Genomic DNA, 57,671 nt, shown 5'->3' on the forward strand with positions numbered 1-57,671 from the left:
CCGCTCGCCTCGTCGGCGCCGCCCTCTCGTTCGGTGAAGCGGCTTATACGGCCACTCCTTTTTCTCGTCAACAGCCAATTGTCAAAAAACTGTCGTTTTTTCCAAGCGGTTGAATTTTCTACAGGAAAACTGGCACTTTATGATGCAGCCTTTCAGACATTCCCAATCCTGTCACACAGTCGCCGGTCGATAGCGTACAGAATTTTCATCGTCAGCAGCGACGCTACCGAAGCCGAACGCTGATCTTCAGAAGGAGTGTGCCGCTGCTATCGGCTTACGAGGTGGGGTTCAATTCCTTCGCAGTAGCCGGCGGACTGGGAAAACTCGGGGGTTCTTTGAAATGCATGGTCCCTCCATCTGCGGGGGCCATTTCGAAGAATTGCGCAGTGCGCTCGCCGAGACCATGGCTATCGCCTTTGCCGGCACAGTTCTTGCGGCAGCAATCGCAATACCACTGAGTTTCCTCGGCGGGAACAACGTCGCACACTTTCGTCCGTTTCGCTTTGTGATGCGACGGATTTTCGACTTTGTGCCTGGGGTCGATGTGATCATCTGGGCGCTGATTTTTGTCAGCGCCATTGGGCTAGGTCCTTTTGTGGGCATCCTAGCCATCGCCGTTGCTGACGGAGCTGTTCTTGCAAAAATTTTCTCGGAGATGATCGAGCAGATCGACGAGAAGCAGGTTGAGGCGGAGCAGGCATGCGGAGCCGAGAGGCTAACGCTCCCGCGTCGGAGCTATCTTCCCCAGATCCTTCCTCTCTTCCTATCCAACATACTCTACTACTTCGAGAGCAACGCGCGCTCCGCCACTATTCTGGGCCTGAACTGGCCCATATCCCAACATGGCCCTAACGACCATGTCCGGAGGACCGTTTGTCAGGCTCGATAGGCGACGCTTCCGACTGCGGGTGGAGCAAGTTGGATCCCGAGCGTCGGGCGCAGTGCCTCGATCATCTCTGGAGCGGAAAGCAGCCGATTGAGTACGACGGATTCGATCGCAAGCCAGGGGAAGAAGCCGGCACCAAAGGCCATTTGACCCCAATCTCCGTAGCCGAACGCGCCAGCCGCTGTTGCGGCCACGAACGATGCGGCCACCGAAGGCAAATAGAGAGCCGGTGTCGTTGCGGTGCCTTCGCGATTACCGCGCCAAAGACGCCCGGTTCGCCACAGCAGAAATAGAAAGGAGAATGTGGCGCCGACCAAGCCAGCATCGCTGCCAGAAAATGGCTGCAGCGGTGAAGCGCAAGCCCAGCCAGCATGGTGGCGACACCAGCAAGCCCGATGAAACAACATTGTGAGGGGTGATGTGCTTCCTCAAGCGCCTTCGACGGGGCGACAAGCACTTCGCTGTATAGAGGAGAATTACAATCAGCCATACGGCAACGGCAATGAGGCTGATCGTGTCTCCGATCACAGGCAGCGTATTCCATTGCAAGGCAGCAATTTGCCAGCATTGGCCGAGACCGGAGATCCCCAGCACAATGCCGAAGAATGATGCGGGGACCAACGGAAAAACAAAGCCGGAAGGCATCAACGCTCTGAATGTCGAAATCCTCCTTGATGACCTCAATCGAGACCACGCTCATGCGAGCGCCCTGCAGCCGCAATCAGTGATCTAACAAGGCGGCGCGCCGCTTTCTTGGAAGCACCAGTGATCTTCAACAGTGGTCGTGGACCTAGCTGTGCAAAGGCGCTTGAAGAAGCACTCCCTTCTTACAAGGCAAGCCCGCGGGCATCTTTTAAGGGTTCTCGTCTCGGCAAACCGATCCATGGGTGCCGGACAGCAATCAACGCCGGACGCTCCCGTCGCGACGGTGCATGCCCCAGCTCATCACTCTGAAAAGGAAGCATTCCCATGACTCACGCTTTTTCGCGCCGCAATTTCTGCCTCTGCTGTATCGCGGCGACAACGTTTTCTGCGACCGGCTGGTTAACGCCCCGGGAGGTATTCGCCAAGACAGGCGGCATCGTCGATATGATCAAGGATTCGGCCGCCAAAGCCCCCATTTCGATTCACAAGCTGCGCGGCAACGTCTCCGTGCTGGAGGGGTCCGGCGGAAACATCGCGGTTCTGAACGGTGCGGACGGCAAAATTCTTGTCGATGCGGGCATTGGCGTGTCGCGCGTCCAAGTCAAAGCCGCACTCGCCCGTCTTGGTCCACAGCCGATCTCGACACTGATCAACACCCATTGGCATTTCGATCATGCCGATGGAAACGAATGGTTGCACGGCGAAGGCGCGCACATCATCGCCCACAAGAACACGCGAACACATCTTTCTTCGACACAGAGGGTGGAAGACTGGTCCTTTGATTTCCCCCCCTCGCCGGCTGGCGCCATCCCGGGCGAGGTCATGGAGAAAAGCCACACGCTGAGCGTGAACGGCGATACTTTGACGCTGGAGTATTATGGTCCGGCCCATACCGATGGCGACATTTCAGTACGGTTCGCAGAAGCCGATATTCTCCACACCGGCGACACCTATTGGAACGGCGTCTACCCGTTTGTGGATTATTCGACCGGCGGCAGCATCGACGGCATGATCATGGCGGCCAAGAAGAACATTGAGGCCAGCACGGACAAGACGATCATCGTGCCGGGCCATGGCCCAATCTCCAACCGGGCGCAGATGATAGAGAGTTTCGACATGTTGTCAGCGATCCGCGACAAGGTCGCATCGCTGAAAAACAAGGGGCTTTCTCTCGATGAAGTGGTCGCGGCGCAGCCCACCGCTGCCTTTGACAACAAATGGGGTCAGTTCGTGATAGACCCGGCGTTCTTTACGCGCCTGACATATGTCGGCGTTTGACGATCTGCGACTGCCGGTAGCAAGGCTCAATGAGGTTCCGTCGAAAGACGGATCTCATTGGGGCCCAATAGGAAAGCGCTGCAGTTCGCCTGCACCGAGCGCCACGGTCCATGTCGGCCATTCGATCGGCGGCGGAGAAGCGGTGGCCCATGTCGCCCGGCACGGTAAGGATCGCGTCGCCAAGTTGGTCATCGTCGCAGCGGTACACTGTCATGCTCAAGACAGACGCCAATCCGGGGGCAGCCCATCGAGGTGTTCGACGGTCTGCGCTCGGCGCTTGGCTCCAACCGTGCGCAATTCTATCTCGACATCGCTTCGGGCTGGTTTTTTCGGCTTCAACCGGCCCAATGCCGTCGCCTCCCAGGGCTCGATCCAGAACTGGTGGCGTTAGGGCATGACCGGCAGCACCAAGGCACATTATGATGGCATAAAGGTCTTCTCTGAGACGGACTTCACCGAGATCTGAAGAAGATCGATGTCCCCACACTGGTTATGCACCGCGACGACCAGATCGTGCCCATCGACGATCCCGCACGCCCAGCAGGCAAATTTCTGAAGAAAGGCTCCCTTGAGGTCTACCAGGGATATCCCCATGGCATGCTGACCACGCACGCCGACGTCTTGAACGCCGATTTGCTGACCTTCTTCAAGACTTGATCCGTCGGATAGCCTGCCAGTCCCGAAGAGCGGCGGTCAAACTCCGCTGTAATGCGTCAAGAAGCACATATCGTGCGGATCCTTCCTCACCTCAAAACGTGTGGTGCCTCAGAAAGGCGCTGCACCACGGCGCGGTCTGCAACATACCTGCAGGGAAACAAGCAAGGGAGAACAATGCCAATGCCAATCGAGCGCCTACCGCCGCTGAGCCAACTCGTGTCCCGAGTTCGACAAGCCTTCGTCCCGCCCGGCTTGGTAGCGCACCGCTTCTGGACGGACGAATGCGTATAGTCCCAGCAAGAACGCGCCGGCAGCAACAAACATCATATAATGCAGGTGGACGAAGGACGCACTCGGCAGGAGTGCGCCGATAACGACGGGCGTCAGCGCTCCGAAAAAAGCGAAAGCAACGTTATAGGCCAGCGAGATGCCCGTGAACCGTACCGGCCCAGGAAAGGCCCGCACCATGAAGCATGGAACAAGCCCCACCATACCCTTGAAGAACGAGGCGATGCCAAAGAGGAAATACACATTGCCACTTGCTGGCGTGACATGCGCATAAAAGAGGTAGGTCGTTGCCGCAAAGGGAAGGCTTGCTGCCATGAAATACGAGCCAAGCCCGATCCGATCGGCCAAATAGCCTGCGGCAATGGCGCCGACGAAGACGCAGGGCGCGCCGAAGGCCGACACCGCCAGAGCCGTCTGGGCGTCGAAGCCATAATGCTTTTGCAGGATCAGCGGCGTCATGAGCGTCGTGACGATGACGACGGCCGAGAGAATCCAGGTCGCAACGAGAGAAATCGAAATCGCTTTCCAATGGCTGCGTAAGACGATGGCGAGGGGAAGCGAGTTTACCACGGCCCGCTCCTGCCTCGCCCTGAGGTAGACCGGTGTTTCGCTGAGCCAGCGCCGTAGGAAGGCACCCACAAGTCCCAGCCCACCTGCGACCACGAAGGGCACCCGCCAGCCATAATCCAGCATTTCCTGAGGAGAGAAGAACCAGTTTGCTGCCATGGTCACCAGCGAGGCCATGAAAACGCCGACAATGAGCGAGGAACTTATGAAACTGCAGGCAAGCCCCAGATGACGGGCAGGAACATGTTCGGCGATGAATGTCCAGGCGCCCGGCGCCTCGCCCCCGAGCGCCACACCCTGTACGATCCGCAGCAGCACAAGCAGAAGAGCCGCGCTTGAGCCCAAGGTCTCATAGGTCGGGATCAATGCAATTGCGGTGGTCGCAAACGCCATCAGCACGATTGAGAACTGGAACACCCGTTTGCGACCGGAGATGTCTCCGAAATGGGCCATGACCAAACCGCCGACAGGGCGAAAAACATAGCCGGCGGCGAAGATACCGAGCGCCTGCACGGTGGCCAGCCATTCCGGCATGTCAGGCGGAAAAAAATTCTTGGTAATGAAAGGGGCCAGAAAGAGGAAGATTACGAAATCGAAAAACTCAAGCGTACCACCAATACCGGACAGCAGAAGAAGGCGTGGCAACCCCGACGTTTTCGCATCCATCTGAACCCCCATTCGAAATGAAACAACATGAATTCGGCGGACAGAAATTCATCCGTCCAGTTTGGAAAAGCATGCTTTGTCACGTTCCAGCAGCAAGGATGCAGCCATTGCCAAATCTTCCGTCTGAAACCCCTCAGTAAACTGGCCATAGAGATGGGCCAACGTCGTCAAGGCCTCAGCGTCAGTGTCATGAGGCCCGTGGCTGCGGGCGAGACTCGTTTGCGCGCGCAACTGCCAGGACAAGGCGCCCTGCTCTTCTGCAAGAGCAATGGACTCGCGAAAACTGGCGCGGGCCGTCAAGACGTCACCCCGTGCCAATTCAACCTCACCCCGAACCCGCAAGAGTTCAGGTGTTTCAAGCGCGCCACCATTCAGGAGCACGCGATCGAGAGTGTTGTTGACAACCAGCAACGCTTCGTCAGCCTGGCCGCAATCCGCCAGCCCCTTCGCGAGAGTTGCCGCAAGCTGCGGGATGTACATCTCGTAACTGTCCTGTCGCAGGACATCGATGGCACTGTGTACCATCGGAATGCCCCTGTCGAAATCCCCCTGCCTTATCAAGGACTGGCCCGCCATGCCATCGCCAACGGCCTGGTATGGCCGCAGCGAATACCGCAGCGCATGGGCGCGCAGCTGCTCTGCAAGGCGCTCGACACTGTCCCAGTCGCCGACCCACTCGAAGACCGAGGCGCCCCATATCAGGCCGATGCAATATGTAACGGCATCCGGGGCGGCCCCTTGGCTTGCGAGAGGCTTTGCTGACGCAACCGCCTGGTCAGGATAGCCCTGAAGCCACAGGCAGCGGGAAAGGGCTATGTTCGGATTGCGGTGAAAGGCAAAGTGGCTGGGCTTGATATGGCGAAATTCCGCCATCAGCAGCGCCGTTTCCAGGTGCTGGCGCGCGGCCTTCTGATTGCCCACCAGGTGGAATGCGACACCGAGCAGATTGTGCGCTGCGGCCTTGCCGGCGGGATCGCCGATCGCATCAGCCAATGACTGTGCCTCACGCGATAGCTGCTCCAGCTCGTCATACTTCGCCATCCGGCGATAGAGCATGTGCAGGCGGCTCAGCAGCCGGAACTGGCTGCGATGATCCTGAAGCTGCCGGGCGGCCTCCAGGGCTCGCAACAGGGCGTACCTCGCCCGCTCGGAATTACCCTCCGTGAAGGTCAGAACATGTCCCAGCGCGGCATCCAGCTCCATATCAAGCACGATTGAGCGGCTGCCTTCGTCCAGGGTCTGCAGGGCTCTTTCGATCCAGGATCGACATTCACGTAACAGTGAAAACTCAATGAAGATATGGGCCATCGCGGCCGCCAACCGCGCTGCAATCCGCCCGTTGCCCTGTTTAGAGAACGCCCAGTTCAACGCCGAACTGGCCTCGCGAACCAGCAACTTTCGGGTGTGTTTCGATAGCTCCACCGGCTCGCCCTCCGGCGGTGCCCGGGCCTCCTCGATCGTGGTGAGCAAGTAGAGGGCATGCGCCTTGGCGACGCTCTCCATTTCGCCTGCCTGGACGAGCTTTGCAAAGGCGTATTCCCGGGTGGTGTCGAGCAGCCGATACTCCTCAAGTTCCCCATTGCGTGCGATGGCAACCAGCGACTTTGCCACAAGGCTTTCTATCGCCTCGAGCACACGGTCCGGTTCAAACGCAGGGCCGGAAATCACGGCTGCGGCCGCGGCTGGAACGAAAGGTCCGACAAAGATTGCCAGCCGGCGAAACACCATTTGTTCGGCATCATCGACAAGCGCATGGCTCCAGTCGATCATCGCCGCAAGGGTCTGGTGGCGCGGCGGCGCGGTGCGCCTGCCTTGCCACAGCAACCTGAAGCGTCCGTCGACCAGCGCTGCCGTCTCCCGCAGCCCGTGCATCGCCACCCGGCTGGCCACCAGTTCGATCGCAAGCGCCATGCCATCCAGTTTGCGGCAGATATCCGCCACGCATGGTGCGTCGCCATCCGGGATCTCGGTCGCATAGCCATGCGCTGCGGCACGCTCGACAAAGAGGCGGGTGGCGGAAAAGTTGAGGAGCTGCCCTGCGGTGATCGCAATGTCGGCCGCGGGCTGCTCCAGGGTCGGCAACAGGATGACGTGCTCGCCCTCGACGCGCAGCCGCTCGCGGCTGGTTGCAAGAATGCAAGCCGCCGGAGCATCGAGGTAGATGCGTTCCGCAAGCGCGGCGAGTGCGCCGATCACCTGCTCGCAGCTATCGAAGATGATGAGCGCCCGGCGCTCGCGCAGGAATGCGACAATCTCCGCAGTCGGATCATTCGATTGTATGACGATGCCGAGAGCGGAAGCGAGGGCGCTGACCACGAATGCCGATCCATCCAGCACCGTCAAATCCAGAAAATAGACAGCCCCCTCGAAAGCATTGAGCATCTGATGGGCAATTGCCACGGCAACGGTGGTCTTGCCGATGCCGCCAGGGCCGTGGATGGTGATGAACCGCCGGGCAAGGAGCTGGTTGGCTATCTTGCGAATGTCTTCGTCGCGCCCGACCATCCGATCCAACAGGCGAGGGACAGTGCCTGAGCGGCGCTCTGCAAGAGGAACGAAGGCTGCTGGCGGGTGAGCAATTACGACCGTGGGTGCAACCAGACAATAGCCCCGCCCGGGGACGTTCGCGACATAGGGCGAACCGTCCTGCGTCACGCCCAGCGCCTTGCGCAATCCGTTGATGTGATAGCGCAGACTGCCTTCATCGACGGTCAGGTCAGGCCAGGCCCGCGTAAGCAACGCCTCTTTTCCCACCACCTGACCGGCATTCTCCGCAAGCGCAACAAGCAGATCGAAGGCGCGACTGCCCAAGGAGACGATCCGCCCTTCCCTTTCAAGGCGGCGCTCGGCGACAAACAGTCGAAAATGGTCGAACGCATAGGCTTGACGCATTTTGCGTCACCTCCTTCGCTCCCTGCCGTTCCGGCTATCGGAAACGGCGAAAGCGGACCTTAAAGAGTTCTGATGCAGCATCGCTGATGCAATCGTTATTCTGGGATGCGAAGAAGCGAAATGTAAATCAAAATTCCCAGATAGCCAAATATGAGAGTGTGCTTAGATTGATGACGGTTCCAGAGATCGTCCGCTTCAAGAAGTCAAAAAAGATTCTCAACCTTGATTTCGCCTATGCGCCATATCTGCATCTTCCGTGATCATGATCAAGCATTGTAGCCGCCATCGACATCCAGCACGCTGCCCGTGATGAATGAGGCGCCCGGCCCGGCCAAAAATACGATGGCCTCTGCGGCATCTTCCGCCCGGCCAAGTCTCTTGAGCACGTTTGCATTGCGCTCTGTCATGATGAGGTCATCGGCAGCGCCCAGTTGATCGACGTCCATTGCTCCGAGTTGAACTACATTGACCGTGATCCCTCGCCCTCCTAAATCGTGAGCAATACCTCTACAATATGCGGCAATGGCAGCTTGGCTTGCAGCAAAATCGGCAAGACCCGGCGTACCCACCCGATCGGCGATACTGGCACCGATGGCAATGATCCGGCCGCCCTCCCCCATAAATCGCACGACAGCGCGGATGAGTGAGATTGTGGCGAGGACATTGACGTGGAACTGTTCGTCGATGGCATCTTCGTCCTGCGCGACGTCATCAACCTGCCAGTGAATGCGAAGCTGCGAATTGGCGATCACGATGTCCAGCCGCTCGAATTTGGCCGTGACCGAGCGCAGGAGGTGCGCTGCTGCGCTCCAATCGAGCCGCGCGGGCACGCGGAACAGGGCGACCGTCGCACCGGCTGCGCGCAGTTCCCTGATGATCGGCGGCTCGACCCTGTCGCCGGACATCGTCACGGCCAGGGAGGCGCCCCTGCGGACCATAGCCAGAGCCGTGGCAGGCCCGACGCCCTGATCGATATTGGTCAACAGAACTATCTTGCCCTTGAGAGCTAGTTCTCTGCACAGATCTGAATCCACGTGAGGCCCCCTTATGCGGCGTGAAGCGCCGGCGAAAGGCAACGGTCCGTGAAATCCATAGAACAATCTTGCAAGATCGTGGAGCAAGAGCGAAACGGGCAAGGGCTCATTCCTCCTAACACCTCCTAACACCACCTAACTCGCTTCCTTGCAGGGGATGCCGCAGTCTCCTCCTCATACAGGAAGCGAGGAGACAGCGATGCGTGCGACCATAACGATGATACCGTCCATCCACCCTTTAACCGGCGCCGCTGTTTGGCTGCTTGGACCAGAGGCGACAGAGCCTGCGGTTAATCGGAATCGCCGCGTTGCGCGGAATGCCGACTGCGGACTCTGCAACTGGCAGCTAGCCAAAGTTTTGCGCTTCATCGAGGAAAATCTTGAGGCCCGGATCCAGGTCGACGATCTCTGCGGTCTGGTGCGCCTTGGTGCTAGCAGGTTTTCGATATGTTTCCGAATTTCGACCGGCCAGTCACCATACCAATACATCCTCTCGCGTCGCATCGATCGCGCAAAGCGAATGCTGGCCACCACTGAGGCGCCGCTCTGCCAGATCGCTCTCGCCTCCGGGCTGTGCGACCAGTCACATCTGTCCAACATGTTCAAACGCATGGTGGGCGTTACTCCGCTCGTTTGGCGCAGACGACAATGGCATGGCGAAATTAGGATGACTCCGCCGGGGTATCGCGACCGCATCGAAAGCGGCCCGCGCCGTCGAGCACCGGATCACCTGAGCCTCGAACTGCAGTTGCGGGAAGGTTACCCGCCATCCGCCACGCGGCAAGACGCCTGACTGTTGCATTTTCCGGAACAATGAACTGTGAACGCTGCTCGTTCTCACGAATGGCAGCTTCCGCCATCTTCAATCGCGGAACGGGGCTCATCCCGGTCGCCATTCAAAGGAGCGCATCATGAAACTCTATTATCATCCCTTGTCGGGGCATGCACACAGGGCACGCCTGTTTCTGTCCCTTCTTGATCTGCCGCATGACCTGATCGAGGTGGATCTGGCCTCCGGTGCGCACAAGAAGCCGGAATTCCTCCGCCTCAACCCATTCGGCCAGGTGCCGGTTCTCGATGACGACGGGGTGATCGTCACGGATTCCAATGCCATTCTCGTCTATCTCGCCAAGAAGGCAGGTCGGACGGAGTGGCTACCGGAAGATGCCGTCGTGGCGGCCGCCATCCAGCGCTGGCTTTCGGTTGCCGCTGGCGAAATCGCCTATGGTCCGGCCGCCGCCCGGCTGATCACCGTCTTCGGCGCCAAGTTCAATCCGGAAGAAGTCATCGGCCGCGCCCATACGCTGCTCGGTCGGCTTGAGAGCCACCTCAGCCAGCATGACTGGCTCGTCGGCAACGGTCCGACGATCGCTGACGTCGCCATCTACAGCTACGTCGCCCGTGCACCTGAAGGCAATGTCGATCTTGCGGCATATCCGGCCGTCAACCGGTTCCTCCGCAGGATCGAGGCGCTGCCCGGCTTCGTGCCCTTCGTCGAGACGCGCGCCGGTCTTTCGGCCGCGTAAAGGCTCGCTACGGGAGCACCTTACGGGCTCCCGGCCACCGGATGCATGGGAGACGGATATGGGCGAGACCCTCGAAAAACTTGAGACGTGGCATAAGGGCGAACTGCGCCTGCAGCAACATGTGGGTGCGGCGGAGCGGATGGCGTCGGTCGGTCAGCGGGTGGTGCGCGATTTCATGCCGGACCAGCATCGGGAGTTCTATGCGCAATTGCCGTTTATCGTGGTCGGCAGCGTCGATGACCGGGACGACGCCTGGGCAACGTTGCTGGAAGGGCGGCCGGGCTTCATGCATTCGCCCTCTTCGACCATCCTCGACATCGGGGCGACCCCGGCCCGGCAGGACCCCGCCGCAGAAGGCATCGCCACTGGCAAGGCCGTCGGGCTTCTCGGCATCGAGATGCATACCCGTCGGCGCAACCGCATGAACGGCATGGTCTCGCACACCGATGGCAAGGTTCGCCTCGAGGTCGACCAGAGTTTCGGCAATTGCCCCCGGTACATCCAGCTGCGCGATTTCCACTTTTCCGACACGCTAGAACAGGCGTCAGCGGTTCCGGCAGAGACCTTGACGGACCTTGATGCGGATGCACATGCCCTGATCGCCCGGGCCGACGCCTTCTTCGTTGCGACCTATGCCGATCGCGGGACCCGCCGACAGGTCGATGTCTCGCATCGCGGCGGCAAGGCGGGCTTCGTCCGCATCGGGCAGGACGGCGTTCTGACAATACCGGACTTCGACGGCAATCTGTTCTTTTCGACGCTCGGCAACATTCTGCTCAACGGCAAGGCGGGGCTCGTGTTCATCGACTTCGCCACGGGCGATCTTCTGCAGATGACGGGCGACGCAGAAGTGATCCTAGACTCGCCAGAGATTGCGGCCTTCCAGGGCGCCGAACGGCTATGGACCTTCACCCCGCGCCGCATCGTGCGGCGGCGCAACGCGCTTGCCCTGCGTTGGGCCTTTTCGGCGGATGGCTGGTCACCGAGTTCGCTGATGACCGGCGATTGGGATCAGGCGGCAGAACGCCTCAAAGCTGCATCGCGTTCGAACGACTGGCAAAACCTCACGATCACCCGGATCGTCGATGAAAGTGCGGCGATCCGCTCCTTTTACCTGAAGCCTGCCGATGGCACCGGCCTCGTGCCGCATCTGGCGGGCCAGCACCTGCCCATCCGCCTGCATCTTCCCGGGATGGAGAAGCCGATCCTCAGGACCTACACACTGTCGGCCGCCCCCTCCGATGGCCTCTACCGGATCAGTGTCCGGCGCGACGGACTGGCTTCGACGCATCTGCATGATGCGATGCGGGTCGGCGATATCGTCGAAGCGCGCGCGCCTGCCGGCGCCTTCACGCTTGATGCCCATGCCACCCGCCCGGCCGTGCTTTTGGGCGGCGGCGTCGGCATTACTCCGCTGCTCGCGATGCTGCGGCATGTCGTCTACGAAGGGTTGCGCCGGCAGCGCATGCGCCCGGTCATTCTCTTCCAGGCAGCACGATCAAAACAAGAGCGTGCGTTTGACGGAGAGATCAGCGAACTCGTGGCGGCCGGGCGCGGGGTAATCCGGCTCGTGCGCGTGCTGAGCGACACGCGCGATGCCGAAGAAGGTCACGATTACGATGCGGCTGGTCGCATCGACATGGCGCTTCTCACGCACCACCTGCCATTCGACGATTACGACTTCTATCTCTGCGGACCGGCACCCTTCACGCAATCGCTTTATGACGGGCTGCGCAGCTATGCGGTCGCCGATCATCGCATTCATGCCGAGGCGTTTGGTCCCTCCTCGCTTGAACGGCGACCCGATCCGGGCGCGTCGCCTCCGGCGCGACCTGCCGCGTCGACACGACCGGTCCCTGTGCTGTTTACCACATCGCTGAAGGAAGCCCGCTGGACACCCGGGTCCGGAAGCCTGCTGGAGCTTGCCGAAGCCAGGGGCCTCGACCCTGCCTTCAGCTGTCGCGCCGGCTCCTGCGGCACCTGCCGTACCAAATTGCTGGCCGGCATCGTGACCTATCCGACCGAGCCCTCGGCCAGCATCGGCGAGGACGAAGTGTTGCTGTGCTGTTCCGTACCGGCCGCACGCGAAGACGGAGCTGAGAACCGCATCGAGCTTGCGCTCTGACGGCGACCTCCCGTCGATTGATGCAAGCTCGGCAACAATCACTTCCACCGTTTGGCCGTTCACGGCCGAGCGCGAGCGGATCATCTTGAGGGCGTGGAGGAAATGGTTCCTGCCGCCAAACGCAAGGAGAAAGACATGTCACGCATTGCAACGCCTGCCCGCATCGAAGACGCACCGGAAGCGTCGCGTCCCGTACTGGAAGCCATCCAGAAGCAGATAGGCTCGGTTCCCAACATCTTCCGTCTCGTGTCGAATAGCCCGGCGGCGCTTAACGGCCTGACCGGATTGCAGGCGGCACTCGGCAAAGGCACGCTGGCCCCCGCCACCCGCGAACGCATTGCGCTCGCTATGGCCGAGGTGAACGGCTGCGATTACTGCCTGTCGGCGCATACCTATACCGGCTCCAAGTTAGCCAAGCTGGACGACCACGAAATCCTCGCCAATCGCCAGGGCACGTCCCTCGACGCAAAGGCCGCAGCCGCCGTGGAATTCTCCCGCGCGCTGACGCTGTCGCGCGGTGCCGTGACCGTTGCCGCGATCGAAAAGGTGCGGGCGGCAGGTTACGGCGATGCCGAAATCCTCGAGATCATCGCCCATGTCGCGCTGAATACCTTCACCAATTACGTCAACGAGGCGCTGGGCACCGAGATCGATTTCCCCCGGATCTCTCCCCTTGCAGCCTGACGGCGAAGGACGGTTTCCGTTTCCGGATCCGTCCGACCTGCCTCCCCTCCCCATAAGGATCAATTCCATGTCCCGTCCGCCATTGCCCCCCTTCACTGAACAGTCCGCCATCGAAAAGGTGCGCCTGGCCGAAGATGGCTGGAACAGCCGCGAAGCGGCTAAGGTTGCGCTCGCCTATACGCTCGACACTCGCTGGCGCAACCGCGCCGAATTCCTGACCGGCCGCGCCGAAGCAGAGGCCTTTTTGACACGCAAGTGGAACAGGGAACTGGACTACCGCCTGATCAAGGAACTCTGGGCGTTCCAGGACAACCGCATTGCCGTGCGCTATGCCTATGAATACCGTGACGACAGCGGCCACTGGTTTCGTGCCTATGGCAACGAGAACTGGGAGTTTGCCGAGGATGGCCTGATGCGCGCGCGCCATGCCAGCATCAACGAGCAGCCGATTGCGGAAGCGGATCGCAAATTCCTCTGGCCGCTTGGCCGGCGTCCGGACGATCACCCGGGCCTCAGCCATTTCGGTTTTTGAAATAAGGAAGGCTCCCGCCATGGGTCATATCAGGCTTGACGCACGAACACGCCTTTCCATCGACATCGCGCTCGCCGCCGCTGGTGGCGATGACGAGCGTCTGCGCCTCGCTGAAAAGTCTGCCCGCTCCCTTGGCTTAACGGGAGCGGACCTCGACGCCCTGCGGCAGGGGTCGAGCTTCGATTTTCAGCTGTCGCGGGCAATCGCCCTTGCGCTTTCGCCGAATTCGGAAAACCGGGACCGCGCCCGGCGCGCCGGTCTCGATGACCGGGTCTGTCAGGCCATCGAAGCCTTTGCGGCGAGCAAGGCTGGGCTGGCCTGAGACTGCCCACCCTCGACATGCTTCCGGTGGCGCCGGTTTCCGACTGGCGCCACCACGCGATCAATGCAAATGTTGCCACAAGGGCACGGGGGGAAAGACATGGATCGATGGCAGGCGATGCGGATCTTCGTCAAGGTGGCGGAGACCGAGAGTTTTGCCGAGACCGCACGGCACATGAACATGAGCGCGCCGGCTGTCACCCGAACCGTCGCAGCACTTGAGGATCTGATCGGTGCGCGCCTCTTCGTCCGCACCACCCGTTCGGTGAAGATGACCGAGGCCGGCAACCGCTATCTGGGCGACTGCCGGCGCATTCTCGCCGACATTGCCGAGGCTGAGGCAACCGCCGGCGGCACTTATGCGACACCGACTGGAACGCTCAATATTACGGCACCTGCATTGTTCGGGCAGATGCATGTGCTGCCGATCGTCATTGACTATCTCAACGCCTACCCGCGCGTGCGGGCTAGAACGCTCTTTGTCGACCGTCCCATCAACATGATCGAAGAAGGCGCGGATGTGGCCCTGCGCATCGGCCATCTGCCTGATTCCGGTTTCACCGCCATCAAGGTGGGGGCGATCCGGCATGTGGTCTGCGGCGCGCCCCGCTATTTCGAAGAGCACGGCGTTCCGACAACCCCCGCCGATCTGCGGGATCATCGAGTAGCGGCGCCAACCAGCGCCTGGGCCTCGCCGGAATGGCGTTTTGCGGGAGATCAGAAGGTGACGATCACGCCGAGCCTCCAGTGCAACACCAACGAGGCCGCGATCACTGCGGCCCGTCAGGGCTTTGGCCTCACCCGCGTCCTGCATTACCAGATCGGCCCGGCATTGGTTGCCGGCGAGTTGCAGATCGTGCTCGGCGACTATGAAGAGCCGCCGCTCCCCATCCACCTTCTCTATCCCGAAGGCCGGAGCGCGCCCGCCAAGGTTCGCGCCTTCATCGACATGGCTGTGCCGATCTTGAGAGACAATAGGCTCCTGAACTGAGGCTTGATCCGCAATCGGTGTCTTTCGCCCTCAGACGGGCGCGAGCGCGATCCGCTCCAGGATGAGATCGAGCAGCGCGCGTAGGCGCGGCAGGCGCTTCAAGTCTCGATGATAGCCGATCCAGGTCTCGCGCGACGGCGGCTGAGTGCCAAGATCCACCAACCGAAGTCCGGGCGTAGCGTTCGCAAGCGGCCGTGGTAGCACGGCAAAGCCTGCACCGAGTGCACAGAGCCGTGCCTGCACCTCGCGGTTGTTGCTGCGGCAGACGACGTTTGCTCGCGGAAGCGCCTGCGTCACCCAGCTTACATCCGGCATACCGCCGAAGGCCGTGTCCATCAGTATCAGCGGGCAGCCCTCGCCGTCGCCGAGGGTCGGTGTGGGATAGCTTTGCGCTGCATAGAGCCCGTAGGGAATGGTCACGAGCTTGCGGGCAATCACCTCCGGCTCATCGAAAGGCGTGATCCGCATGACGAGATCTGCCTCCCGCCGAGATAGGCTGTAGAGGCGCGGATCGGTCAGCAATTCCACCGTGACGTTAGGATGCAGCCGGCTGAACTCCGCCAGAACCGGGCTAAGCACGGTCGTTCCGAACCAGTCGGAACAGGATAGGCGCAAGAGGCCATCAAGACCTTTCACGCTGCCTGCCAACTCACGCTGCATGGCATGGGCTTCCTCTTCCATGCGCAGGGCATGCTGGAAGAGCGACTGGCCCTCGTCAGTCAGCACGAAGCCGTCGCTCGTCCGCTGGAAGAGGCTCGCGCCCGCCGCCTGTTCCAGCGCACGCAGGCGGCGACCCATGGTCGGCTGCGTCTGCTTCAGCCGCCGAGCGGCAGCGCCCAGTGTGCCTTCCCGGGCAATCGCGAGAAAGATTGGAAGGTCGCTCCATTCGAAATCGCGCACCATACACCCCATGCAAATTTGCACGCGCTTCGTGCAATACTTATCGTCGTCATACAGCTTTGTTGGCCGCATAGTCCAGTGATCAACAAGGAGAGTGTCATGACCCGCAGCACACACACCATGAAAGCCGCCCTCGTCGAGACCAATGATGGCGCATTCCGCCTGGCCGAAATCGCCCGTCCCGTGCCGAACCTCGGCGAGGTGCTCGTTCGCATCCACGCGAGCGGCGTCAATCCGCTCGATGCCAAGATCCGTGCCGGTGCCGCAGCCCATGCCCGCCATCCGCTGCCGGCCGTTCTGGGCATCGACCTTGCCGGCGTGGTCGAGGCGGTGGCGCCGGACGTTACGGCGTTCCGTGTCGGCGATGCCGTCTACGGCATGACAGGTGGAGTCGGCGGTATTCAGGGAACGCTGGCGGAATATGCATCAGTCGATGCAAGGCTTCTCGCATTAAAACCTGCAAACCTCACGATGCGCGAGGCAGCCGCGCTGCCGCTTGTCACCATCACGGCGTGGGAGGGGCTTGTCGATCGCGCCCGCATTCAGTCCGGCCAGACCTTGCTCGTGCAGGGCGGCGGCGGCGGTGTCGGCCATGTCGCGGTGCAGATTGGGGTCGCTCTCGGCGCAAAAGTGTTTGCCACCGACGGCGCTCCTAAGGCGGATTTCATCCGCTCCATGGGGGCGACGCCCATCGATTATACGACGGAAAAGCTTGAGGATTATGTCGCACGCCACACCGGGGGCGAAGGTTTCGACCTTGTCTACGATACCGGCGGTGGCGCCGTTCTTGACGCTTCCTTTCAGGCGGTCAAGCGTTTCGGCCATGTCGTCAGCTGCCTTGGCTGGGGCACGCATGCCCTTGCGCCCCTGTCCTTCAAGGCCGGCACTTATTCCGGCGTCTTCACCCTGGCCCCGCTACTGAACGGGATCGGTCGCGAACATTACGGTGATATCCTGCGGGAGGCCGCTGTGATGGTGGAGGCGGGTAAGCTCATTCCGCGGCTCGATCCGAGAACCTTCGCGATCAACGCGGTGACGGAGGCCCATGCAGCCCTCGCCGATCGCAGCGCCACCGGCAAGATCGTCGTCTCCATCGCCGATGCCGCCTGAGCCGGCAGAAAGGACAGGAGGACGGCCATGAAGACCTGGTTCATCACCGGCGCATCGCGCGGCTTCGGCGCACGGATCGCCGAAAAAGCACTGGCACGAGGCGACGCTGTTGTCGCCACCGCCCGCAATCCCCAATCGATTGTCGATCGGTTGGGGCGGAGTGACAAGTTGCTCGCGGTTGCACTGGACGTGAACGACGCGCAGCAGGCCGAGGCGGCCGCGGCGCAAGCCACTGCCCGCTTCGGCCGCATCGACATTCTTGTCAACAATGCCGGCTATGGCCTGGTCTCCGCCGTGGAAGAGGCAAGCGCAGAAGAGGTAGAGGCGTTGTTTCGCACCAATGTGTTCGGCCTGCTGGCCGTCACCCGCGCGATCCTTCCCGGGATGCGCAGGCTCCGTTCCGGCCGGATCCTCAACTTTTCATCGATCGGCGGCTACCGTGCCGGCGCCGGCTTCGGCGTCTATTCGGCGACAAAATTCGCCGTCGAGGCACTGTCGGAATCGTTGCGGATCGAACTCGCACCGCTCGGCATCGACGTTACCGCCATAGAGCCCGGCTATTTCCGCACGGATTTCCTCGACGCCACGTCGCTGCGCACCGGGCAAAACGAAATCCCCGACTACGCCACAACGGCAGGTGCCGTTCGCGACAGGACGGTGGCCATGAACCAGCGCCAGCCCGGTGATCCGGACCGGCTGGCCCAGGTCGTGTTGGATCTTGCCGATGCGCCGGAAACCCCGGTCCGCCTGCCGCTTGGAAGCGACACCATCGCGGCGATCGAAGCCAAGCACCGGTCAGATGCGGCGATCATCGAGGCCTGGCGCAACATCTCGGTTTCGACCGATTTTTAAGCGGCCTGAAGCTTGCCGGATGACCTTCAACCCAATGGAGTGAACACACATGTCACACCGATCCGACCTCATCGAAGTGCTTGCCCGCTATGTCCGTGCCGCCGATCATCGTAATCCCGAGGCGATGGCGGACGTATTTCTGCCCGACGCAAGCGTGGAAATTTACTACAGCAATCGCGGCGTCCAGACGAAGCTCGGCGAACTGTCCGGCGCCGAGACAATCGGCAACGCCGTGCGTGGCATGATGGCGCCACATCCCGAGCGCGGGTGGAGCCACCACACGACATTCGACCATATCGTCACCATCGACGGTGACGAGGCCACGATCGACGCGCAGTTTATCGTCTACAACACGGTCGGGCTCGAACGCCCCGCCGGTGGATGGCCGGCAGGCGCCAGTGGTGCCCAGGGAACGATCACGCCGATCGAATCCGGCTATTACCGGCCGCATCTTTCCCGGGTGAACGGGACCTGGCGTATCGCCCGCCATGTGATCGTGCACGACCTGCCCATGGCGTTTCCGGACGCATAGTCGCGCGCAGATATGGGCGGCAGTCAGCAGCAAGGCAGAGCCTTCCTTTAAACCGCCCATCGGGCGCTTTTGAAGACTGGAGATTATCATGAAAACGATCGAAGCCAGCCGTTTTGGCGGGCCCGATGTGCTGGTCCTGACCGACCGACCAGATCCCGTTCCCGGTCCGGGCGAGATCACAATCGATGTCAGCCATGCGGCGGTCGGTTTGATCGACCTCCTGTTCCGCCGGGGCCAGTTCAAGGACGTGGCCGGCATGGCGCAGCCGCCCTTTACCCCAGGCCTGGAGGTGTCCGGCACGGTGCGCGCACTTGGAGCAGGCGTCACCGGTTTCCGGGTCGGGGAATGGGTGCTGTCGCTCTCCGATGGATCCGGTACCGGCGGTTATGCGTCGGTCTACGTGGCGCAGGCACCCATGGTGGTGTCGATCGAGGGCTATGACATCGATCCCGCCCTTGCTGTCGCAATGGTCCCGAACATGGCGATGGCGCATGTTGCGCTCACCCGCGTGGCGCATTTGGAGAAAGGCGAAAGCCTGCTCGTGCATGGCGCGCTTGGCGGCCTGTCCTCGGGCTTCCCCGGCATGGCAAGGCAGCTAGGCGCATCCCGAATTGTCGGGACCGTTCGTTCGTCCAAAATCAAGGCAGCGGAGACAACCCACCTGCCCTACGACAAGATCGTCGACTCCCCGGATTTCGCGGCGGCGCTTCAGAACGAGACCTTCGACGTCGTCATCGACCCCGTCGGCGGTGCGGTCCGGTCGGACAGTCTCAAGCTGATGCGTGCGGGGAGCCGCCTCATTGTCGCCAGCAATGCCAGCGGTGACTGGACGCATGAGGTCAAGTCCAATGATCTCTGGCTTGGCAGCATGTCAATGTCCGGTTTCAATGCCGCTGCCTATTTCGCCACCCATCCGCAGGTTGTTCGCCCCGCACTCGAGGCGGCGTTAACGGCGCTGGCTGCGGGTCTGGGGAACATCGTGGTTGATCTGCTGCCGCTCGAGGACGCGCCGGCCGCCCACCGCAAGATGGAAAGCCGCACGCTCGACGGGCGGATCGTGCTGGAGATCAATCGCTAAACGAAAGGGCTCAGAAATCTCGTTCCCGCACATAGACGGGGTATTGAGCCTTGGCCGCGTCTGCCTTTTCGTGATCGATGATCGCCAGCAGCAAAGGTTCGCTCTGGCTGGTGTCACCCAGCGGGTTTGCCGAGGGATCGAATACGAAGCCGCCGCCGCCGAAGATGGGCGGCTCGCCATCAGCAGCGCCGACACGATTGGAGCTCATGACATAGGCGCCGCTGACAATGGACGCCATGGCGCCTGCGGTGCGCCAGTGGGACATGCTGCGTCCGGACGCTCTCGGCACGGCGATCAGATGGGCGCCCTGTTTGCCGAGCGCGCGGGCTCGTTCCGGAAACATCAACTCGGTGCAGAGAAGCACGCCAACCCTCAAGCCCGCGATGACATGCGTGTCAAAACCTGGGATGGCAGGCGCAAACCACCCGTCCTCCTGCCAGCCCTCTTCGGCGGGGAAAAGATGTTTGTGATGCAAGATGCGGTAAACGCCATTTTCGATAACAAAGGCCTCATTGGCGAGCCGCCCGCCATGGACGACGGGCCGCGAAGAAATCACCGCCGCCGCGAGTTCCCCAAGCGCAGGCAGAGACTGCGCATGCAGGTCCGCCCATGCTTCGGCGCGGGCCTGATCATAAGGCAACGTCTTCGGCAGCCAGGCGCCAAACGGCATTTCGTTGGTGATCAGAATATCGGGCGAAAGGCGGCTGACAGCGTCGGCGCAGGCGCGCCATTGCTGGCTTCCAACGACCATTCCATCCGGCCATTCCACTGCGCATGCCGTCACCATGGTCGCTCCTCCTCCAAATGCGCGCTTTTGGTCCGCATTGCCTTACCAAGCTTGATGCCAGCCTATCAGCCTCTGGTTCGTCCCGCTCAAAAATCGGCGCGGGTCGCTCCGGACTTCTATTCAAGATCGGCGTCGATGCGGACGAACAATCCATCGGGATCGGCCTCAATCACGAGCAGGCCTGTCTCGTGGCCGAAGTCGCCCGTGAAATCGACGCGGAGTCGGGCTTTGTTATCGCCAAGATCGGTTAGCGACAAAAAGCGGGTCACCGTATGATATCCTCGGAAATACCGCTCGACATAGTCGCCGATGCCGGCATGGCCCTCGAATATATGACCTGTCGAGGGATCATCGATCACGGCATTGGCCGTAAACAGCGCCTGGACACCTTCGGCGTCGAAGGCGTTGAGCGCAGCGATCAGCGCATTGGCCGCCTTGCGCCATGCGTGAGGTTTCATTAATGTCATCGAAATCTCTCTTTCGCCGAAAGGTCTCGTCAGGGTCAAATCATGTATCCGCCCGACACTTCGATGGTCTGCGCGTTGATCCAGCGGCTGTCCTCGCCCAGCAGGTTTGCGATCATGGCGCCGACATCGTCGGGCTCGCCGATGCGGCCGAGCGCTGTCTGCCCCGCCAACAGGGTCTCAAACTCATCATTCAGGCCGCCGCCCAGATCGGTGCGGATCGCGCCGGGGGCGATCGAATTGGCGCGGATGCGACGGTCCCCGAACTCCTTAGCCATGTACCGGGTCAGCACCTCCAACCCACCCTTGAAGGCGGCATAGGGCGCGACGCCGGATGTGGCCACCCGGGTCGTGGCGCTGCTGATATTGACGACATGGCCGCCATCCGCCATCAGCGGCAGAAGCGTTTGGGTCAGGAAGAAAGGGCCCTTCAGGTGCACGCGATAAAGGGCATCGAAATCATCTTCGGTGACGGAGACGATCGGATTGAATTGACCGAAGCCCGCATTGTTGACGAGGGCGTCGAAACGATCCGTGTTCCAGACCGCTTCAAGCCGGCGGGCGACCTCGTCGCGAAATGCGGGAAAGGACGCGCTGTCGGCGACATCGAGCTTCACGGCGGCCGCTTGGCCACCCTGTTGGCAGATAGTCTTGACCACCGTTTCCGCCGCATCCTGATTGGCGTTGAACGTGATCAGGACGCCCATTCCGCGTCTCGCGCATGCGAGCGCGGTTGCGGCCCCGATCCCGCGACTTCCACCGGTAATGATGACGATAGGCATGGCTGCTCCTTTGATCTTAGCTTCGACCGAGAAGCGAAGACCGCTCTCGGAGATGAAATCTGATGCGCATCGGATAGCAGCAGCGGTGCCAGCCGCGCATTCCCGATCCTCTTCCCCACTTGCCTAATCCTGCCTGGCTCTTGCGTATTGCAGATTCCCTTGAGATGATCAGCTCGATGGAGAAACGACTTCTAGAACTGCGCCGACTGGCGTCATGGGCGGAAAATCGGCGCACCGAGACCGGCATCCCGCGGGTGGCGATGGTCAAGGGCGAAATCCCCGAGCACCGTCTGGCCATGGTTTATGAGCCGATGATCAACCTGATCCTCACCGGATCCAAGACGATGACGATCGGCGACCGCACCCTGCGCTACGATCCGGCAACCTATTTCGTCATGACTGTCGATCTGCCGGCGGTGGGCGCGGTCAGCGCGTCCGATCACGGCGATCCTTATCTGGCCGTCAGCCTGTCGCTTGAGCCCGCCATTCTGGCGGAGCTTCTGGCCGGCTTGCCCAATCATGCCGCGTCATCTGCCATCAGCGCTGGCTTTTCGGTCGCGCCTGTTTCAGACGATCTGCTGGACGCTTGGGTCCGGATGTTGCGTCTGATGGAGCGGCCGGAGGAGATTCCTCTGTTTGCGCCGCTTTATGAGCGCGAAATCCTGCTCCACGTGCTGCAGGGGCCGCTTGGCTACATGCTGCGCGCCATCGCTGCGCCAGAAACCCCGTTTGCGGGAATTGAACGCGCCGTCCGCTGGATAAGAGAGAATTTTGCGCGGCCCTTGCGGGTGGAGAACCTCGCGGACATGGCAGCCCTCAGCGTATCTGCCTTTCATCGCCACTTCAAAGCCGTGACTGCACTCAGCCCGCTCCAGTATCACAAGCATGTCCGCCTGCTGCACGCGCGCTCCCTGCTGATTGCAGGCGAAGGAAATGCCACCACGATTGCCTTCAGGGTCGGCTATGAGAGCCCGAACCAGTTCAGCCGCGAGTATGCGCGTCAGTTCGGTCGGCCACCGTCGCTGGATATCAGGGCACTGCGCGGGTAGGCGCAATGAGATGACGGTCCAGGTAAGCGAAATCGCTTTCATCGACCCGCATATATCCAAAAACGGCATGGCAGATGCGGCTGAGCAGCGAGCCTGAATCGCGTTCGCTTGCGGCCGAAGCGTTATCGCACAGGCTACGGGTGATGGAGAACAGATCCGAAGCCATGATGCGAGCGCTGTGGTGCAAGGGCATTTTCGAGCTTACCAGCACATGCTCTATACATCGCAGGATCGTGCAGGACGCCGGACGGTCAAGTTCGGCGCTTTCGAAATGATGCTGCTGACGGTCGAGCAGAACCGCAAGATCCGGACGCTGCAACTGATGCCGCACGGCCGCTTCTGCCATGCCTATGATGGCAAGGCGCCAGTCCTGATGATGTGACGCCGTCACCACATCTTCGACCAGGATCGCCCCGGACCGCCGCCAGAGTTCCGCCGTGATGGCATCCTTGTTCGGGAAATACTGATAGAGCGAGCCGACGCTCACGCCCGCCCGCTCCGCGATGGTATTGGTGTTGTAATGCTCCAGGCGCCCCTCCTCCAGAATGCGAGCAGCGGCCTCGACGATGCAGTCGACTGTGTACACGGAGCGGGTCTGCTGGGCGCTTTTACGCGCAAAAACCTGCTTTGAGATAGGCATCGCGTCGTCCTTCAGAATGCGAGTGGCCGCTCGCGCCACGACATCTATTCTGTCGCTTAATCGAAGATGAAGGAGAGCGACATACAAGAACTAGCCCTTGATACAAAGCGAATAGTCGAGCTCGTCTGCGATGCAGCAGCCCGACTAGCCCTTATTACGGAACGGCCTGAACCCGATCAACCACTTCAAATCGTCATTCGATGGATCCAGCACATCAGCGCACGGGCTGGCGTAGAATTGCGCAAGCAATTGTCCATCGACTATCCAGATATTGGCTGGGCGGACGAAGACAATGGCAACCTAAAAGATGGGCGTCCCTACTGGCTTTATGACCCCGTCGATGGAGCTTATCACTTCATCCAGCGCCTGCCCCTCTGGTCAAGCTCGCTAGTCCTGATTGTTGACGGCAAGCCCGTATTCTCCATCGTCCATGACCCAGCACTGAAGGAGACCTTCATTGCGGAAAAGGGTTGCGGCGCGACCTGCAACGGAAGAAGACTGTCGGTCTCCAACAAGCAAAACCTTCAAGTGGCAGTTCTCGGCACATCCATTCCACCTCTCGCGCAGGTCGGGCCGACGGATCGGGACCGCGCGCTCGCCCTGTTAGGAGCTGCTTCTAACAGCGCCTTCGTCATCCGACCAATGGCTGCCGTATCGCTTCAACTGGCCTATGTTGCAGTGGGCCGGCTGGATGGCTTCTGGGAAACCGGCAACGACCCGGGAGATTGGCTGGCGGGAAGCCTTCTCGTCACCGAAGCCGGTGGGCAGGTGAGCACATTGAGCGGGGGAGAGTTTACCACGGGGGACGGCATCCTGACCGGCAACCAGACTATTTGCCGGGATCTCCAGCAAACCTTCAGAATGCAAGACCAGCCGAGCAGGCCGACGGATAACGTCGTTGCACATCAACGCGAAGATGCAGACGCCTGTTCGCGCAAATAGGTGACGAACGCCCGCATTGTGGCGCTCAGGTGGCGGTGGCGCGGGTAATAGAGGCACAACCCCGGATAGGGTGGCGTCCATTCGGATAACACTTGCACCAGCAATCCCTGATCGATTGCCGAGCGCGCCATCCACCGGGTCAAATAGCCGAGCCCGTAGCCATCCAACGCCGCAGCAAGAATAAGGCGGGAGTTGTCGAGGATAAGGTTCCCCTTCGTTTCGACCACAAGAGCTTTGCCGCGATGTTCAAACTCCCATCGATACAAGCGGCCTGACGGCATCCGAAGCTGAATGCAACGATGTTCCGCCACGTCTGCCGGAGAGCGCAATGGTGGTGCCGTTTGGAGATAGGTAGGTGCCGCCACGACGATATGCTGCTGCATCGGCCCGAGCGGGATGGCGATCATGTCTTCGGAAACAATTTCGCTGGACCGGATGCCGCAATCGAACCCGTGCTCAGCAATATCGACAAGCCGCCCCTCGCTAACGATCTCGATCTGAACCTTGGGAAACGACGCCATGAACTTGAGGAGCAGCGGCCTCAAAACCTGTTCCGCGGCCGTGGCGTCGGCGTTGATCCGGATCGTGCCAGAAGGTGCCACACTATAATCACCCAGTTCCTCGACGGCCTTTTCGATCTCATGCAGCGCAGGTGCAAGGCGGGAAAGGAAACGCTGACCGGCTTCCGTTAGAGACACGTTCCGGGTCGAGCGTTGGAAGAGCTGAACATTCAGCCGCGCTTCGAGATTGGCCACACTGTGGCTGAGTGCCGAGGGACTGAGATCTGATCGTCGCGCAGCAGCACGAAATCCGCCGGACTGAGCCACCGCGACAAAGGCCGCCAGCTCTGCCGGAGACAGCGCGATCGGTGTTCGAAAAGCCTCACCATTCTGTCCACTTGTGTCCATCTAATTGAGACAATGCCGGAATGTTATCTCCTTTGCAATCCCTCGGAAACAAAGGTCAAATCAATGTCATTCCAGATACCCTACGGCTTCCCCTCCACCGCTGATGAGGTCCTGAGCGGCGTTGACCTCTCAGGTAAAACGATGATCGTCACCGGCGGCGCGAGCGGCATCGGGATCGAAACAGTGAAAAGCCTCGCCGCAGCGGGCGCTTCCGTAACGATAGCCGCGCGCCGCACCGACGCGGCGGAAGAGGTCGCGCGCATCATTCGGGCGAACACAAGAAACGGGCAGATCGACGTGCGTCCGCTTGATCTGTCCGACCTGACGTCCGTTCGGCGCTTCATCAAAAACTGGGAAAGTCCCCTGCATGCGCTCATCAACAATGCCGGGATCATGGCTTTGCCAGACTTGCAACGCACCGTGGAGGGTTGCGAAATGCAGTTTGCGACCAACTTCCTTGGCCACTTTGCTTTGACGCTCGGCCTGCGACGGCATCTTGCCAAGGCTGGTAATGCGCGGGTCGTTTCGGTCAGTTCGACAGGTAGCCTGTTTGGTCCCGTGTTCTGGGATGATCCGCATTTCCGTTTCATTCCCTACGATCCGCTGCTGGCCTATGCGCAGTCGAAGACAGCCTGCATCCTGTTGTCCGTCGGGATCAAGGATCGCTGGGCTTCTGACGGAATCGTCTCCAACGCCCTCAATCCGGGGGCGATCGCGACCAGCCTTCAGCGGCATACTGGAGGCCTGCGAACGCCGGAAGAATTTCGCAAGACGCCTGCACAAGGTGCCGCGACATCAGTGCTTCTGGCGGCTTCCCCTTTGGTGGAGGGGGTGAGTGGCCAGTATTTCGACGATTGCCAGGAGGCGCCGCTGGTGACGCAACGACCGGGTGGCAGGCTTGAAGGCGTGGCACCCTATGCGCTCGACAGCGCCAATGCCGATCGGCTTTGGGATATGGCGTCCAAGTTGGTTGGAGACATCAAATGAATGAGATGTTTCGTGTGGGTTTCATTGGCCTTGGCGATCAGGGCGGATTAAAGTCTGGGCTGTAGGGCGGAAGGAACACGAGCCTGGCACCGGCACGTTCAATGGCATCGCGGACACCGGCTGTGTTGTGCGCAGGCAGGTTATCCATGACAACCACGTCGCCGATTTTCAGGGTGGGAAGCCGCACCTGTTCGAAATAAGGACGGAAGACGTTGCCGTTCATTGCGCCATCGTAGACGAATGGTGCGGTCATTCCGGTGAGGCGCAACGCATCGGTAAACGTCGTCGTTTTCCGATGGCCGTGCGGTACGCCAGCGCGGCAACGCTCACTGGGCGCTCCACGGCCACGGCTTCGAGGCCTCGAACGTCGCCAATATCGCGACATTTGGCATGGTGTATATGTCTGTTGTCATCGTCGAGCCTCTCGTGGATCTCGCAGTGCTTGCTGCGGCGAAGTTCTGGCCCCTAGGGCAACCGACAACCCTTCTTCACCACCCGCCTTCATCGGTCAGACGCTTAAGCGCAGATCGATCGACGACTTTCAGAGAGCGCATGGCCCCGCCATGCGCTTTTCCTTTGAAAGAGAATGAGCTTTGCGCTACCGCGAAGACAACGAGGCCGGAACCGCCTCAGACAAACTGCTGCATAAAGAAAGAGCGAGGTAGTTTCCGATGCGCATCCTCTCCGAAGCCCATTATCCGGAACTGCCGAACTACTATCGCGGCAAGGTCAGGGAAAATTACGACCTGCCCGATGGCACGCGCATTATCATCTCGACAGACAGACTGAGCGCTTTCGACCGTATCCTGACATGTATCCCTTATAAGGGACAGGTTCTCACTCAGACCGCCCGCTTCTGGTTCGAGCAGACGAAGGACATTTGCCCCAATCATGTCGTGGCTTATCCGGACCCCAATGTTGTGGTCGGCAAGCGACTTGATATCCTGCCCGTGGAAATTGTCGTGCGCGGCTATCTCGCCGGCACCACCGGGACGTCCATCCTCACTCTCTATAAGAAGGGTGAGCGCCGCATGTATGGGATCACCCTGCCGGACGGCCTGCGCGACAATGAGAAACTGCCGGAAGCCATCATTACGCCAACCAGCAAGGAATTCGACGGCGGCCATGATGAACCTCTGACGCCGGACGAGATCATCTCGAAAAAGCTCCTGACCGCTGAGCAATGGAAGACGCTATCCACGTATGCCCTGGCGCTTTTTGCGCGTGGTCAGAAACTGGCAGCCGAACGTGGCCTTATCCTGGTCGACACCAAATACGAATTCGGGACCGACGAGGATGGCACGATCATTCTCGCCGATGAGATCCATACGCCCGACAGCAGCCGCTACTGGATTGCTGACAGCTACCAGCAGAGCTTTGAGAGGGGCGACCGTCCGCAGAGCTTCGACAAGGATTTCGTGCGTTCCTGGGTCGTTGAGCGCTGCGATCCTTATCAAGACGACATTCCCGAAATTCCGCTCGCACTGGTCGAGCAAACGTCTCATGTATATATAAGTGCATATGAAGCCATCACGGGGGAGAAATTCGTCCCCGATGATAGCGGCGCAACGCCCTGGGCACGTGTCCGCGGCAATCTCGCGCCCTATTTCCAGGAGAAGCAGGCATAGGAATGGATCGAGCGTCCCGCGCATATGTTTCGGATCACGTGTCTACCGCAACTGACGGCGTTGCGGGCAAGCGTCCTCGTCGTTCGGCGGATGAAACGCGCGCAGAGATTCTGAACACGGCGGAGGCGTTGTTTCGGTCGCATGGCTATGCCAGTGTTACCATCGCCGACATTGCGGCTGAACTCGGCATGTCGCCGGCGAACGTCTTCAAGCACTTTCGTACCAAAAGCAGCCTAGTCGATGCCATCGCCACGAGATCGATTGAAAAGACCCTTCAGGTTCTAAAGACGTTGGACGGAAAAGCGCCCGCCTCCCAGCGTCTCTTCACCCTCGCACATGATCTCATGCAGTCACATCTCAAGAAGATTGAGGAGGCACCTTACATCTTCGAGATGATCCTGGTGACCGTGCGCGAGGAACTGGATTGCGGCGAGCGGTTCCAGGAGATCATGATCGAGACGATCTCGCAGATCATCCAAGCAGGCGTCGATGAAGGAACTTACTTCGTCGTCGATGTGGATCGCTTCGCTCAGGCGGCCTTCAACGCGCTCGCCTGCGTCATTCATCCTGTCATGATCGCCAATGAGAAGGCTGATATATTGGCAACACGATGCCGTGAAGTTGTTGCTCTCATTGATGCTGCACTGCGGTCGCCGCTTGCCAAGTGATGAAGTTTGACATACGTCACTTAATCGTGGCGCGACCGTTCTCTTCCCAATGAGCACGAACCGAGGAACTGATATCCGGTTGATCGGCAAGTGAACAGCCTCCGATTTCAACGCCACCAAGACTTGCATCAGTGAGAGTTTCATGACGCCACGCTTCCAAATCGCCTCAGCCCTCCTCCTCTGCATCGGCGCCCTTGCTGGCTGCAGCGAAAATAAGTCTGCGAATGCCGCAGGACCTGGGGGCAAGGGCGGCGAGCGTCCACCCGCGCAGGTCAGTGTCGTGACGATGAAAAAGGCGGCCTATCCGCTGACTACCACCCTACCCGGGCGTGCATCGGCCTATCAGACCGCTCAGATCCGTCCGCGTGTCAGCGGCGTGATCAAGGAAATATCATTTCGCGAGGGCAGCGAAGTGAAGGCGGGCGACCTGCTCTATAAGATCGAGGACGATACCTACGCCGCCGCATCTGCTCAGGCGGAAGCGAGCCTGCGCAAAGCGGAAGCGAGCGTTCCGACGGCGAAGTCGAACCTTGCCCGACAGGAGCGACTGGTCGGCAGCGGCGCCACACAGGTGGAGTTGGAGAATGCTCGAGTGACCCTGCTTCAGGCCGAAGCCGATGTGGCCGTTGCCAAGGCGAACCTGCGGTCTGCTGATATCGAGTTGAACCTCACGGAAATCCGCGCGCCCTTCGAGGGCGTGACGAGTGCGTCCAGTTTCTCGATCGGCAATGTCGTCACTGCCAATCAGACGGATGCCTTGACGACCCTCCGCCGTCTCGATCCGATTTACATCGATTTGACGGAATCGAGCGTTAACCTTCTGCGTTTGCGGGAAGCGATCAAGGCCGGCCGCATCAATCGGACCGACGACCAGATCACCGACATTCGGCTGACCCTGGATGACGGCATCGATTACCCAGTCGTCGGTAAGCTCGACATGTCGGAAATGGCGGTAAGTGAGACCACCGGGACCTTCACGATCCGCGCAGTTTTCGACAACCCGGACGATCTGATCCTGCCCGGCATGTATGTTCGCGCCACAGTCAATGTCGGCACCGAAGAAGGCTATCTCATTCCCCAGCGTGCCGCGACGCGCAATCCGAACGGCGAGCTTTCGGCCAAGTTCGTCACGGCGGATGGCAAGGTCGAAACGCGGACCTTCAAGGAGAGCCAGGTTTCGGGCAACAACTGGTTGGTTTCGTCGGGCATAAATGACGGTGACAAGCTCATAGTCGACGGTTTCCAGTGGATTGGTGATGGTGCGCCGGTTCAACCGGTCGACGCCAAGGTGAATGAAAAGGGACTGGTCGAAGTCACCGCGGCGCCGGATGCCGCCCCTGCCGCACAGCCATGAGCGTGCGATAGCAAGGCAACACAGGCGTTAGGGAACAACCAATGGCCAAATTCTTCATCCGTCGCCCGATCTTTGCCTGGGTGATCGCGATCATCATCATGCTCGGCGGCGCGCTCGCGATTTCAACGCTGTCCATCGCGCAGTATCCGGAGATTGCCCCGACAACGGTGCGCATCTCCGCGACCTATACCGGTGCAAGCGCCGAGACCGTCGAGAAGTCTGTCACCTCCATCATCGAGGACGGCATGACGGGTCTTGATGACCTCACCTACATGACCTCGTCCTCGAGCACAGGATCCGCTTCAGTCACCCTGACCTTCGGCAATTCCGTCGATCCGGACATTGCCCAGGTGCAGGTGCAGAACAAGCTGCAACTCGTGCAATCGCAGCTTCCGGATGTCGTCCAGTCCGACGGCCTCACAGTGACCCGCTCGACCTCCAGCATTTTGCTCGTTGGCGCCCTCGTCTCTACCGATGGTGCGCGGTCCAACGTCCAGCTCGGCGACATCTTCTCGACCCAGATTGAAGACCAGATCAAGCGTCTGGAGGGAGTCGGCAGCATCCAGGTATTCGGCACCGGCTATGCCATGCGCGTCTGGCTCGATCCTTACAAGCTGAACAAGTTCCAGCTCACCCCGACCGACGTAACGTCGGCGATCCAGGCGCAGAACACTCAGGTCTCCGTTGGCGCGCTCGGCAGCCTTCCGGCAGAGGAAGGCCAGCAGCTGAATGTGACGGTAACGGCACAAAGCCAGTTGCAGTCCGTCTCGGATTTCGAGTCGATCATCCTTCGCACCGAAACGGATGGTGCAACCGTCCGTCTGAGCGACGTTGCCCGCATCGAGATCGGCCAGGAAAGCTACTCCACCAACACCCGCTCCAACCGCAACCCGGCAACCGGTTTTGCCGTTAATCTGGCAACGGGCGCGAACGCACTGGATACCGCCGACCGGGTGAAGACCCAGCTCGCGACCATTGCACCGTCGCTGCCTGAGAACGTCGTCATCACCTATCCCTATGACACGACGCCGTTCGTCGAGCTGTCGATTGAGAAGGTGGTGCACACGCTGATTGAAGCGATCATCCTCGTCTTCTTTGTCCTTCTAATTTTCCTGCAGAACCTGCGGGCCACCTTCATCCCGATGATCGCCGTCCCCGTGGTGCTTCTGGGTACCTTCGGCATCCTTGCGCTTACCGGCTATTCAATCAACACACTGACGATGTTTGCTATGGTCCTTGCCATCGGTCTGCTCGTCGACGACGCGATCGTTGTCGTTGAAAACGTCGAACGCATCATGACTGAAGAAGGCCTGTCGCCGCTCGAGGCGACGGAAAAGTCCATGGGCGAAATCACCGGCGCAATCGTCGGTATCGCGCTCGTCTTGACCGCCGTCTTCATCCCTATGGCCTTCTTCGGCGGGTCGACCGGCATCATCTATCGCCAGTTCTCGGTCACCATCGTCTCAGCCATGCTGCTGTCGGCGCTCGTCGCTATCGTGCTGACGCCAGCACTCTGCGCGACGATGTTGAAGCCTGTCGATCACCATAAGGCCAAGTGGGGACCGGCGGCCTGGTTCAATCGCAACTTCGATAGGGCGACCGGCGGTTACGTCTCGTCCATCGCCTACCTTCTGAAGCGGCCGCTCCGCGTCCTGCTGATGTTCGCCCTGGTCATCGGCGGCATGAGCTGGTTCTTCCTTCGCCTGCCGACGTCATTTCTGCCGCAGGAAGACCAGGGCGTGTTGATGACGATCGTGCAGTTGCCGAACGGGGCAGCGTCCACACGCACGGGCGAGATCATTCACAAGATCGAAGACTACTATCTGGAGAAGGAAAAGGACGCCATTCAGGACGTGTTCTCCGTCTCCGGCTTCTCCTTCGTCGGATCGGGTCAGAACTATGCTCTGGTCTTTGCCAAGCTGAAGGACTTCGATCAGCGCACCAAGCCTGAACTGGCCGCGTCAGCCATCGTTCAACGCGCCATGGGCTATTTCTTCACCCTGCGCGATGCACAGGTCTTCCCGCTTCAGCCTCCTGCGATCCCGGGCCTTGGCAACTCCAGCGGCTTCTCGATGTATCTCGTCGACAGCGGCAAACGCGGCACCCAGGCGCTGACAACGGCCTCTCAGACGCTGATCCAGTCGGGTAACGGCAATCCGAACGTCAGCTCGCTGCGGTCCAACAACCCGCCCGCCGAAACCCAGCTGAAGTTCCTCCTGGATCAGGAAAAGATGGGCGCGATGGGTCTCGATATCGCAACCGTCAACAGCATGCTGTCGACAATCTTTGCGGGCCGTGACGTCAACGATTTCACTCTCAATGGCGAATTGAAGCCGGTTTATGTCCAGGGTGATGCGCCTTTTCGCATGCGCGAAGACGCGATCAACGACTGGCATGCGCGTAATTCCGACGGCGAGATGGTCCCCTTCTCCTCCTTCATCAAGACGCAGTGGATCAGCGGCGCGCCGACACTCAGCCGCTTCAACGGCGTGGGGGCAATTTCGCTCGAAGGCGCAGCAGGTGCCGGCGTCAGTTCCGGTACCGCGATGGACACGATGGAACAGCTGACCTCCGCCATGGAGGGTGGCTACACCGTCGCTTGGCAGGGCATTTCCTACCAGGAACGACTGTCGGGCTCGCAGGCTCCGATGCTCTATGCGCTGTCTGTCCTGATCGTCTTCCTCTGCCTTGCAGCCCTGTATGAAAGCTGGTCGATCCCCTTCTCCGTCATCATGGCGGTGCCGGTCGGCGTGCTTGGCGCTGTGGCCGCGGCATCCTTCTTTGGCCAGTCCAACGACGTCTATTTCAAGGTTGGCTTGCTGACGACGATCGGTCTTGCGGCGAAGAATGCGATTCTCATCGTGGAGTTTGCAAAGGACCGTCAGGCAGCCGGAATCAGTGTCATTGATGCAACACTGGAGGCCGCAAAGCTTCGCCTGCGCCCGATTGTCATGACGTCGCTCGCGTTCATTCTGGGCGTCGTCCCGCTGGCAGTTGCCACCGGGGCGGGCTCCGCTGCACAAAATTCCATCGGTATCGGTGTCCTGGGCGGCATGTTGACCGCAACGGCCCTCGGTATCTTCTTTGTACCGTCGTTTTTCGTCATCGTTCGGCGACTTTCCGGCAGTGCAAAACCGAAAGATTCGCTGTCATCGTGAAGATTGACAAACTATGTTAACCAACTATTGCGTAGGCTGCCGGGTTGGCCTGCGTGAACAATGCGGTCTTCGGCGAGGGTGCTATAACGGCCCTCAAGGACGACCGGGGACGAACACAGGAAAACGTGATGCCATCCATTCGCGCAGCCGCTCCACTTGTAATGCTCCTACTCTCTGGTTGCGTCGTCGGACCTGATCACGAGACACCTCAGACCGCCCTGCCTGTAAAGTTTTCTGAAGGCAGCACCAAAGCAGCTGGCGATGTTTCCCTGGCCCCCTGGTGGACCGCCTTCAATGATCCGCGGTTGAACTCTTTGGTGGAAAAGGGTTTGGCAGAGAACCTGGACGTCCTGCAGGCCATCGAGCGGATCTCTCAGGCCGAGGCAAGCTTCCGTGCTTCGGACGCTGGCGCGTTCCCGCAGCTCAACTTATCCGCTTCCCAGGAGACTGCCGGGCGTGATGCGAAGGGTGCCCTGGTCACGGACAGCCCGACGAATTCAACAAGCTCAGGCAGCATCAGCGTCTCTTGGCTTCTGGACCTGTTCGGCCAGTACAAGCGATCGAAGGAAAGCGCCAAGGCAACCCTCGATGCTGCTTATGCCAGCGCCGACGTTGCACGGCTCACCTATCTGTCCAGCGTCGTCTCGGCCTATGTCGACGCGCGCTACTATCAGGAACGCATCGCGATCGCGAAGCAGAACCTCGCATCCCGCAGAGAGACCCTGCAGCTGACCCAGTTGCAGCTGGAAGCGGGCGCCGCATCTCGTCTCGATGTCGTGCAGTCCGAAGGTCTGGTGAACTCGACACTGGCCGAAATTCCCGGTCTGGAAACCTCGTTCCGCCAGTCGACGCACCGCATCGCGGTTCTGCTCGGCCTGCCTGCAGCGACGCTGGTCGCCGACCTGCAGAAGGGGGCGCCCCAACCTTACGCCCGTCGCAGCGTCAGTGCTGGCGTACCGGCAGATCTGATCCGCAACCGTCCGGACATCCGTGCGGCAGAGCGCCAGCTGGCATCCGCCGTTGCTGAAGTCGGAGTCGCCGAAGCCGCGCTCTACCCGTCAATTACGCTCAGCGGCTCGATCACGCCGGCCTATGTCTCGACCTCGAATGCCTTCGGTGCGAGCAGCAGCTGGGGCTTCGGCCCGAGCCTGAACCTGCCGATCTTCGACGCCGGCACGCGCCGCGCCAATGTTGACGCGCAAAAGGCATCCGCACGCGAAGCCTATCTGGCGTGGAAGGAAACTGTTCTGGGCGCTGTCGAGGAAGTTGAGAACGCTCTGGTCGCGGTCAACCGCACCCGCCAGACCGTCTCGGCCCTGACGGCGACCGTGCGCTCCTATCAGGAAGCCCTGCAGCTGGCGACAGCAAGCTATCGTGACGGCGCATCCTCGCTGCTCGACGTGCTCGATGCACAGCGCAACGTCGCAAGCGCTCAGGCCAACCTCGCTCAGGCGGTTCAGCAGATGGCAACCAACTACGTCAATCTGAACGTTGCCATCGGCGGCGGTTACGCCTGGGGCGGCAAGACTGTCGTTGCCAGCAAGTAATCTGTAGACAGACCGGCATTTTGGAGGCCCGGCACCGGAAACGGTCGCCGGGCTTCTTGCATCTGAGCCTCAGAAAGTTGCCGGCGTATTGATCCAGATGAGCACTGTCTCGCCGCTCGAGATATTGCGCCAGGAATGCGGTCTGCGGCTCTCGAAATAGAAGCTGTCCCCCGCATGCAACTCGAAGAACTTGTCACCATCGAGAATGATTTCCAGACTACCAGCCAGCATGTGGATGAACTCTTCCCCCTCATGCTGATAGGCCCCCTCGCTCGACGCGCCGGGCGCCAACTGGAAGCGATTACATTCCATCTGGTTGCGCCCTTCGGCCAGCACCTGAACAGCGACGCCTGATGATGTCGTGGGCCAGGAGGGCCACTTCCCTTCCCTGATCAGCGATTCGCCCCCCACGCTTTCTTCCTGACCACTCAACGAGGCCAGCGTCGTGCCGAGGTGACGCGCCACCTCGTGGAGAGCCGTAAAAGACAATCCCTGGGACGTACGCTCGAACGTCGAAAGCTGCGACACCGATACGCCGGTCGCCTGGGCGATGCTCTCCAGGGTTTTGCCCGCATCGCGCCGCAGTCGACGGATCTTCGACCCGGGACGGATGTCGCCGGTGTCTCCGACCTCCTCGTCTGCGTAGCTGCCGTCCTCATCACTGGCAGAGGCTGAGGCAACCTGATCTTTCAGCGTCTCGCGAATGGCTGCGGGATTAAGACCACGTTCGGTCCTGAGCCAGGCAATTTGCTTCAGCCTATCGATGAGGACACGGTCATAGAGCCTTTGCCCCGTTGCAGTGCGAATTGGCTGGATCAGGTCCTGGCTTTCCCAAAGCCGCAAGGTGGAGGGCGATACGCCCGCCATTCTTGCCGCCTCCGCAATCTTGAACCGGATGTCGTCCACGCTGTCCTCAATCAAATGTCGCAGTCACGGGTGATAATGCCGACAAAGCATATTGCAAGTCTACAGAAAAAATGTAGGAAATATGCAAGAAGCATGTCCGCAGCCACTCAGGACATACTGGCACCCCTTCGCACAGGACAGAAACGATGAAGAACGCCGAAATCTCAGCTCGCAAAAATGACGCCATCTCCCGCGGCGTCGGCATGACCACCCAGATCTACGCCGACAAGGCTGAGAACTCGGAGATCTGGGATGTCGAAGGCCGACGTTACATCGACTTCGCCGGCGGCATCGCCGTTCTCAACACCGGCCATCGTCACCCGAAGGTCGTGGAAGCCGTCAAGAAGCAGCTCGACCGCTTTACCCACACCTGCCATCAGGTCGTGCCATACGAAAACTACGTGGCGCTTGCCGAACGCCTGAACAAGATGCTGCCGGGCAACTTCGAAAAGAAGACGATCTTCGCGACGACGGGTGCAGAAGCCGTGGAAAACGCGATCAAGATCGCTCGCTGCGCCACCGGCCGTTCCGCCGTCATCGCCTTTACCGGCGGCTTCCACGGCCGCACCTTCATGGGCATGGCGCTCACGGGCAAGGTCGTGCCCTATAAGGTTGGCTTCGGCCCTATGATGAACGACGTGTTCCACGTTCCCTTCCCGCTGGAAATGCACGGCATCGACGTCGAGACCACCCTCGACGTCCTCGACAAGCTGTTCAAGGCAGACGTCGATCCGAAGCGCGTGGCAGCGATCATTCTGGAGCCGGTTCAGGGCGAAGGCGGCTTTTACGACGTGCCGCGCGCGCTCATGAAGGCGCTGCGCGAACTCTGCGACGAACACGGTATCCTGCTCGTTGCCGACGAAGTGCAGACCGGTTTTGCCCGCACGGGCAAGATGTTCGCGATGGAGCACTACGACGTGGTCCCGGACCTGACGACCATGGCGAAGAGCCTCGCCGGCGGCTTCCCGCTCTCGGCCGTCACCGGCCGCGCCGAATTGATGGACGCCCCCGGCCCCGGCGGCCTCGGCGGCACCTATGCCGGCAACCCGCTGGCGATCGCAGCCGCCCATGCCGTGCTCGGCGTCATCGAGGAAGAGCAGCTCTGCGACCGCGCTAACCAGCTCGGCAGCCGTCTCAAGCAGCGCCTCGAAGCACTGCGTGCCGACGTTCCGCACATCATGGACATCCGCGGCCTCGGCTTCATGAACGCCGTCGAGTTCAAGATCCCGGGAACCAACAAGCCGAATGCCGATTTCACCAATGCGGTGCGCGTCAAGGCGCTGGAGAAGGGCCTGATCCTGCTCACCTGCGGCGTCTATAGCAACGTGATCCGCTTCCTCGCCCCGATCACCATTCAGGACGAGGTCTTCAACGAGGCGCTCGACCTGATCGAAGCCTCGATCCGTGAAGTTGCAGCAGGAGCCTGAGGCATGACCATTTCCAAAGTTCTGACCGACAAGTTGAAGGACCCGACGCTGGCGACCGACAAGTCGCTGGTGGGCAATGCCTGGCTCGCCACCAGCCAGTCTGGCAAGAGCTTCGAAGTGACGAACCCGGCGACGGGCGAAGTCATTGCCGTTCTTCCGGACTTGAACAAGGCGGAAGTCACCAAGGCCATCGATGCGGCTCACTCTGCGCAGAAAACCTGGGGGAAGAAGACGGGCAAGGAACGCGCTGCCGTTTTGCGCAAGCTCAATGACCTGATGGTCGCCAATGCCGATGACCTCGCCACCATCCTGACGATGGAAATGGGCAAGCCCTGGGCCGAAGCGCGCGGCGAAATCCTCTACGGCGCATCCTATGTCGAGTGGTTTGCCGAAGAAGCCAAGCGCGTCTACGGCGACACCATCCCCGGTCACCAGCCTGACAAGCGGATCATGGTCATCAAGCAGCCGGTGGGCGTCGTCGGTGCCATCACGCCATGGAACTTCCCAAATGCCATGCTGGCCCGTAAAGTGGCCCCGGCACTGGCAGTCGGCTGCGCGATGGTGTCGAAGCCTGCGGCTCAGACCCCGCTTTCGGCCCTCGCTTTGGCCCTGCTTGCCGAACGCGCGGGTCTCCCGGCAAGTCTCTTCTCTGTGCTGACCTCGACGGATGCTGCGATGGTGGGTCAGGAATTCTGCGCTAACGACAAGGTCCGCAAGCTGACATTCACCGGCTCCACCAATGTCGGACGCATCCTGATGCGCCAGGGTGCGGACCAGATCATGAAGCTGGGCCTGGAGCTTGGCGGCAATGCTCCCTTCATCGTTTTCGACGATGCGGATCTCGATGCCGCCGTAGAAGGCGCGATGATCTCCAAGTACCGCAATGCCGGCCAGACATGCGTCTGCGCCAACCGCCTTTATGTCCAGTCGGGCATCTACGATGCTTTCGCCAAAAAGCTTGCCGAGAAGGTCTCGCAGCTCAAGGTCGGTGACGGTTTCGCGGAGGGCGTCACGACGGGCCCTCTGATCGATGCCAACGCCATTAAAAAGGTGAAGGAACATGTGGTGGACGCGGTGTCCAAGGGCGCCAAGGTAGCGCTTGGCGGCAGCGGTGCCGACGCTGGCGAATTGTTCTTCCAGCCGACGATCCTGACCGGCGTGACGACCGACATGAAGGTTGCAATCGAAGAGACCTTCGGGCCGGTGGCCCCTCTCTTCAAGTTCGAGACGGAAGAAGAAGTCATCGAGATGGCCAATGCGACCGAATTCGGCCTCGCATCCTATTTCTACTCCAAGGACATAGCCAAGATCTTCCGCGTGGCCGAAGCCCTCGAATACGGCATGGTCGGCGTCAATACCGGCCTGATCTCCACGGAAGTTGCCCCCTTCGGTGGCATCAAGCAGTCGGGCCTCGGCCGTGAAGGCTCGAAATACGGCATCGATGACTACACTGAGATCAAATATATATGCCTCGGTGGCATCGCCTGACGATACCTCTGATCCCCGGCACCGGTCGGGGATCAGCTAACGTCGCTTGGGCCTCGCCCGAAGAGTCCCGCCGCCACTTCGGCGCCAAGCTTTGCAAGCGCTGCAAAGTGACTGCCCCGCGCGCTTGACCTTCGCCAGAAAAACGCGATGTCGCGGGTCCCGGCCCAATCCGAGATCGTCAGCAGACGGATATTCTCATCCTCGGAAAACTCCGAGCGCACGTAGAGCTCCGGAAACAGTGACAATCCCATTTCGATAGAAACCATCTGCCTCAGGGCATCGAGGCTCGATCCCTCATAGTCCTCGGCAAGGACCGCGCCCGACAGTTCCGAAAGCTTACGGACATCGTCCAGCAGCCGGTGACCACGGCCGAGTGTCATCAACCGCATCCCCTTCAGCGCTACCATCTCTACGGTCGTGCGATTCGCCAGAGGATGCGTTGCCGGAACGCCCAGAAAGATCCGCTCCCGGCAGATGATCTCCGACACGAGATCCGGCTCCTGGATAGGGACTGGTCCGACTCCGCAATCAGTCTCGCCTTCCAGCACGGCCCTTTCCAGCTGCCGCGGCCTGTCTTCCCGAATGTAGATCTTCAGCTCGGGATACTGCCGGTGCAAGGGAGGCAGCAGATAGGGAAGGAAATAGGGTCCGAAGGATGGGGCAACGCCAAGCCTGATCGCGCCCCCGAGATTGGCCTTCGACCCCGTCGCCAGCACCCTGATCTCATCGAGACCATTCAGGATCACCTTTGCCGCCGCGATGATCTCGGCTCCCACTGGCGTCGGCGTGACCTGGCCCGGCATCCGATCGATGAGCGTCACCCCGAGTTGCTTCTCAAGCAGCGCGAGCTGCACCGACAGGGTTGGCTGCGACACGTTACAGCGTTTGGCGGCTTCGCCGAAGTGGCCGGTCTCTCCGAGAGTGACAAGATATTCCAACTGTCGATGACTGGGGCGAAACGGCATAGCCCACCTCATAGAAAATAACTATCAGAATCATAATATCAATGAATTGGAATAATCAAAGGCCAACTACCATATTAGCAGTGCACGAAAGGAGATCATCCATGAAGCAACTGCTCAAAGCCCTCAGAGCCCGCCACTCGATTGTCGCCGCCAAGATCGATGAGGAACAGCGCCGTCCGCAACCGGACGGGATCCGGGTTCGCGCCTTGAAGAAGATCAAGCTGCATTTGAAGGAGCAGATCACGTTGCTCGAAAGGGGGGATGCCATGAAGGCGTCCACCGCAGGCTCCAAGAGCTCGAATTTCGGCAAGGCACTTCTCGCTGGCCGTTGAACTGCAATGCGCTTGATGGCGCTTGCTTGTTAGGTGAGAGCCGCCGAAGGCGCCACCATATCCCGCCGGCGAAAGCTTTCGCTGAACTTGGCCAAACAAAAAGCCCAGCGTCGGGGCGACGCTGGGCTTTCGCTATTGGCTTTGTACAACGCTCAGTTCTTGGCGCGTTCGACGTAGGAATTGTCTTCCGTCGCGATGACGACGCGGGTGCCGGCATCGATATGCGGCGGTACCATGGTGCGGATGCCGTTGGACAGCATCGCCGGCTTGTAGGAAGACGACGCAGTCTGACCCTTGACGACCGGCTCGGTCTCGGTGATCTCCAGCGTCACATGACGCGGCAGTTGGATCGCAAGCGCCACGCCTTCATGCATCGAGAGAATGCAGACCATGCCCTCCTGCAGATAGGCCTTCTGGTCACCCATGGTTTCGGCATCGACGACGACCTGGTCGTAGGATTCCGGGTTCATGAAATGGAAGCCTTCGCCGTCTTCGTAGAGGAACTGGTGGTTGACATCTTCAACAAAGGCGCGCTCGACCTGTTCGGTGGTGCGCCAGCGCTCAGAAACCTTAACGCCATCAACGATGCGGCGCATGTTCACCTGCGTGACCGGCGTACCCTTGCCGGGGTGGAAATTTTCGGCGGTGAGCACGACATAGAGCTTGCCGTCGACATCGATAACATTGCCCTTGCGGACGGAAGAGGCGATAACCTTGACCATTGGAATTCCTTGTATCTGCGTGAGACCCGTCGTAAAGGACGGCCGTCCCTGCTGACGTCTTCGAATTTCTCGGGCGGGACTAACCCAAATCCGGCAAAATAGCCAGCCCGTGTTGAGAGAAGGATCGAGAATCCGGAATGTCTGATGTCAGCCGTTCAGCCCCTGCGTGGTGGACCCCCTCGGCCCACGCCGATCGGCGACCGTTCCTGATCGGACGCAACCGGATCCAGGCCGCGTTCCGCAGCCATTTTGCAAGCGAGGATTTCGTCGAGGTCGATACGGCTACGCTTCAGATTTCGCCGGGCAACGAAGCCCATTTACATGCCTTCGCCACAGAAGCCATCGGACACGATGGCACGCCCGCTCCGCTCTACCTGCACACCTCTCCGGAATTCGCCTGCAAGAAACTTCTCTCCGCTGGCGAGACCCGGATCGCTTGCTTCGCGCATGTCTACCGCAATCGAGAACGGGGCCCGCTGCACCATCCGGAATTCACCATGCTGGAATGGTACCGTGTCGGTCAGTCCTACGAGATGCTGATGCGGGATTGCGCCGAACTGCTGGCACTGGCAGCCCGGACCGCTGGTACCAGCCGCTTTACTTTTAACGGGAAGTCGGCCGATCCCTTTGCGACGCCAGAACGGATCTCGGTTGGCGATGCCTTCACTCGCCATGCCGGCATCGATCTCCTCGCCACGATTGGTGAGGACGGCAGCACCGATCGCGAGGCGCTGGCCGCCCAGATGCGGGAAAAGTCCCTGCGCGTCGCCGAAGACGATACCTGGGCCGATCTTTTCAGCCGCGTTATCGTCAACAAGGTGGAGCCCAACCTCGGGCTGGGCCGCGCCACCATTCTCGACCGCTACCCCGTGGCCGAGGCGGCACTGGCAAGGCCATGCCCCGACGACCCCCGCGTCGCTGAACGGTTTGAACTCTACGCCTGCGGCGTGGAACTGGCCAATGCTTTCGGCGAACTGACAGATCCCAAGGAGCAGCGCCGCCGCTTCGAGGCCGAGATGGCGGAGAAGCAACGGGTCTATGGCGAAACCTACCCGCTGGACGAAGACTTCCTTGAAGCCCTAGCCATCATGCCGCAGGCCTCTGGCATCGCTCTCGGCTTCGACCGGCTGGTCATGCTGGCGACGGGCGCGCTCAGAATCGACCAGGTGATCTGGGCTCCGGTCCCGGAGACGCATCGTGGCTGACACTACCCTGCGCAGCATCCCCGATCTGGTCGCCGCCGGCCTGGTCGAGGTCGGTCAGGCAAAGGCGCTCGCCGATGTTGCAGAACGCTATGCAATCGCACTGACGCCAACTGTCTCGATGCTGATCGACCCTGACAACCCGCACGATCCGATCGCCGCGCAATACATCCCGACCGCAGCGGAACTGATCGAGCACCCTGACGAACGACCCGATCCGATCGGCGACCACCCGCATTCGCCGGTCAAGGGCATCGTCCATCGCTATCCGGACCGCGTGCTGCTCAAGCTCTTGCATGTATGTCCGGTCTACTGCCGCTTCTGCTTTCGTCGGGAAATGGTCGGTCCGGACGGGGATGGCACCCTATCGCCGTCCCAGCTTGAAGCTGCACTCAGCTACATCAGCAGCCACGACCGCATTTGGGAAGTGATCCTCACCGGCGGCGACCCGCTGATCCTCTCGCCGCGACGCCTCCGCGAGGTGATGCAGGCTCTTTCCGCCATCGACCATGTCAAGATCATCCGCATTCACAGCCGCGTCCCGGCCGTTGATCCTGCCCGCATCACGGAAGAACTGGTGGATGCCCTGAAGGCTCCGGGCAAGACCGTCTTCATCGCCCTGCACGTCAACCACCCACGAGAATTGACCGACGAGGTGCGCGTTGCCTGTGCGCGGCTTGTCGATTCCGGCCTCTCGATGGTGAGCCAGAGCGTTTTGTTGAAGGGGATCAACGACAACGCCGAGATCCTGGCGAACCTGATGCGCAGCTTCGTGGAGATGCGCATCAAGCCGTATTACCTGCATCACCCCGACATGGCCCCCGGCACAGCTCATTTTCGTCTGACGATCTCGGAAGGTCAGGCGATCATGCGCGAGTTGCGCAACCACGTCTCTGGTCTGTGCATTCCGCACTACATTCTCGATCTTCCGGGTGGGCACGGCAAGGTCGAAGCGAGCGCAAGTGCTCTTCGCGAAATTGAGCCAAATCGGTACATGATCATCGATCGGCACGGAGATGATCGGCCCTATGAAGGGTGAATGAACCTGGTAAATCCATCTAAACCGATAATAAAGGCAGGTTTGAGACGTTCCTGACTTTGGAATCCGTAGGATTTTACCGGAATTCTTAGCGAAAACTTCGTCTTTTCTCTGTAAGAAATCGCTCAATAAAAATTTGAGCCATGACTTGGGGAAGGAAAAACGATGAACGACACCATTCGCACACTTCTGTCGAAACTGGGTGGCCTTCCGGTTGCGGTCGACACGCTCGCCGATGAGGCGGACCTCTACGCTGCCGGCTTGTCCTCATTCGCATCGGTCCAGTTGATGCTTGGCCTCGAAGAGGCCTTCGACATGGAATTTCCGGATCATCTGCTGAACCGCAAATCCTTTGCCAGCATCGCGGCCATCGAAACCACGGTCAACATCATCCTTGAGGACAGAAAGGTCGCCTGATGGACCTCGCGAGCAAGTCGGCCGACCAGAGCCTCAAAGCCCGCGCCTCACGGGTTGCCACCATCGCGGCCGTCTATGCCGACGACGTCGACAGGCAAGGCCGCTTTCCCCTCGAAGCCATAGAGGCGATGAAGGCCGAAAAGCTTCTCGGCATCCAGATCCCCGCAGATTGCGGTGGCGAAGGTCGGTCGACCTCGGAGATCGCCGAGATCTGCACCATCGTCGCCCAGGCTTGCGCCGCGAGCGCCATGATCTTCGCGATGCATCAGATCAAGGTATCGAGCCTCGTCTCGCATGGAACCGAAGCCGATTGGCATCGCGGTTTCATGCGCCGGATCTGCGACGAACAGCTCCTGCTCGGCTCGGCCACGACTGAAGGCGGCATCGGCGGCAACCTGCGCAACTCGATCTGCGCCATCGAAGTCGATGGTGATCGCTGCCGTCTGGAAAAGGATGCCACCGTCATCTCCTACGGTAAGCATGCGGACGCAATCCTGATCACGTCGCGTGCCCACAAGGATGCACCGCCGACCGACCAGGTCATGACGGTATTCCTGAAAGACCAGTACACGCTCGACCAGACCCACGTCTGGGACACACTCGGCATGCGGGGAACGTGCTCCGATGGCTTCCTCTTCAAGGGCGAAGCCCCCTCTGTACAGATCCTGCCGAAGCCCTTTGCAGAGATCGCGGCACAGTCGATGCTTGCAAGCTCCCACCTCCTGTGGAGCGCACTCTGGTACGGCATCGCCGTCGACGCTTTTACCAAGGCCCAGACCTTCATCCGCGCTGCTGCCCGCAAGGCGCCAGGCATCCAGCCTCCAGGCCTCGTGCAGCTGGCCGAGATGTCCAGCGAGCTCCAGGTCATCCGGTCCAACATCCAATCTGGACTGGCCTCGTATGAGCAGGCCCTGAAAGACCCGGATCGCTTGTCTTCCATGGGCTTTGCGGTTGCCATGAACAACGTCAAGATCGCCTCTTCCGAGATGATCCTGCCCGTCATCAACCAGGCGCTCAGGATCTGCGGCATCATGGGCTACAAGAACGGCACCCCGTTCAGCCTCGGACGCCATCTACGCGATGCCCATTCCGCAGAACTGATGATTTCCAATGACCGCATTCTCGGCAACACGTCGACGATGCTGCTCGTCCACAAACAAGAAACCGGATTGTTGGGGTAACGGACATGGATATGCAGGTAAGCTTTCTCGACCGCCTCTTCGAAAGCGGCCTTTTGATCGAGACGGGCGTTGACGGGCTTTATGGCCGCAGCGGCCAGTTCGAAGACGTCATCACCGCCTTCGAACGCCTGATTGACCGTGTCGGCGGCGCCGATGGCGCCGAAGCCATCCGCTTCCCGCCGGGCATGAATCGCGCCTATTTCGAGGCGAGCGGCTACATGAAGAGCTTCCCGCAGCTGGCCGGTACCGTACACTCCTTCTGCGGCAACGACCACGACCATATGAGCCTCCTGCAGTGCATGGAGGAAGGCGGAGACTGGACGAAAGAACAGAAGGCGACCGACATCACGTTGACGCCTGCCGCCTGTTACCCACTCTATCCGACGGTTGCCAAGCGCGGCCCGATCTCGATGGATGGCGGCCTCTTCGACCTGCAGTCCTATTGCTTCCGCCATGAACCCTCGAAGGACCCGGCGCGCCAGCAGCTCTTCCGTATGCGCGAATATGTCTGCATGGGCACCGAAGCCCATGTCACGACTTTCCGCCAGACCTGGATGGATCGCGGCGTCGAGATGATGAAGTCGATCGGTCTTGAGGTCGAGATCGACGTTGCCAACGACCCCTTCTTCGGCCGCGCAGGCCGGCTTATGGCCAACAACCAGCGCGACCAGAACCTGAAGTTCGAGTTGCTGATCCCCGTGACGTCGCAGGCCAACAAGACGGCCTGCATGAGCTTCAACTATCACCAGGATGCCTTTGGCCAGAAATGGGGCCTCACCCTCGCCGACGGCTCGACGGCGTTTACGGCCTGCGTCGGCTTTGGCCTGGAGCGCATCGCGCTCGCGCTCTTCGCCCAGCATGGGCTCGACACCTCGCAGTGGCCCGAGCACGTCCGCAAGACGCTCTGGGGCTGAGAGCACGATGACGGCAGTTTTCCCCGGACTCGATCCGGCCGGCTACACGCCCCATGCGCTGCATTCCAGCGAGCGCATGTGGCCCGAGACCAATTGCTACGTCGATCTGTGGATCGAGGTTCTGGCGGCTCAAGGGCTGAGCCCTGAAGCCATGCTGGGCTTTACGCTGATCCAGGAGTTCGAGGGCGACCAGTTCACCTTCTTCAAGGTGCCGCTGGAAGACCTCGAAAGCCTCTATGACATCCGCGTCACTGAACTGGCGATCTTCGACCGCGTGGAAACGCATGTGGAAGAACAGATCCGTCGTGGCCGGCTCTGCCTGGTCGAGATGGACAGCTATTTCATGCCGGACACACAAGGCGTCGGCTATCGCCAGGAACACGGCAAGACCACCGTTGGCATCAACCGCCTCGACGTCGCTGGCCGCAGCATGGACTACTTTCACAATGGCGGCTTCTTCCGGGTCGGGGGCCAGGATTTCCAAGGCGTATTCCAACTCGATCAGCCGGAAGACGCCTTGCCCTTTCTGCCCTACACCGAATTCGCTAAGTTCCCAGAACGGCAGACGTCAAGCGCACATCAGCGCGAGATTGCAGCAGCCCTCTTGCGACGCCATTTCGCGCGCCGACCGCTGAAAAATCCGATCGCCGATTTTGCAACGGTCTTCCCGGCCCAAGTAGAGGCCATCGCCGAGCGTCCTTTCGGCTATTTCCACAAATATGCGTTCAATACGCTCCGCCAATTCGGTGCAAATTTCGAACTGCTGGCCAGTCACCTGATCTGGCTCGACGCCGACGCGCATGAAAGTGCGATCGCGGAAGCTCTGAAAATCAGCGAGAACGCGAAGACAGTCCAGTTCCAGCTCGCGCGTGCCATCGCCCGCAAGAAATTCGATCCGCTCGCCTGCGCACTCGATCCCGCGGTTGCGGCCTGGGACCGGCTGATGGATGATCTCGGCAGCCGGCTGATTTGAGGAACGGGACATGACGGGAACGATCTATCTGGGAGCGGATACCCGTCCGCTGGAACAGGGCTGGACGCTTCTCGTCACCGAAGCCGGGCGATACGCGGTCCCCTCGAACATTCACCGCCCCGCTGCTCGCATTGCCGCCACCGTACCCGGCACGGTGGCTGGCGCACTTGCGGATGCCGGTCTCTTCGATCCGGAAAATCCGCAACCCCTGCACGACAAGGATGCCTGGTATTTTCGTTCGCTTGAGGGCGAGACACCGGGACCGGCAATCCTTCGCTTCGAAGGTCTGGCGACGGTCGCCGAGATCTATATCAACGGCAGTCTCCACGCGACCAGCGACAGCATGTTCGAAAGCCTCGACATCGCCGTCGACCTGACCGGGCAGGATGATCTTGTCATCTGCTTTCGCGCGCTTCAGCCGCATTTCGACAAACGCGGCACCCGCGCCCGCTGGCGCCCCCAGATGTTTGATCACCAGGGACTGCGCCTCCTGCGCACGACACCGCTTGGCCACATGCCCGGGTGGTGTCCGGAGATTCAACCCGTCGGCCCATACAGGCCCATCCAGCTGATTCGCCCCGGCCTGGATCAGGTTTTCGACCTTTCGATCAAGTCTGATCTCGACGATTTCGGCACCGGCAAGCTCACTGTTTGCCTTCGAATGGAGGGAACTCCCGCCGCAACCATCCTCTGCTGCGGCAAGATTGCGGAGATGGTCGCCAGCTCGGATGGCCGGTTCGAAGCGCAGCTTGTTCTCCCACACGTAACGCCCTGGTGGCCGCGCACGCACGGCAATCCCGCCCTACACGAACTTACGCTGTCGATCGATGGACGGATCCACTCTCTCGGCCTTGTCGGCTTCCGCCGCATAGAAATCGACCGCGACGACGACGGCAAGGGCTTTGGCCTCAGGGTTAACGGCGTCTCCGTCTTCTGCCGCGGCGCCGTCTGGACGAATGCCGACATCCTGCGTCTGCCGGGTTCGGCGGAGGCCTATGCCCCCTGGCTTGCAAAGGCGGCCGAGGCCAACATGAACATGATCCGCATTGGCGGGACCATGACCTATGAGAGCCCGGACTTCTTCAGCCTTTGCGACCAGCTGGGCATCCTGGTCTGGCAGGATCTGATACTTGCAAACTTCGACTACCCGTTTGCCGACGAAGCCTTTTCCGCCAAAGTCGAGCTCGAAGTCGGAAACCTGCTGAACAAACTGCAGCGCCATCCTTCGCTTGCCGTGGTGTGCGGCGGCAGCGAAGTGTTTCAGCAAGGCGCAATGCTCGGTCTCCCCGCCTCGGCGTGGAACGGGGCGTTCTTCAACGAGACCCTTCCGCGCCTCCTGGACAACCGTCGCCCGGATTGTGCTTTCGTTGCCAACTCCCCTTCGGGCGGTGCCATGCCATTTTCCGTCAACGAAGGTGTCACTCATTATTACGGCGTCGGCGCCTATCAACGCCCGCTGGAGGACGCACGCCGTGCGAATGTCCGATTTGCCGCCGAATGCCTGGCTTTTGCCAATGTCCCGCAGCAACGCACGCTCGACAGACACTTGCCGGTCGCAGCCGTGCACGAGCCGCGCTGGAAGGCCCGTATCCCCCGCGACCGCGGCGCATCCTGGGATTTCGAGGATATCCGGGATCACTACCTCCACGCCCTCTACGACCTTGATCCAGCCCGCCTGCGACGCGAAGACTTCGGGCGGTATCTCGACCTCTCTCGCGCCGTGACCACCGAAGTCGTGACGGAAACCTATGCGGAATGGCGCAGGACCGGATCGTCCTGCCGGGGCGCCCTGGTCTGGACCCTGCAGGATCTTCAAGCCGGTGCCGGCTGGGGTCTGATCGACGCAACGGGCGAAGCCAAGCCGATATGGTACGGCCTGAAACGCGCCTTTCGGCCGCTGCAGGTCCTGTTGACGGATGAGGGCACAAACGGGCTGTCGATCCATCTTGTCAATGAAAGCGCCACCGACCAGACCGTGATGCTTGAGATCTCCTGCCTGCGGGACGGCCGACAGGCTGTGGTAAAAGCCAGCCGGACGCTTATTCTCGATGCCCGTCGCACCGTGGAACTCGCAGCAACAGATCTGTTCGGCGCCTTCTTCGACACGACTTACGCCTTTCGCTTTGGTCCGCCCTCGCATGACGTGACTGTTGCACGGCTTTTCTCGGCAGAGGGCACACTACTCACAGACGCCTTCCATTTCCCGCTTGGACGCAGCAAAGCGCTCCATCCGGCAAGCGTCGAGCATGCGCTCACCGCCACCGAGAACGGGTGGCATTTGGCTTTAACCGCCAGCCACTTCGCCCAGTCGGTTCATCTCGATTTCGCGCACTACCTGCCGGAAGACGACTGGTTCCATCTGACGCCGGGACAGCCTCGGAGCATCCGGCTGCGACCACGCCCAGGCGCCGACGCGACCGTCAGACCGAACGGCACCCTGACCCAACTGGGAAGCCGCACCGGCCACACCATTTCCTGACCCGAGGCCGGAGCGAGTGGAAACCCTGGATGAGGTCGGCCCGTCCTTTCTGCGAAATCCACCTTCAGCGATCCCACGAAGACGGGGATGCGTCTTTGGAAGACGCAACCGGAACGGAGTTTTCCACCTTCTGCCCTAATCTCGCAGTCCAGAAGCAAGTGGGCGGTCGCCGACGGAGGAGAGGTTCATCCGGAATAGGCGTCATCTTCCACTTCGCAAACAAACGGTTGCATAGGCGGCGCTTTCCGAGATGCCGCAAATGCGATAGAGACGCGCGGCAGATCCGCAGGGAGAAGAGAACCGATGAAGAGCTATGTTTTGACAGTATCCTGCCCGTCGACACGCGGGATCGTTGCCGCGATCTCCGGCTACCTGGCGGAGCAGGGCTGCAACATCGTCGACAGTTCCCAGTTCGACGACCTCGATACCGGGCAGTTCTTCATGCGCGTCTCTTTCATTTCCGAAGAAGGGGCCGCTCAGGCGAAGATCGAGCAGGGCTTCACGCCGGTTGCCGAACGCTTCGGCATGAACTGGAATCTCTATGACGCCGCCAAGCGGGAAAAGGTCCTGCTGATGGTCTCGCGCTTCGGACATTGTCTGAACGACCTGCTCTATCGCTGGAAGATCGGCGCGCTCCCGATCGAGATCGTCGGCGTTGTTTCGAACCACTTCGACTACCAGAAGGTCGTCGTGAATCACGACATCCCCTTCCACCACATCCCGGTGACCAAGGCCAACAAGCCTGAGGCCGAGGCCCGGATCATGGACCTCGTCGAGCAGACCGGCACGGAGCTGATCGTGCTCGCCCGCTATATGCAGATCCTCTCGGATCAGATGTGCCAAAAGATGTCAGGCAAGATCATCAACATCCACCACTCGTTCCTGCCGAGCTTCAAGGGTGCCAACCCCTACAAGCAGGCCTTCGAGCGCGGCGTGAAGCTGATCGGGGCCACCGCCCATTACGTCACCGCGGATCTCGACGAAGGTCCGATCATCGAGCAGGATGTCGCCCGCATCACCCATGCGCAGTCGGCGGACGACTATGTCTCGATCGGCCGTGACGTCGAAAGCCAGGTGCTGGCGCGTGCGATCCACGCCCACATCCACCACCGGACCTTCATCAACGGCAACCGGACGGTCGTTTTCCCGGCAAGCCCGGGTTCCTATGCCTCCGAGCGCATGGGCTGATCGACCGGGTTCTACTAGTACGGGGCAGCGACCGCTGCCCCGCTCGCCCGGATTGGACGCGTCACGCTGCTCTGCTACTCTCCGGGTCTTGATTCCCTTGGGAGACCGCAGATGCCCGACTCGGCGCTTCTTCAACGTACAGAACTTCCGCGCCCGGACGTCTCTCTGGCAGATGCCAGGACCATTCTGGGCGACTTCTACGGCTTCCACGGAGAAATCCGGGAACTGGGCAGTCAGCAGGACCGCAACTTCCTGATCGACACCGGTCCGGAACGTTTCGTGCTGAAGGTCACGCGTGCCGAGTATCCCTACGAGGAACTCGAAGCGCAAAACCTCGCAATGATACATCTGCGGGCTCTGGATCTGGGCCTCGACATCCCCGAGCCGATTGCCACATTGACGGGTGAATACATTCCCCAATGCGAGATCGCGGACAATTACTATTGGCTGCGGGTCCTGACATTCCTCGACGGCCAGCCGCTGACGAAGCAGAAATTCCTGGCCGAGGAGCAGGTTGCTGCCCTGGGTGACGTGACCGCCCGGATCGCCCTGGGCTTGAGGGATTTCAAGCATTCCGGCCTTGACCGGGAGCTCCAATGGGATTTGCGCCGCGCCGGTCCGGTCGCCCTGCACCTCCTGAAATCGGTGACCGATCAGGGCCGGCGGGATCGGATCGCCAAGGCGATGATCATGGCGGTCAAGCGCCTGCAGCCTGTCGCACCCGACTTGCGCCTGCATGCCATCCACCACGACATCACCGACGACAACATCGTTGCCCGGCCCGGCGCCGCAGGCAGGCTTATGCCGGCCGGCGTGATCGATTTCGGCGACGTGATCAACGGCTGGGTGGTCGCGGACCTCGCGGTCGCATGTGCTGCACTCCTGCACCACGCCGATGGCGACCCTTTCTTCATACTGCCCGCCGTGAAGGCTTTCCACGCACGCTACCCGCTCAATCTGGCGGAGCTCACGGCTCTTTGGCCTCTGATCGTCGCCCGTGCCGGCGTGCTCGTGGCAAGCAGCGAGCAGCAGCTGTCGATCGATCCTGATAACGAATACGTACTTGGCAATGCGGCCCATGAACGAGAAATCTTCGAGACCGCGACCTCGGTACCGCATACGCTGATGGAAGCGGCGATCCTCGACGCCGTGGGTCTCGCCACGGCTCCGTCGGACACGGCATTCGTGACACCGCTTCTGCCCGACGTGACACCGGAAAACCTCAGGCTGACCGACCTGAGTGTCACCAGCCCGGATCTCACCCGCGACGATTGGGCAGACCAGGAAATCGACTGGAAGCTGCTCGCCAGGGCGGCGATCGAGACGGGATTTTCCTCGACACGCTACGGCGAGTACCGCCTCTCCTATACGCGCCCGCTGTCGCAACAAGCTCCGGCGACCTTCGCCCTCCACATCGACATGTGCCTGCCAAGCGGCACGCGGGTCGTGGCGCCATTTGATGCCACGCTGAAGCCCACCGGCCACCATCTGATCCTCGCTTCTGCCGATCTGGCTCTGCATCTGGACGGTATCGACTGCGGACTGGAAGATGGGACGAGCCTCGCAGCTGGCGACAGCATCGGTCTGGTATCCGGTGCGGCCGGTGGCATCGGAGGCTTGCGGATCCAGCTCTGCCGGGACACCGACCTCATCCCGCCGCTCTTTGCCAGACCACAGCAGAGCGCCGTATGGGGCAGGCTTTGCCCGTCGCCGTCACGGCTCCTGGGTATCGGCATCGACGCGCCCGCTCCGCAAAGCGAGACCTTGCTGAGCCGCCGCAAGAAAAGCTTTGCGAAGCCGCAGAAGAATTACTACGCGCACCCGCCGCAGATCGAGCGCGGCTGGAAGGAACACCTCTTCGACGTGAAGGGGCGCGCCTATCTCGACATGGTCAACAATGTCAGCATCCTCGGCCATGGACATCCGACACTGGCGGCCGCTGTCGGACACCAGTGGTCGTTGCTGAACACCAATTCCCGCTTCCACTACGCGGCAGTCGCGGAATTTTCCGACCGACTGGCGGCTTTGGCGCCGGAGGGCCTGGACACGGTGTTCCTCGTCAACTCGGGCTCGGAGGCCGTGGATCTTGCCCTGCGCCTCGCCTGGGCCCACACCGGTAAGCGCAATGTGCTGAGCCTGCTCGAAGCCTATCACGGCTGGACGGTGGCGAGCGATGCCGTCTCCACCTCGATCGCCGACAACCCGCGGGCCCTGGAAACGCGACCCGACTGGGTTCACGCGGTTCTCTCGCCCAACACCTATCGCGGCAAATTTCGAGGTGCTGGCGCGACCGATGGATATGTTGCAGCCGTCGCAGACGTCATCGCCAAGATTGACGACAGCGGTCAGGGACTTGCCGGCTTCATCGCAGAGAGCGTCTATGGCAACGCCGGTGGTATTCCCCTACCAGAAGGTTATCTCGAACAGGTCTATGCCATGGTCCGGGCACGAGGCGGCGTGTGTATCGCAGACGAGGTGCAGGTGGGTTACGGGCGTCTCGGTCACCACTTCTGGGGTTTCGAGCAGCAGGGCGTAGTCCCCGACATCATCACCACCGCCAAGGGCATGGGCAACGGCCAACCTCTGGGCGCGGTCATTACCAAGCGGGAAATTGCCGACAGTCTGGAGCGGGAGGGCTACTTCTTCTCGTCTGCCGGTGGCAGCCCGGTGAGCTGTGTCGTGGGTATGACCGTTCTCGACATCATGGAACGAGAGAACCTGCAGGCGAACGCACGCGAGGTGGGCGACTATCTCAAGGCCCGCCTGGAAGCGCTCGGTCAGCGTTCCCCGCTCGTTGGTGCGGTGCATGGCATGGGCCTTTATCTGGGCCTGGAATTCGTCCGAAACCGCGAGACGCTGGAGCCGGCGACGGAGGAAACCGCAGCCATCTGCGACCGGCTGCTGGATCTGGGCGTCATCATGCAGCCGACCGGCGATCATCTCAACGTGTTGAAAATCAAGCCGCCGCTGTGTCTCGCTTCCGAAAGCGCGGACTTCTTCGCGGAAGCCCTGGAAAAGGTGTTGTCCGAGGGCTGGTGAGACAAGGGGTCTGGAGCGCCAAACCCCTTCGAATTCGCTAAAGTGAGAGGTCAAATTGGCGCTTGCTATGAAACCAGGCGAAAAGCCCAAATTTGGGCAAACCAAATGTCTGCTTCACAGCCCTTCGATGTGTGGTCTATCGTCGACCGCAAGGGACACCTCGAAGGAAAGCGCATGCCCATCATACCAGAGCAAATCTCCGCCCATATTCTGATCTGGGCCACCGCTCTGTTCATCCTCAAACAGCTGATTGCGGATTTCATCCTGCAGACCGCCTGGATGGCCAAGGGCAAAGAACGCCAGACCGGATGGGTCGCCCCGCTTGCAGCTCACGTCGGGATCCACGCTCTTTGCACACTGGCGATCTGCCTGTTCCTCCTGCCCCACCTCGCCTGGTTGGCTCTTGCCGACTTCCTCGTTCATGCCGCCATCGACCGCAGCAAATCCCTGCTACAGGCGAAGTTCAAGTTCACGCCGGATCAGAGCGGCTACTGGTGGATGCTCGGACTGGACCAGACACTGCATCACGCCACGCATCTGGCATTTGCCGTGGCAATCGCCGCCGCCAGCGTGGCTGGCTGACGGTCAGGCGGACATTTCGCGCGCCAGCTCTTCGACGATCCAGGTCCGGAACTTCACCAGTGGTGGATAGGCCGATCGCTCCCGAGGAAAGGCGAGATAGTATCGCTGCGAGCTCTGCATCGGCCGATCGACGGCAGCGACGAGATCGCCACGCTTCAGTTCTTCCCGAATGAGAAAAGTCGGCAGCAAGGCAACTCCGAGCCCTCCGACGGCGGCCTGGGACGCTGTGGCGAACTGATCGAAAAGCATGCCATGAACGCTGCCGAACGCCACGCCATTCTCCGTCAGCCACTGCTCCCAGGCGTCGGGGCGTGTGGTCAGATGCAGCAGCGGCACTGACAGCAGGTCTTCCGGCTTCTCGATCCCGTGAGCGCGCTTGAAGCCGGGGCTGCAGGCCGGCAGAGTCTCCTCCTGCATCAGGAAGGCCAATTCCGCACCCGGCCAGACGGCATCGCCAAAATGGATGGCCGCATCGATCGAATCCAGACGGAAGTCGAAAGGCGAGAGCCGTGTCACCAGATTGACCGTAATGCCCGCATTCGCCTCCAGGAAGCGACCAAGCCGCGGTGCCAGCCAGCGCGCCCCGAACGTCGGCAGGATGGCGAGGTTGAGCGTCCCGCCATTCGGATTGGCTCTGAGGTTGAGCGAGGCGCTGGAAATTCGCCGCAAGGCTTCCCGGATCTCCCGGGCATAACTGTCCCCTGCAACCGTCAGGCGGATGGTCTGTCGCTCTCGCAGGAAGAGTTCGACCCCAAGCTGGTTTTCCAGAGCCTTGATCTGCCGGCTGACGGCACTCTGCGTCAGATCGAGCTCCCGAGCGGCGGCCGTGACACTGCCGGTTCGCGCCGCCGCTTCGAAGGCGGTCAGAAGTGAGAGCGAGGGCAGAAATCGGCGAGCTGCGAGCATGGTCATGCCTTCTTGGAATGAACTCTTGAGAATTTATCGCTGGAATGGGGTAGAATGCTCTTCTAGAAATCACAAGACGATACGAAGTGGAATGATCTGGGAGAAGGGCATCGCACGCCTGGCACGCCTCGTGCTGTCCCGTTCGGCCTCCTCAGCCACTGTCTTCCGGGAACCTGTCATGCTCGATGATCCACGCTCACACGGCCTCTGGGAAAAGACGGCACCGTCCCCGCCGGCAACGACGAAGCTGCAGGGATCGGTCAAAGCGGACGTCGTGGTCGTCGGTGGCGGCTATACCGGTCTCTCGACCGCACTGCACCTCGCCGAAGCCGGTACATCGGTCGTTCTTCTCGAAGCACGTGAAATCGGCTTCGGCGGTGCGGGCCGCAATGTCGGCCTGATCAATGCCGGCATGTGGGTCATGCCCGACGATCTTCCCGGTGAGCTCGGCCCCGTTTATGGCGAGCGCCTGCTCGACCTCCTGGGCAATGGCCCCCGCACCGTCATGGAGATCATCGATCGCTATGGGATCGAATGCGAACTCGAACGGCAGGGCACGCTGCATTGTGCGGTGGGAACAGCTGGCCGGAAAGAAATCGAGGCGAGAGCGGAGCAGTGGCAGCGCCGCGGTGCGCCGGTCGAACTGCTCGACGATGCCGAAACCCAGGGCAAGATCGGTACCCGCGCCTACCATGGGTCGCTGCTCGATCGTCGCGCCGGCACCCTGCAGCCGCTCGCTTATGCCCGTGGACTTGCCCATGCCGCGGCAAGGGCCGGTGCCGCCTTGCATACCGCGAGCCCGGTTGAAAGCTATACGAAGACGGCAGAAGGCTGGCAGGTTCGGACACCCGAGGGCAGCGTCGACGCCAAGTGGATCGTCGTTGCAACCGACGCCTATAGCCAGGGACCGTTCGCATCGGTACGCGAGGAGCAGGTTCATCTGCCCTATTTCAATTTCGCCACCGTGCCGCTCGGTGACAACCTGCGCAAATCGATCCTCACCGAGCGCCAGGGCTGCTGGGACACGAAGGACGTGCTCTCCTCCTTCCGCATGGACAAGGCCGGCCGCATGGTCTTCGGCAGCGTCGGCGCCCTTCGCGGCACAGGCCTTTCAATTCACCGCAATTGGGCCCGTCGGGCCCTGAAGGCGATCTTCCCACAGATCGGTGACATCGCCTTCGAAAGCGAGTGGTACGGGCAGATCGGCATGACCACCAATGCGCTCCCCCGCTTCCACAAATTCGCCCCCGGCGTGATCGGCTTCTCCGGTTATAACGGCCGGGGCATCTCGCCCGGCACCGTGTTCGGCAAGACGCTGGCTGCCCACATCCTCGGGCAGTTGAGCGAAGGTGATTTGCCTTTGCCGCTGACAGACCCGCAGGCCCCGCCCTTCCGCAGCATCAAGGAAGCATGGTACGAGGTCGGCGCCCAATTGGCGCATCTGGCCGGCGCCCGATTTTGACCAGACAAGACCCAGGTAGACCTGACGGAAGGACCATCATGACCCTCGCCACTCTTACGTTTTCGGCAGAAATCGCCTCGCTCATGGCAAGCTTCGGCGTCGATGAAAAGACGCTCAAGGGCGGAACGCTTGCCGTTCGCTCCCCGATCAACGGGGAAAAAATTGCGAAGGTCGCCGAGATCTCGGCCGACGACACCCGCAAGGCCATCGATGCCGCCCACAAGGCCTTCCTCGAATGGCGTCTCGTTCCGGCCCCGCAACGCGGCGAACTGATCCGCCTGCTCGGCGAGGAACTGCGCGCCGCCAAGACTGAGCTTGGTCGTCTCGTCTCGATCGAAGTGGGCAAGATCACGTCCGAAGGTCTCGGCGAAGTGCAGGAAATGATCGATATCTGCGATTTCGCCGTCGGTCTCTCCCGCCAGCTCTACGGCCTGACGATCGCGACCGAACGCGCCGAACACCGGATGATGGAAACCTGGCATCCGCTGGGCGTCACCGGCATCATCTCGGCCTTCAACTTCCCCGTCGCCGTCTGGTCGTGGAATGCTGCTCTGGCGCTCGTCTGCGGTAACCCGACCGTCTGGAAGCCGTCGGAAAAGACCCCGCTCACGGCCATCGCCACCCAGGCCATCTTTGAAAAGGCCCTGAAGCGCTATGTTGCACAGGGCGGCAAGGCACCGGCCAATCTCTCGACCTTGCTGATCGGCGGCCGTGACATCGGCGAGATCCTCGTCGACCACCCGAAGGTGCCGTTGATCTCGGCAACGGGTTCGACCGCGATGGGTCGCACCGTCGGCCCGCGGGTCGCCGCCCGCTTCGGCCGCTCGATCCTGGAACTCGGCGGCAACAATGCCGCCATCGTCGGCCCGTCGGCCGATCTCGACCTGACGCTCCGCGGCGTCGCCTTTGCTGCCATGGGCACGGCCGGCCAGCGCTGCACCACGCTGCGTCGTCTCTTCGTGCACGAAAGCGTCTACGACACGCTCGTTCCGCGCCTGATCAAGGCCTATGGCTCGGTGACCATCGGCAACCCGCTGGAAGCCGGAAATCTGATCGGCCCGCTGATCGACCAGGGCGCCTTCGACCGCATGCAGCACGCCCTCGACGCGGCCCGCGCGGCTGGCGGCAAGGTCCACGGCGGCGACCGCGTGCATGCCGAGACCGCATCGAATGCCTATTATGCACGCCCGGCACTCGTGGAGATGCCCGAGCAGGTCGGCCCCGTGATCGACGAAACATTTGCGCCGATCCTCTACGTCATCAAGTACAGCGATTTCGACCAAGCTCTGGCGCTGAACAACGACGTGCCACAGGGTCTCTCATCGTCGATCTTCACCAACGACATCCGCGAAGCGGAAGCCTTCGTGTCTGACCGTGGCTCGGATTGCGGCATTGCCAACGTCAATATCGGTCCCTCGGGTGCCGAAATCGGTGGTGCCTTTGGTGGCGAAAAGGAAACCGGTGGCGGCCGTGAATCCGGCTCCGACGCCTGGAAGGCCTATATGCGCCGCCAGACCAATACCGTGAACTACGGCCGCACCTTGCCGCTCGCCCAGGGCGTCAAGTTCGACATCGAGTAAACAGCAAGGGCCGGCGCCATGGCGCCGGCCCTTCTCGTTCAGCTTGTGATGTCCGGGAACGGGACTTAGTCCACCCCTATCAATGCAGGTTAAAGCGGACCGGAGCCGTGATGGTCTTGTTCACACCCGGCGGAGGCGCCGGCACGGGCGATGCGTTGCGCACCATCGTCAACACTGCGTCGTCGAGAACAGCAGAGCCCGAGGAACGAGACAACGAAACCGACAGGACATTACCCGCATCGTCGATCCGGAACCGCACATAAACCGTTCCCTCCTCGCGATTGCTGCGCGCCTCTGACGGGTAGCGTTTGCGCCTTTCCAGATGCGACATGAGCCGTGACTGCCACTTGGCCGGCGACACACTGCGCCCGGAACCGCTGCTGGAAGCGCC

Annotated in this window: 50 protein-coding genes and 3 pseudogenes (1 of these 53 running past the window's edge); 37 read left to right on the plus strand and 16 right to left on the minus strand. The window is 60.8% G+C overall.

What is annotated here, in order from left to right; genetic code table 11:
* Positions 1 to 340 precede the first annotated feature (340 nt).
* Positions 341 to 889, plus strand: a complete 549-nt coding sequence (locus FJQ55_RS20320) for a PhnE/PtxC family ABC transporter permease (protein ID WP_246085220.1) — start codon at positions 341 to 343, stop codon at positions 887 to 889.
* Here FJQ55_RS20320 and FJQ55_RS20325 read toward each other — a convergent pair.
* A pseudogene (locus FJQ55_RS20325) lies at positions 877 to 1,531 on the minus strand (SLAC1 family transporter). The gene FJQ55_RS20320 and the pseudogene FJQ55_RS20325 sit on opposite strands and share 13 nt — an antisense overlap.
* Before the next feature lie 318 nt (positions 1,532 to 1,849).
* Between FJQ55_RS20325 and FJQ55_RS20330 the strand changes: the two are divergent.
* Both FJQ55_RS20330 and FJQ55_RS20335 read left to right on the plus strand, forming a co-directional pair.
* Complete coding sequence (locus FJQ55_RS20330; protein ID WP_425467569.1) at positions 1,850 to 2,809, plus strand: MBL fold metallo-hydrolase; 960 nt, start codon at positions 1,850 to 1,852, stop codon at positions 2,807 to 2,809.
* A 106-nt stretch (positions 2,810 to 2,915) separates the two neighbouring features.
* Positions 2,916 to 3,466, plus strand: a pseudogene (locus FJQ55_RS20335) (alpha/beta fold hydrolase); the annotation flags it as partial.
* 195 nt (positions 3,467 to 3,661) lie between these two features.
* On the opposite strand, the gene FJQ55_RS20340 reads toward FJQ55_RS20335, so the two are convergent.
* The 3 genes from FJQ55_RS20340 to FJQ55_RS20350 form a co-directional block, all read right to left on the minus strand.
* Entirely contained in the window at positions 3,662 to 4,987 is a 1,326-nt protein-coding gene (locus FJQ55_RS20340) for an MFS transporter (RefSeq protein WP_246085221.1), read from the minus strand.
* 48 nt (positions 4,988 to 5,035) lie between these two features.
* Entirely contained in the window at positions 5,036 to 7,879 is a 2,844-nt protein-coding gene (locus FJQ55_RS20345; protein WP_140831422.1) for an ATP-binding protein, read from the minus strand.
* 266 nt (positions 7,880 to 8,145) lie between these two features.
* Entirely contained in the window at positions 8,146 to 8,862 is a 717-nt protein-coding gene (locus FJQ55_RS20350) for an SDR family NAD(P)-dependent oxidoreductase (RefSeq protein ID WP_246085222.1), read from the minus strand.
* Between the two features lie 250 nt (positions 8,863 to 9,112).
* Here FJQ55_RS20350 and FJQ55_RS20355 point away from each other — a divergent pair, with 250 nt between their 5' ends.
* The 7 genes from FJQ55_RS20355 (at position 9,113) to FJQ55_RS20385 (ending at position 15,092) form a co-directional block, all read left to right on the plus strand.
* Positions 9,113 to 9,706 (plus strand): helix-turn-helix domain-containing protein, encoded by a 594-nt coding sequence (locus tag FJQ55_RS20355; RefSeq protein WP_161597009.1) that lies wholly within the window; start codon positions 9,113 to 9,115, stop codon positions 9,704 to 9,706.
* A gap of 118 nt (positions 9,707 to 9,824) precedes the next feature.
* Complete coding sequence (locus FJQ55_RS20360) at positions 9,825 to 10,439, plus strand: glutathione S-transferase family protein (RefSeq protein WP_140831426.1); 615 nt, start codon at positions 9,825 to 9,827, stop codon at positions 10,437 to 10,439.
* A 58-nt stretch (positions 10,440 to 10,497) separates the two neighbouring features.
* Positions 10,498 to 12,564, plus strand: coding sequence for a 2Fe-2S iron-sulfur cluster-binding protein (locus FJQ55_RS20365; protein ID WP_140831428.1), 2,067 nt, complete (start codon positions 10,498 to 10,500; stop codon positions 12,562 to 12,564).
* Positions 12,565 to 12,699: 135 nt separating this feature from the next.
* Entirely contained in the window at positions 12,700 to 13,248 is a 549-nt protein-coding gene (locus FJQ55_RS20370) for a carboxymuconolactone decarboxylase family protein (protein WP_140831430.1), read from the plus strand.
* 67 nt (positions 13,249 to 13,315) lie between these two features.
* Positions 13,316 to 13,780, plus strand: coding sequence for a nuclear transport factor 2 family protein (locus FJQ55_RS20375; protein WP_140831432.1), 465 nt, complete (start codon positions 13,316 to 13,318; stop codon positions 13,778 to 13,780).
* Positions 13,781 to 13,799: 19 nt separating this feature from the next.
* Entirely contained in the window at positions 13,800 to 14,102 is a 303-nt protein-coding gene (locus tag FJQ55_RS20380; RefSeq protein WP_140831434.1) for a hypothetical protein, read from the plus strand.
* Positions 14,103 to 14,201: 99 nt separating this feature from the next.
* Entirely contained in the window at positions 14,202 to 15,092 is an 891-nt protein-coding gene (locus FJQ55_RS20385) for a LysR family transcriptional regulator (RefSeq protein WP_140831436.1), read from the plus strand.
* Positions 15,093 to 15,122: 30 nt separating this feature from the next.
* Here FJQ55_RS20385 and FJQ55_RS20390 read toward each other — a convergent pair whose 3' ends face one another.
* The gene (locus FJQ55_RS20390; RefSeq protein ID WP_246085223.1) at positions 15,123 to 15,992 is read right to left on the minus strand and encodes a LysR family transcriptional regulator; all 870 of its coding nucleotides are present in this window, start codon (positions 15,990 to 15,992) and stop codon (positions 15,123 to 15,125) included.
* A 99-nt stretch (positions 15,993 to 16,091) separates the two neighbouring features.
* Here FJQ55_RS20390 and FJQ55_RS20395 point away from each other — a divergent pair, with 99 nt between their 5' ends.
* From FJQ55_RS20395 to FJQ55_RS20410, 4 genes are all read left to right on the plus strand, one after another.
* Positions 16,092 to 17,102, plus strand: a complete 1,011-nt coding sequence (locus tag FJQ55_RS20395) for a zinc-dependent alcohol dehydrogenase family protein (protein ID WP_140831440.1) — start codon at positions 16,092 to 16,094, stop codon at positions 17,100 to 17,102.
* A gap of 27 nt (positions 17,103 to 17,129) precedes the next feature.
* Positions 17,130 to 17,954, plus strand: a complete 825-nt coding sequence (locus tag FJQ55_RS20400; RefSeq protein ID WP_140831442.1) for an oxidoreductase — start codon at positions 17,130 to 17,132, stop codon at positions 17,952 to 17,954.
* Positions 17,955 to 18,003: 49 nt separating this feature from the next.
* Complete coding sequence (locus tag FJQ55_RS20405; protein ID WP_140831444.1) at positions 18,004 to 18,486, plus strand: nuclear transport factor 2 family protein; 483 nt, start codon at positions 18,004 to 18,006, stop codon at positions 18,484 to 18,486.
* An 88-nt stretch (positions 18,487 to 18,574) separates the two neighbouring features.
* Entirely contained in the window at positions 18,575 to 19,564 is a 990-nt protein-coding gene (locus FJQ55_RS20410) for a quinone oxidoreductase family protein (RefSeq protein ID WP_140831446.1), read from the plus strand.
* A gap of 10 nt (positions 19,565 to 19,574) precedes the next feature.
* Here FJQ55_RS20410 and FJQ55_RS20415 read toward each other — a convergent pair whose 3' ends face one another.
* The 3 genes from FJQ55_RS20415 to FJQ55_RS20425 form a co-directional block, all read right to left on the minus strand.
* A complete protein-coding gene (locus FJQ55_RS20415; RefSeq protein ID WP_208758240.1) occupies positions 19,575 to 20,351 on the minus strand; it encodes a carbon-nitrogen hydrolase family protein in 777 nt (258 codons plus the stop codon).
* Positions 20,352 to 20,467: 116 nt separating this feature from the next.
* Positions 20,468 to 20,818 carry a nuclear transport factor 2 family protein gene (locus FJQ55_RS20420; protein WP_167507773.1) on the minus strand — a complete coding sequence of 117 codons (351 nt, stop codon included), beginning with the start codon at positions 20,816 to 20,818 and terminating at the stop codon, positions 20,468 to 20,470.
* 35 nt (positions 20,819 to 20,853) lie between these two features.
* A complete protein-coding gene (locus tag FJQ55_RS20425; protein WP_140831448.1) occupies positions 20,854 to 21,597 on the minus strand; it encodes an SDR family NAD(P)-dependent oxidoreductase in 744 nt (247 codons plus the stop codon).
* A gap of 176 nt (positions 21,598 to 21,773) precedes the next feature.
* Between FJQ55_RS20425 and FJQ55_RS20430 the strand changes: the two genes are divergently transcribed.
* A complete protein-coding gene (locus tag FJQ55_RS20430; RefSeq protein WP_140831450.1) occupies positions 21,774 to 22,646 on the plus strand; it encodes an AraC family transcriptional regulator in 873 nt (290 codons plus the stop codon).
* On the opposite strand, the gene FJQ55_RS20435 is transcribed toward FJQ55_RS20430, so the two are convergent.
* Entirely contained in the window at positions 22,627 to 23,286 is a 660-nt protein-coding gene (locus tag FJQ55_RS20435) for a TetR/AcrR family transcriptional regulator (protein ID WP_140831452.1), read from the minus strand. The genes FJQ55_RS20430 and FJQ55_RS20435 overlap by 20 nt on opposite strands.
* A 66-nt stretch (positions 23,287 to 23,352) precedes the next feature.
* Between FJQ55_RS20435 and FJQ55_RS20440 the strand changes: the two genes are divergently transcribed.
* On the plus strand, positions 23,353 to 24,228 hold the full coding sequence (locus tag FJQ55_RS20440; RefSeq protein WP_140831454.1) for an inositol monophosphatase family protein: 876 nt from the start codon (positions 23,353 to 23,355) through the stop codon (positions 24,226 to 24,228).
* On the opposite strand, the gene FJQ55_RS20445 is transcribed toward FJQ55_RS20440, so the two are convergent.
* Positions 24,192 to 25,136, minus strand: coding sequence for a LysR family transcriptional regulator (locus FJQ55_RS20445; protein WP_140831456.1), 945 nt, complete (start codon positions 25,134 to 25,136; stop codon positions 24,192 to 24,194). The genes FJQ55_RS20440 and FJQ55_RS20445 overlap by 37 nt on opposite strands.
* A 141-nt stretch (positions 25,137 to 25,277) precedes the next feature.
* On the opposite strand from FJQ55_RS20445, the gene FJQ55_RS20450 reads away from it, so the two are divergent.
* Positions 25,278 to 26,123, plus strand: a complete 846-nt coding sequence (locus tag FJQ55_RS20450; protein ID WP_140831713.1) for an SDR family NAD(P)-dependent oxidoreductase — start codon at positions 25,278 to 25,280, stop codon at positions 26,121 to 26,123.
* A 43-nt stretch (positions 26,124 to 26,166) separates the two neighbouring features.
* Here FJQ55_RS20450 and FJQ55_RS20455 read toward each other — a convergent pair.
* Positions 26,167 to 26,478: pseudogene (locus FJQ55_RS20455) on the minus strand (transposase); the annotation flags it as partial.
* Positions 26,479 to 26,794: 316 nt separating this feature from the next.
* Between FJQ55_RS20455 and FJQ55_RS20465 the strand changes: the two are divergent.
* The 5 genes from FJQ55_RS20465 to FJQ55_RS20485 all read left to right on the plus strand — a co-directional run bounded on the left by FJQ55_RS20465 (position 26,795) and on the right by FJQ55_RS20485 (position 34,478).
* Positions 26,795 to 27,751 (plus strand): phosphoribosylaminoimidazolesuccinocarboxamide synthase, encoded by a 957-nt coding sequence (locus tag FJQ55_RS20465; RefSeq protein ID WP_140831458.1) that lies wholly within the window; start codon positions 26,795 to 26,797, stop codon positions 27,749 to 27,751.
* Positions 27,752 to 27,789: 38 nt separating this feature from the next.
* Positions 27,790 to 28,419 (plus strand): TetR/AcrR family transcriptional regulator, encoded by a 630-nt coding sequence (locus FJQ55_RS20470; protein WP_246085224.1) that lies wholly within the window; start codon positions 27,790 to 27,792, stop codon positions 28,417 to 28,419.
* Positions 28,420 to 28,561: 142 nt separating this feature from the next.
* A complete protein-coding gene (locus tag FJQ55_RS20475; RefSeq protein ID WP_140831462.1) occupies positions 28,562 to 29,773 on the plus strand; it encodes an efflux RND transporter periplasmic adaptor subunit in 1,212 nt (403 codons plus the stop codon).
* 41 nt (positions 29,774 to 29,814) lie between these two features.
* A complete protein-coding gene (locus tag FJQ55_RS20480) occupies positions 29,815 to 32,931 on the plus strand; it encodes an efflux RND transporter permease subunit (protein WP_140831464.1) in 3,117 nt (1,038 codons plus the stop codon).
* Positions 32,932 to 33,059: 128 nt separating this feature from the next.
* Entirely contained in the window at positions 33,060 to 34,478 is a 1,419-nt protein-coding gene (locus FJQ55_RS20485; RefSeq protein WP_140831466.1) for an efflux transporter outer membrane subunit, read from the plus strand.
* Between the two features lie 69 nt (positions 34,479 to 34,547).
* On the opposite strand, the gene FJQ55_RS20490 is transcribed toward FJQ55_RS20485, so the two are convergent.
* On the minus strand, positions 34,548 to 35,345 hold the full coding sequence (locus FJQ55_RS20490) for a cupin domain-containing protein (protein WP_246085227.1): 798 nt from the start codon (positions 35,343 to 35,345) through the stop codon (positions 34,548 to 34,550).
* Between the two features lie 185 nt (positions 35,346 to 35,530).
* Here FJQ55_RS20490 and FJQ55_RS20495 point away from each other — a divergent pair, with 185 nt between their 5' ends.
* Both FJQ55_RS20495 and FJQ55_RS20500 read left to right on the plus strand, forming a co-directional pair.
* On the plus strand, positions 35,531 to 36,811 hold the full coding sequence (locus FJQ55_RS20495) for a 4-aminobutyrate--2-oxoglutarate transaminase (protein ID WP_140831470.1): 1,281 nt from the start codon (positions 35,531 to 35,533) through the stop codon (positions 36,809 to 36,811).
* Between the two features lie 3 nt (positions 36,812 to 36,814).
* Positions 36,815 to 38,299 carry an NAD-dependent succinate-semialdehyde dehydrogenase gene (locus FJQ55_RS20500; RefSeq protein WP_140831472.1) on the plus strand — a complete coding sequence of 495 codons (1,485 nt, stop codon included), beginning with the start codon at positions 36,815 to 36,817 and terminating at the stop codon, positions 38,297 to 38,299.
* Between the two features lie 32 nt (positions 38,300 to 38,331).
* On the opposite strand, the gene FJQ55_RS20505 is transcribed toward FJQ55_RS20500, so the two are convergent.
* Positions 38,332 to 39,264, minus strand: a complete 933-nt coding sequence (locus FJQ55_RS20505; RefSeq protein WP_140831474.1) for a hydrogen peroxide-inducible genes activator — start codon at positions 39,262 to 39,264, stop codon at positions 38,332 to 38,334.
* Positions 39,265 to 39,365: 101 nt separating this feature from the next.
* Between FJQ55_RS20505 and FJQ55_RS20510 the strand changes: the two genes are divergently transcribed.
* Complete coding sequence (locus tag FJQ55_RS20510) at positions 39,366 to 39,596, plus strand: YdcH family protein (RefSeq protein ID WP_161597011.1); 231 nt, start codon at positions 39,366 to 39,368, stop codon at positions 39,594 to 39,596.
* 152 nt (positions 39,597 to 39,748) lie between these two features.
* Here the strand turns inward: FJQ55_RS20510 and efp are convergent, their stop codons facing one another.
* Positions 39,749 to 40,318, minus strand: a complete 570-nt coding sequence (gene efp / locus FJQ55_RS20515; RefSeq protein WP_140831478.1) for an elongation factor P — start codon at positions 40,316 to 40,318, stop codon at positions 39,749 to 39,751.
* Positions 40,319 to 40,455: 137 nt separating this feature from the next.
* Between efp and epmA the strand changes: the two genes are divergently transcribed.
* The 10 genes from epmA (at position 40,456) to FJQ55_RS20565 (ending at position 53,332) form a co-directional block, all read left to right on the plus strand.
* Positions 40,456 to 41,523 carry an EF-P lysine aminoacylase EpmA gene (gene epmA / locus FJQ55_RS20520; protein ID WP_140831480.1) on the plus strand — a complete coding sequence of 356 codons (1,068 nt, stop codon included), beginning with the start codon at positions 40,456 to 40,458 and terminating at the stop codon, positions 41,521 to 41,523.
* Positions 41,516 to 42,559 carry a lysine-2,3-aminomutase-like protein gene (locus FJQ55_RS20525; protein ID WP_140831482.1) on the plus strand — a complete coding sequence of 348 codons (1,044 nt, stop codon included), beginning with the start codon at positions 41,516 to 41,518 and terminating at the stop codon, positions 42,557 to 42,559. The genes epmA and FJQ55_RS20525 overlap by 8 nt, the downstream gene beginning before the upstream one ends.
* 165 nt (positions 42,560 to 42,724) lie before the next feature.
* Positions 42,725 to 42,976 carry an acyl carrier protein gene (locus tag FJQ55_RS20530; protein WP_140831484.1) on the plus strand — a complete coding sequence of 84 codons (252 nt, stop codon included), beginning with the start codon at positions 42,725 to 42,727 and terminating at the stop codon, positions 42,974 to 42,976.
* Positions 42,976 to 44,157, plus strand: a complete 1,182-nt coding sequence (locus tag FJQ55_RS20535; RefSeq protein WP_140831486.1) for an acyl-CoA dehydrogenase family protein — start codon at positions 42,976 to 42,978, stop codon at positions 44,155 to 44,157. The genes FJQ55_RS20530 and FJQ55_RS20535 overlap by 1 nt, the downstream gene beginning before the upstream one ends.
* A 5-nt stretch (positions 44,158 to 44,162) precedes the next feature.
* Positions 44,163 to 45,071, plus strand: a complete 909-nt coding sequence (locus tag FJQ55_RS20540) for an amino acid--[acyl-carrier-protein] ligase (RefSeq protein WP_140831488.1) — start codon at positions 44,163 to 44,165, stop codon at positions 45,069 to 45,071.
* 7 nt (positions 45,072 to 45,078) lie between these two features.
* Positions 45,079 to 46,044, plus strand: coding sequence for a DUF1839 family protein (locus tag FJQ55_RS20545; RefSeq protein ID WP_140831490.1), 966 nt, complete (start codon positions 45,079 to 45,081; stop codon positions 46,042 to 46,044).
* A 10-nt stretch (positions 46,045 to 46,054) separates the two neighbouring features.
* Positions 46,055 to 48,523: a glycosyl hydrolase 2 galactose-binding domain-containing protein gene (locus tag FJQ55_RS20550; protein ID WP_140831492.1), complete on the plus strand. Its 2,469-nt coding sequence runs from the start codon at positions 46,055 to 46,057 to the stop codon at positions 48,521 to 48,523.
* A gap of 303 nt (positions 48,524 to 48,826) precedes the next feature.
* Complete coding sequence (gene purU / locus FJQ55_RS20555; protein ID WP_140831494.1) at positions 48,827 to 49,711, plus strand: formyltetrahydrofolate deformylase; 885 nt, start codon at positions 48,827 to 48,829, stop codon at positions 49,709 to 49,711.
* Between the two features lie 111 nt (positions 49,712 to 49,822).
* The gene (locus tag FJQ55_RS20560) at positions 49,823 to 52,750 is read left to right on the plus strand and encodes an aminotransferase (protein WP_140831496.1); all 2,928 of its coding nucleotides are present in this window, start codon (positions 49,823 to 49,825) and stop codon (positions 52,748 to 52,750) included.
* Positions 52,751 to 52,924: 174 nt separating this feature from the next.
* A complete protein-coding gene (locus tag FJQ55_RS20565; RefSeq protein ID WP_140831498.1) occupies positions 52,925 to 53,332 on the plus strand; it encodes a DUF3307 domain-containing protein in 408 nt (135 codons plus the stop codon).
* A gap of 3 nt (positions 53,333 to 53,335) precedes the next feature.
* On the opposite strand, the gene FJQ55_RS20570 is transcribed toward FJQ55_RS20565, so the two are convergent.
* The gene (locus tag FJQ55_RS20570; RefSeq protein ID WP_208758241.1) at positions 53,336 to 54,244 is read right to left on the minus strand and encodes a LysR family transcriptional regulator; all 909 of its coding nucleotides are present in this window, start codon (positions 54,242 to 54,244) and stop codon (positions 53,336 to 53,338) included.
* 172 nt (positions 54,245 to 54,416) lie between these two features.
* On the opposite strand from FJQ55_RS20570, the gene FJQ55_RS20575 reads away from it, so the two are divergent.
* Both FJQ55_RS20575 and amaB read left to right on the plus strand, forming a co-directional pair.
* Positions 54,417 to 55,700, plus strand: a complete 1,284-nt coding sequence (locus FJQ55_RS20575; RefSeq protein ID WP_140831718.1) for an NAD(P)/FAD-dependent oxidoreductase — start codon at positions 54,417 to 54,419, stop codon at positions 55,698 to 55,700.
* A gap of 38 nt (positions 55,701 to 55,738) precedes the next feature.
* Entirely contained in the window at positions 55,739 to 57,280 is a 1,542-nt protein-coding gene (gene amaB / locus FJQ55_RS20580; protein ID WP_140831500.1) for an L-piperidine-6-carboxylate dehydrogenase, read from the plus strand.
* A gap of 79 nt (positions 57,281 to 57,359) precedes the next feature.
* On the opposite strand, the gene FJQ55_RS20585 is transcribed toward amaB, so the two are convergent.
* On the minus strand, positions 57,360 to 57,671 hold the 3' portion of the coding sequence (locus FJQ55_RS20585) for an energy transducer TonB (RefSeq protein WP_140831502.1). The gene runs 618 nt beyond the window's last position; only the last 312 of its 930 coding nucleotides appear in the window; the start codon falls outside the window, past its right edge; the stop codon is at positions 57,360 to 57,362.

The sequence above is a fragment of the Rhizobium glycinendophyticum genome (genome assembly GCF_006443685.1).
Taxonomy (GTDB): Bacteria; Pseudomonadota; Alphaproteobacteria; order Rhizobiales; family Rhizobiaceae; genus Allorhizobium; species Allorhizobium glycinendophyticum.

Coding starts and splice junctions, on each gene's coding strand:
- FJQ55_RS20320 (WP_246085220.1), top strand. CDS start 341: ATGCATGGTCCCTCCATCTGCGGGGGCCATTTCGAAGAATTGCGCAGT.
- FJQ55_RS20340 (WP_246085221.1), bottom strand. CDS start 4,987: ATGGATGCGAAAACGTCGGGGTTGCCACGCCTTCTTCTGCTGTCCGGT.
- FJQ55_RS20345 (WP_140831422.1), bottom strand. CDS start 7,879: ATGCGTCAAGCCTATGCGTTCGACCATTTTCGACTGTTTGTCGCCGAG.
- FJQ55_RS20355 (WP_161597009.1), top strand. CDS start 9,113: ATGCGTGCGACCATAACGATGATACCGTCCATCCACCCTTTAACCGGC.
- FJQ55_RS20360 (WP_140831426.1), top strand. CDS start 9,825: ATGAAACTCTATTATCATCCCTTGTCGGGGCATGCACACAGGGCACGC.
- FJQ55_RS20365 (WP_140831428.1), top strand. CDS start 10,498: ATGGGCGAGACCCTCGAAAAACTTGAGACGTGGCATAAGGGCGAACTG.
- FJQ55_RS20370 (WP_140831430.1), top strand. CDS start 12,700: ATGTCACGCATTGCAACGCCTGCCCGCATCGAAGACGCACCGGAAGCG.
- FJQ55_RS20375 (WP_140831432.1), top strand. CDS start 13,316: ATGTCCCGTCCGCCATTGCCCCCCTTCACTGAACAGTCCGCCATCGAA.
- FJQ55_RS20380 (WP_140831434.1), top strand. CDS start 13,800: ATGGGTCATATCAGGCTTGACGCACGAACACGCCTTTCCATCGACATC.
- FJQ55_RS20385 (WP_140831436.1), top strand. CDS start 14,202: ATGGATCGATGGCAGGCGATGCGGATCTTCGTCAAGGTGGCGGAGACC.
- FJQ55_RS20395 (WP_140831440.1), top strand. CDS start 16,092: ATGACCCGCAGCACACACACCATGAAAGCCGCCCTCGTCGAGACCAAT.
- FJQ55_RS20400 (WP_140831442.1), top strand. CDS start 17,130: ATGAAGACCTGGTTCATCACCGGCGCATCGCGCGGCTTCGGCGCACGG.
- FJQ55_RS20405 (WP_140831444.1), top strand. CDS start 18,004: ATGTCACACCGATCCGACCTCATCGAAGTGCTTGCCCGCTATGTCCGT.
- FJQ55_RS20410 (WP_140831446.1), top strand. CDS start 18,575: ATGAAAACGATCGAAGCCAGCCGTTTTGGCGGGCCCGATGTGCTGGTC.
- FJQ55_RS20415 (WP_208758240.1), bottom strand. CDS start 20,351: ATGGTGACGGCATGCGCAGTGGAATGGCCGGATGGAATGGTCGTTGGA.
- FJQ55_RS20420 (WP_167507773.1), bottom strand. CDS start 20,818: ATGACATTAATGAAACCTCACGCATGGCGCAAGGCGGCCAATGCGCTG.
- FJQ55_RS20425 (WP_140831448.1), bottom strand. CDS start 21,597: ATGCCTATCGTCATCATTACCGGTGGAAGTCGCGGGATCGGGGCCGCA.
- FJQ55_RS20430 (WP_140831450.1), top strand. CDS start 21,774: ATGGAGAAACGACTTCTAGAACTGCGCCGACTGGCGTCATGGGCGGAA.
- FJQ55_RS20435 (WP_140831452.1), bottom strand. CDS start 23,286: ATGCCTATCTCAAAGCAGGTTTTTGCGCGTAAAAGCGCCCAGCAGACC.
- FJQ55_RS20440 (WP_140831454.1), top strand. CDS start 23,353: ATGAAGGAGAGCGACATACAAGAACTAGCCCTTGATACAAAGCGAATA.
- FJQ55_RS20445 (WP_140831456.1), bottom strand. CDS start 25,136: ATGGACACAAGTGGACAGAATGGTGAGGCTTTTCGAACACCGATCGCG.
- FJQ55_RS20450 (WP_140831713.1), top strand. CDS start 25,278: ATGATCGTCACCGGCGGCGCGAGCGGCATCGGGATCGAAACAGTGAAA.
- FJQ55_RS20465 (WP_140831458.1), top strand. CDS start 26,795: ATGCGCATCCTCTCCGAAGCCCATTATCCGGAACTGCCGAACTACTAT.
- FJQ55_RS20475 (WP_140831462.1), top strand. CDS start 28,562: ATGACGCCACGCTTCCAAATCGCCTCAGCCCTCCTCCTCTGCATCGGC.
- FJQ55_RS20480 (WP_140831464.1), top strand. CDS start 29,815: ATGGCCAAATTCTTCATCCGTCGCCCGATCTTTGCCTGGGTGATCGCG.
- FJQ55_RS20485 (WP_140831466.1), top strand. CDS start 33,060: ATGCCATCCATTCGCGCAGCCGCTCCACTTGTAATGCTCCTACTCTCT.
- FJQ55_RS20490 (WP_246085227.1), bottom strand. CDS start 35,345: ATGGCGGGCGTATCGCCCTCCACCTTGCGGCTTTGGGAAAGCCAGGAC.
- FJQ55_RS20495 (WP_140831470.1), top strand. CDS start 35,531: ATGAAGAACGCCGAAATCTCAGCTCGCAAAAATGACGCCATCTCCCGC.
- FJQ55_RS20500 (WP_140831472.1), top strand. CDS start 36,815: ATGACCATTTCCAAAGTTCTGACCGACAAGTTGAAGGACCCGACGCTG.
- FJQ55_RS20505 (WP_140831474.1), bottom strand. CDS start 39,264: ATGCCGTTTCGCCCCAGTCATCGACAGTTGGAATATCTTGTCACTCTC.
- FJQ55_RS20510 (WP_161597011.1), top strand. CDS start 39,366: ATGAAGCAACTGCTCAAAGCCCTCAGAGCCCGCCACTCGATTGTCGCC.
- efp (WP_140831478.1), bottom strand. CDS start 40,318: ATGGTCAAGGTTATCGCCTCTTCCGTCCGCAAGGGCAATGTTATCGAT.
- epmA (WP_140831480.1), top strand. CDS start 40,456: ATGTCTGATGTCAGCCGTTCAGCCCCTGCGTGGTGGACCCCCTCGGCC.
- FJQ55_RS20530 (WP_140831484.1), top strand. CDS start 42,725: ATGAACGACACCATTCGCACACTTCTGTCGAAACTGGGTGGCCTTCCG.
- FJQ55_RS20535 (WP_140831486.1), top strand. CDS start 42,976: ATGGACCTCGCGAGCAAGTCGGCCGACCAGAGCCTCAAAGCCCGCGCC.
- FJQ55_RS20540 (WP_140831488.1), top strand. CDS start 44,163: ATGGATATGCAGGTAAGCTTTCTCGACCGCCTCTTCGAAAGCGGCCTT.
- FJQ55_RS20545 (WP_140831490.1), top strand. CDS start 45,079: ATGACGGCAGTTTTCCCCGGACTCGATCCGGCCGGCTACACGCCCCAT.
- FJQ55_RS20550 (WP_140831492.1), top strand. CDS start 46,055: ATGACGGGAACGATCTATCTGGGAGCGGATACCCGTCCGCTGGAACAG.
- purU (WP_140831494.1), top strand. CDS start 48,827: ATGAAGAGCTATGTTTTGACAGTATCCTGCCCGTCGACACGCGGGATC.
- FJQ55_RS20560 (WP_140831496.1), top strand. CDS start 49,823: ATGCCCGACTCGGCGCTTCTTCAACGTACAGAACTTCCGCGCCCGGAC.
- FJQ55_RS20565 (WP_140831498.1), top strand. CDS start 52,925: ATGCCCATCATACCAGAGCAAATCTCCGCCCATATTCTGATCTGGGCC.
- FJQ55_RS20570 (WP_208758241.1), bottom strand. CDS start 54,244: ATGACCATGCTCGCAGCTCGCCGATTTCTGCCCTCGCTCTCACTTCTG.
- FJQ55_RS20575 (WP_140831718.1), top strand. CDS start 54,417: ATGCTCGATGATCCACGCTCACACGGCCTCTGGGAAAAGACGGCACCG.
- amaB (WP_140831500.1), top strand. CDS start 55,739: ATGACCCTCGCCACTCTTACGTTTTCGGCAGAAATCGCCTCGCTCATG.